Raw genomic sequence first — 55242 nt, forward strand, 5'->3', positions numbered from 1 at the left:
CCCTGACTGACGCATTCGCCGCGTCGCCACAGGCTCCATTGGCCCGGTTCGTAGCGGGTCCAGGTTTCGTTTTCGGTCAAGGGCTCGGTGGCAATCACAGTCACCACGTCATTGGGCGTGGTTTCTGCCTGGAAATCGACGATCACATCGACATCCTTCAAGCGCGCCGGGCCGAACGGCGCGCGGCGAGTGATATGCGCAAGCTTGGTCGAGCAATAGCAGAACAGCCAGTCGCCATCGCTGAGCAGGCAGTTGAACACACCTTTGCCGCGGTATTCGGCGCAGGCGGCCACCAGGTCCGGCAACAGCTGCTCGACGTCCACCGGTTCGGGAAACGCCTGGCGCACACGATTGAGCAAATCGCAGAACGCCGCTTCGCTGTCGGTATCACCGATCGGCCGATAGAAACTGGCGGTGGGCTGCAAATCGGCCAATTGGCCGTTATGGGCGAAACACCAGTTACGCCCCCACAGCTCACGAACAAACGGATGGGTATTGGACAGGCAGACCTTGCCGACATTGGCCTGACGGATATGGCCAATCACTACTTCGCTTTTGATCGGATAACGCTGCACCAGTTGCGCGACTTGCGAATCGCAACTGGCCGCCGGGTCCTGAAACAACCGCAAGCCCCGGCCTTCGTAGAACGCAATGCCCCAGCCGTCACGGTGCGGACCGGTGCGGCCACCGCGCTCCATCAGCCCGGTAAAGCTGAACACGATATCGGTCGGGACATTGGCGCTCATGCCCAATAACTCACACATGCTCGGACTCTCGCTTCAATGCCGGGGCAGGGTTACAAACGCGGCTCGACTCGCAAACGCTGGGGGCTGCCAGGAACGGGTGGGCGGCCATAGCGGTCATCACCGGCGCCACCAAAGGGCTGTTCATCCTCAGGTTCCGGCATCGTAGCCGCAGCCTTCGCAGCCTTCGCGGCCGCGGCCTGCTCGCGGCGGGCTTTGGAAGCGCGCTCGATCGGCCAGCGGATCAACACGAAAACGAGGTAAATGCCAAAGGCAATCATGCTGTACATGAGCAGGTCAGAGATCGCACGCCAGACGTTGTTACCGACCTTGAACAGCAGGTCCAGAGCGGTAATGGCCACGGCCGGGGCGAACTTTTCCTTCACCGGGTCGATAATGGTCGGACTGAACAGCAGCACGGCCATCAGCAGGCGCAATGGCTCGCGCAACCAGCGCCACATCCAGCGGGTCATGCGCATCCATACCAACAGGCAGCCTAAAGCGGCGAAGGCGTAGAGGCCCCAAGCGATCAGATAGTCGTTCTCGGTCATGGTGTCCATGGCAAGGCAGGCAAAGAGACGCTTATGATAACGGCTTTTCGCATGTCAGGCTGCACCGCCGTCGGCGAACCCTTCTTTTGTACAACGTCCGAGAGCCATTCATGCCCCTATCCGCCAACGTTCTCGCTGCCCCGATCGCCCACAAGGCCGATGGTGCTGACCCTTATGCCTGGCTACAGGACCGCGACAGCGCGCCGGTGCTCGACTACCTCAAGGCTGAAAATCGCTACCAGGAAGCGCAACTGGCCGATCAGGCCCAACTGCGCGAAACCCTGTACCAGGAAATCAAAGCAAGAATTCGCGAAACCGACCTTTCGCTGCCCTCGCCCTGGGGCCCGTATCTGTATTACACGCGCACCACCGCAGGTGATGAGTACGCCCGGCATTACCGCTGCCCGCGCCCGGCCGATGACAGCCTGCAGGTCGATGAAAGCCAGGAAGAGCTGCTGCTCGACCCGAACGTATTGGCCAATGGCGGATATTTCTCCCTCGGCGCGTTCAGCATCAGCCCGGACCACCAGCGCCTGGCCTACAGCCTGGACACCAGCGGCGAGGAAACCTACACCTTGTTCGTCAAGGAACTGGCCAGCGGTACAGTCAGCGAACTGTCGTTCGAAAATTGCGACGGCAGCATGACCTGGGCCAACGACAGCCTGACGCTGTTCTTCGGCGAGCTGGACGACACCCATCGCCCGCACAAGCTGTTTCGCTACCGCCTGGATGGCACCGCGGCCGAGGAGGTGTTCAATGAGCCGGACGGACGTTTCTTCCTGCATTGCTACCGCTCCAGCTCCGAACGCCAACTGATTTTGTCTCTGGGCAGCAAGACAACCAGCGAAGTCTGGGTGCTTGACGCCACACAGCCACAGCAACCCTTTACCTGCCTGGCGCCACGGGTCGAAGGCCATGAATATGACGTCGACCACGGCAAGCTCGACGACCAGTGGGCCTGGCTGATTCGCAGCAACCGTGACGGAATCAACTTCGCCTTGTATCAGGCCGCCGACAACGGCGTCGTACCGTCCCAGGATGACTGGCAGAATCTGGTCCCCCACAGCGACAGCGTGATGCTCGACGGCATGAGCCTGAACGCTTCGGCCCTGACCCTGAGCCTGCGCGAAGGTGGCTTGCCAATCGTAGAGGTCCGCCCCCAAGGCCTGCCCGCCTACCGCGTGCAACTGCCCGACGCGGCCTACAGCCTGCATGTGCAAAACAGCCTGGAGTTCGCCAGCGACAAGATCCGTCTGCGCTACGAAGCGCTGAATCGTCCGGCTCAAATCCGTCAGCTTGAGCTTGCAACCGGCGAACAGAAAGTCCTCAAGGAAACCCCGGTGCTCGGCCCGTTCGATCCGGACGCTTATGTGAGTCAACGTCTCTGGGCCACCGCCCCTGACGGTACTCTGGTGCCCATCAGCCTGGTGGTCAAACGCGAAGCCTTGCTCGAAAATCAGGAGCGTAAACCAACACCCCTCTACCTCTACGGTTACGGCGCCTACGGTGAAAGCCTCGATCCGTGGTTTTCCCATGCGCGCCTGAGCTTGCTCGATCGCGGCGTCGCCTTCGCCATCGCCCATGTGCGGGGAGGCGGTGAACTGGGCGAAGCCTGGTATCGTGCCGGCAAGCAGGAACACAAACACAACACCTTCAGCGACTTCATCGCCTGCGCCGAACACCTGATTGCCAAGGGTTTTACCACCTCATCGCAACTGGCGATCAGCGGCGGCAGCGCTGGCGGCCTGTTGATTGGCGCGGTGCTCAATCAGCGTCCGGAGCTGTTCCAGGCAGCGATTGCCGAAGTACCGTTTGTCGACGTGCTGAACACCATGCTCGATCCCGACCTGCCGCTGACCGTCACCGAATACGACGAATGGGGCAATCCTGAAGAGCCTGAAGTCTATGACCGGATAAAGGCTTACGCGCCCTACGAAAACGTCAGTGCCCAGACCTATCCGGCAACCCTGGTGATTGCTGGCTACAACGACAGCCGCGTGCAGTACTGGGAAGCTGCTAAATGGGTGGCCAAACTGCGGGCGACCAAGAGCGACGACCATCTGCTGCTGCTCAAGACCGAACTCGGCGCTGGCCACGGTGGCATGAGCGGTCGTTATCAGGGACTGCGTGACGTGGCGCTCGAATACGCATTTGTTTTTAAGGTATTGGGCATTGCCTGAGGAACTCCACCCGGCGTCCCGGTCTTAACACTGGGCCGCCGGGGTTTGGCGTTTCATCCAACGCCCGGAACAGTAACAGACACAAAAAAAGACTGTGATGACATGTCAGAACCCACTTTACTGAACAACGAAATCCGCGACTGGCTGATGGACTGCGGCATGTTCGATCAGCTGTTGCCGGTCGACTTCAGCACCGCTGCCGGCTACTTCAGCATCAGCGCCATCGCCCAAGGCAAAGAGATTTTCCATGAGGGTGATGCCGGCAGCTTCATGTGCATCATCCACACAGGCCAGGTCGCGGTGCAAAAGACCAACGGCGAAGGCCAGCAGGTGACCATCGCGACTCTGCGCAGTGGCCGGGCCTTCGGTGAGATGGCGGTGCTCGACGGCGAACGGCGCTCGGCCAGTTGTGTCGCCGCCAGCGATTGCCAATTGCTCAATCTGGGCAAGGACTCGCTGGAAAAGATGCTCAATGACGCCCCGAAAATCGCCGCCAAGATCATCCGTGCCATCGCTATTGCGCTGTCCAAACGCCTGCGCATGGCTGATGGGCAACTGCTTTCGCAGCAGGTCTAACCGCCGGGCGTCTTGGCTTTCTGCTGATTCTGCTCCAACCCCGGCAAGGTCTGATCCTTGGGCGGATTGGGCATTTCGATCGGTGGCAGCAAAGGCGAACCGGCGCTCCCGCCACCCGCCCTGGGCACACTCCTTGGTGTAACCTGCGGATACGGCGTAGGTGTCGCGGTGCCCGGCGAACCTGACGCCGGCTCGGGTGTAATGGGGACAGGTTGCAGCTCTTGCGCCCGCGCTGCACTTATCGAGAGCGCGGCCAACACAATGGCCGTTAGAATAGTGCGCTTCATCAATGGCTCCGTTGCCCTTGTTGGGGTCTTCAGGCTACTCCCAACCGCGCAGTTTTGCCCTTCTCAATGCCAGTTTTCCCTCCCTAATGAGAGTCCCATGAAACGTTTCGTTCTGCTCGACACCACCCCGATTCCCGAAAACGGCGGTGCCTTGTGCCTGTTCGAGTATGGCGAGGATTTCGTCATCAAGATCCAGGGCGGTGACGGCGGACAGCTGATGAACACTCGCATGCACGGCTCCGAAGACGCCCTGGCGGAAATTCCCTGCCGTAAGGTTGCCGGCCGTCCGGGCTCTCGTGTGTTGATCGGTGGTCTGGGCATGGGCTTCACGCTGGCCGCGGCCCTCAAACACCTGGGCAAGACCGCCGAAGTGGTGGTCGCGGAGCTGGTACCTGGCGTGGTTGAGTGGAATCGTGGGCCGCTGGGGGAAAAATCCGGTCGACCGCTGCTCGATCCGCGCACAGTGATCCGCATGGAAGACGTGGCCAAAGTGCTACAAGCCGAGCCGCAGGGCTTCGATGCGATCATGCTCGATGTCGACAACGGTCCCGAAGGCCTGACCCAGAAGGCCAATAGCTGGCTGTACTCCTCAGGCGGCCTCAGCGCCTGCGCCAAAGCCTTGCGCCCCAAAGGCGTGTTGGCGGTATGGTCGGCCAGCGCTGACCGGCAGTTCTCCGACAAATTGCGCAAGGCCGGTTTCAAGGCCGAGGAAGTGCAAGTCTTCGCCCATGGCAATAAAGGCACCCGGCACACCATCTGGATTGCCGAGAAGCTCAAGGGCTGAGCTAAACTTGCCTCATAACCGTCATTAGTCTTTTTACAAAGGTGAACCCATGAGTTCGTCAACGCCTCCCTCCAACACGGCCAAGCTGGACCGCATCCTCGCCGACGCTCAGCGCGACCGTGAAATGGGTTACCGCGACAAGGCCCTGAAGATGTACCCGCACGTCTGCGGACGCTGCGCCCGTGAGTTCTCCGGCAAGCGCCTGAGCGAGCTGACCGTGCATCACCGCGACCACAACCACGACAACAACCCGCAGGACGGTTCCAACTGGGAGCTGCTCTGCCTGTACTGCCACGACAACGAACACTCGCGCTACACCGACCAGCAGTACTACGCCGAGGGTTCCACCAGCTCGCCGACCATCGCCAAGGCCACCCACAACCCTTTCGCCGCATTGGCCGGGTTGATGAAGAAAGACGAGTAAGCCCTGCCAAATCTTCTTTGATAGTTCCGGCCTCTCGCGAGCAAGCTCGCTCCTACATGGATTGCACAAGACCTGTAGGAGCGAGCTTGCTCGCGATGGCGATAGATCTAGCACCCCATCCCCAAAGCAAACGCCCCGAGCACAATCCCCGTATAATCGCGTTTTTTCTCGAAGGCACCCGGCTCGTGGCAAACAAACGGTACAGCTGCATTGGTTTGTATAACCCCAAATCACCGGAGAACGTCGGTTCGGTGATGCGCGCCGCTGGCTGTTATGGCGTGGCGTCGGTGTTTTACACCGGCAAACGTTATGAACGCGCCCGCGACTTCGTCACTGACACCAAGAAAGTCCATCAGGACATCCCGCTGATCGGCATCGAAGACCTGAAGAAAATCCTCCCGCTGGGCTGCATACCGGTCGCTGTCGAACTGGTCGAAGGGGCCCGTTCACTGCCGGAATACACCCACCCGGATCGCGCGCTGTATATCTTCGGACCGGAAGACGGCTCGCTGGATAAAGACATCCGTGACTGGTGTGAGGACGTGGTGTACATCCCGACCACCGGCTGCATGAACCTCGCCGCGACCGTCAACGTGGTGCTTTACGACCGCATGGCGAAAGGCAATAACACACGCTCCGGTCCGAAATTCTAGTTTATAAATATAGAAAATGGACGGCACAAGCGGCGCACTCGCGCAGTCCGCGTTATATCAATCACCCCGCTGGAGACAGATCATGAGCGACAGCAAAATCGTAGAGCGCAGCGAATCCACCCCGTCCCAGACTCTGCCGACGCAGAACGTCCTGGGCTGGGAGCGCATTGGCTCGCTGGCCGGTGGTGTGGTGATGATGGGCAAAGGTCTGCGCCGAGGCGGCGTTTTCGGTTTGATTCAGGTGGCGATTGGCGGCGTAGCCCTGGCCCGCGGCATCACTGGTCACAGCTCGGCGAAAGACCTGCTGGAAAAAGGCCGTCAGGACATGAACAACGTGCGCTCGAGAATCGAACGAACCGCAGAAGAGTTGAGCCGCTTTAAAGCCAATGCTGGAACAGCGACTCGCACTGCGAAGGTGGTCGACAAGGATTCGCTGAAATCGCCTGAAGCAGGGGTTTGAAGCGACACAGATGATCGTTCCCACGCTCTGCGTGGGAATGCATCCGCATCTACTGCAGCAACTCGCTATCCAGCACCTTCGACGGCCCCTCGAGGATGCCTTCACTCAATTGCACAAACTCCTTGGTGCTGACGCTACCCTGGTTCATGACTGCATGCAGCACGTCATCCAGTGAACGCTTGTTACGGGTTTTCAGGCGTATCTCGCCGTCCAGCGCCTGCAACAGCAACACCGCTTTGGCGACTGCCGGCCCGCTGATCTGTTTACCACGCAGGGTGGTGACCTGGTGACTTTCCCTGGTCAGCCGGGTCTCCAGGCTCTGATAACGCTCGTCACTCATACCGCCAGCACGGCGCACCAGTTCGATCGCGTAGTACTCGGCAAAACCTTCGCTGATCCAGTCGCTGTGCTGATTGCCATTGACCCTGCCAAATACCTGAACCAACTCGCGCACCAAGGGGCTGATGCCGCTTTCGCTGACCAGCGGTATGCGGCTGTGCAGGTAGATCGAATCCCGCCCGGCCAGACTGCCGCGCCACATCGGATCGGCGGCACCGACGATCAGCAGTTTGTTCAGGTGGCGCGGGAATACTGCCTGCACTTGCGGCCAAACGAAGGTCAGCAGCGTCAGTACGTCCATACGCCGCATGCCCTGCCCTTGCGGCGAGGCGACCGTAACTTCGGTTTCCCCCAGGCGAGCGCGGCGACTACCCAGGGTTCCGGCGAGCATCCAGCCGGTCGGCCGGTCAAACAGGCGCGAAACGTTGTCGACCCGAAAGCGGTTCTTGCCAATACGCGGCCAAGGGGTTTCGATGCTTTTCCAGCCCGCCGGCAATTCGAACTCCAGACGCGACACCAACTCGGTGCCGTCCTGTTGATCCAAATGCGCCGCCGGCACCAGGTCTTCGCCGCGCAGCAACGCCCAATTGGGGGTCATACGGGTTTCGAACGAGCCATTCTTGCGGGCATTGCTGATGCGCACACGGTAGGTAAGACTGGACTGGCCACTGGCAGGGCGCCAGATGCCGCGCTGGCTTTCGGAAGTTTTGGGCGTAGTGGATTGCCACTGACCATCGGCCTTGAAATCGCTGTAATCACCGCGATTACCCAGATCGAAGTCCAGGCTGTGTACCGCAGCACCGTCGGCCAGTGTCAGCCGAACTTCGGCCTGATCGCTCTGCGGCAACAAACGCACGTGGTAATCCACATCGACTTTCTTCGCCGCCAACAGCGGCGAACTCAGTGCCAGCAGCAAAATGGCTAACGGCAGCCTTGACCCCACAGCCATATACACGCCCTCGTGAATCAACGTTGAAATGCTTGACCCGCTCGGCCCTCAACCCGCACGGAAGATCAAGTGATCTTCCCAATCCTCTTCGGCCACGCTGCCTTCGGCCAGCATGCGCCCGGATTGGGAAATCCGCTCGTGGTGAACCGCATCGCGATCACCGCAAACCAGATGGTGCCAGAGCGGCAAGTCCTTGCCCTCGCTGACCAAACGATACCCGCAAGTCGGCGGCAGCCATTTGAACTGGTCAGCCTTGCCCGGCGTGAGCTGGATGCAATCGGGCACCGAATCGCGACGATTGGTGTAATCGCTGCACTGGCAGGTTTTCAGGTCCAGCAGTTTGCAGGCGATCCGCGTGTAATAGACGCTGTTGTCTTCCTCGTCTTCAAGCTTTTGCAGACAGCACAGACCACAGCCATCGCACAACGACTCCCACTCCTCTTGATCGAGTTGTTCGAGGGTTTTGCGTATCCAGAAAGGTTCGACTTTGGCGGCCATGGTTCAAGCATCGGTATCAGCGAGTGAAAAGGCCGCCAGTCTAGTGCGCGAGGGCTCTGGGGCCAAGCGATTGCGACTGCCGGTAGAACAGGACTTGTCAGTTCTTGCGCCGCGAAGTAGCTTTGCGAGTCGAAAGAAGCCATGCACAGGTGCCATAAACGCTCGACCGCGTTGCACTCAGGTTAGCTGCCACACCTCAGAAAACCATATCTGCTCAGTTAACTGCCCCCGCCGGTTTTTTCAACCTTTGATTCTCAAACGTAGTCAGGAACTCTTCATGAGCGCTAATCCACGTGTTGCCGAATATGCCATCCACCCACAGTTCACTGACCGCTGGTCTCCCCGCGCCTTCACTGGTGAAAGCATCCCGCAAGAAACCCTGCTGAGCTTTTTCGAAGCCGCGCGCTGGGCACCTTCGGCCTACAACTCGCAGCCTTGGCGCTTTCTCTACGCGCGTCGCGACACGCCAAACTGGGAGCGCTACCTGGGTCTGTTGAATGAATTCAACCGCAGCTGGGCACAACACGCCTCGGCGCTGGTGATCGTGATTTCGAAAACCACCTTCACGGCACCAGGCGCCGAAGAGGAAACTCCGGCGCTGTGGCACACCTTTGACACCGGCTCGGCCTGGGGCCATCTGGCGCTGCAAGCCAGCCTCAGCGGCTGGCACACCCACGGCATGGCCGGTTTCGATCAGGAGCTGACCCGCAAGGAACTGAATATTCCTGAAGGCTACGCGCTGCACGCCGCGGTGGCGATCGGCAAACTGGGGGACAAAGCGACCCTGGCCGAGTACCTGCAAGCCCGCGAAACCCCAAGCCCGCGCCGCCCGCTGAGCGAGCTGGCGGCCGAGGGTGATTTCAGTTTGTAAGCCACACTGCAAAACCAAATGTGGGAGCGAGCTTGCTCGCGATGGCGGCGTGACAGTCAACAGTGATGCTGAATGTGATGGCCCCATCGCGAGCAAGCTCGCTCCCACAGTTGATCACCGCGACGTCAATACCCGCGATTGAAATCCACTTCTCCGCGCAACGCCGTATCAGCCTGATACGCCCGCAGATTCTCGATAAACAACTGCACCATCATCGGCGGTGAAGTCGGCGCCGAACTGTGTCCGGTCAGCAGCAAGCCCCAGGCGGTCCAGAACGGGTGACGTTGCGGCAACGGTTCCTGACGGCAGACGTCGATCACCGCCCCCGCCAGATGCCCTTCCTTCAACGCCTCGACCAGATCCGCATCGACCACCGCCACACCGCGCCCGACGTTAATGAACAACCCGGTCGGCTTGAACTGCTTGAACAGCGCCGCGTCGTACAGATCATGGGTGTTGGGCGTGTTGGGCAGGAGATTGACCACGTAATCGACCTCCCCTACGAGACGGCCCAAATCCTCCAGTCCGGCGACTTCAATAAACGGCGCTTGCTCTCGAGCCTCACTGGCGATGCCATACAACTGGACGCCGAACGGCACCAGGAACTGCGCCACGCTGCTGCCGATATCGCCGGTGCCGACGATCAACACCTTGCGTCCCGCCAGGCTCTGAGCCAAGCGGCTGTCCCACTTGCGCTCGACCTGGCTGACCAGTCGTGCCAATACTTCGCGCTCATGGCCAAGCATATAAGTCAGCACGTATTCAGCCATGACCTGGCCGAAAATGCCCACTGCCCGCGTCAGTCGGTAATGCCGAGGCAAGCCCTCGGCGAGCAACGGGGTGATCCCGGCCCAGGTCGATTGCAGCCACTGTGGCTCGTGGCCCTGACGCAACAGGGTCGCCAGCAGGTCCGGTTGACCAAGCCAGATCGGGCAATCAGCGGCAAGGCTCGCAAGCTCGGCGGAGTCACCACTGGTGAGCACTTCCAGGTCAGGAGCAGCCTGACGCAACAATTGGGCGTAAAGAGCGTGGTCGTGTTCAGCAATCAGAACGCGCATGGTTCAAACCTTTCAAAACAGTGCAGGAGGTCGTCGATGGTTTTTTCCCCATCGTCAACGGCCACCGCCAGATTATTCAGTTCTATTTATAAGAGTGCTCTGGACAGAGCACTCGGACCAGTCCGTCAGACCGGATCATTACGCCGTAGCAATTCTTCAGGCAAATGTTCGATGTACTCGTCTTCGGCCGGTGGCATTTGCAGGTGATAGCCCTGCTTGTCGAGATTCTCCAGTACCACGTTGATGTCCTCGCGGGACAACTTGCGCTCAGGGCTGAGTACCAGATCGAAGGCATGGTGCGGTTTGCCGAAAGCCAACAGCAGGTTTTCCGGAACGCGCTCCAGTGCATCGCTTTTCAGCACGTAGAGGTACATCTCGTTTTTGCGCAGGCTTCGGTAGATGGAGCAAATACGTTTCAAGGCTGTTCTCCGGCGGTGGCCAGGCTGTCGAGCAACGCCTGGCCCATCAATTCGCGGCGCCAGCCACGCAATGAATCAGGCAATTGGTAAGGGCCCTCGGGGAAGCCGCTTTTGAGCAGGGCCTCCAGGGTTTTCTTGCGCAGCATTAATTCCGGCGCCATCTCCAGGCGTTCAGCTTCAGCCTGACCGAGCGCTCGCAAACGCTTGATCAGCGCCGCGGCCTCAACCGGCAACGGCTCAGGCACCGCGGGTGGCCATTGATCAGGGGATACACTGCCAGACTGTTTGATCAGTTCAAGCAGAAACTCACCATCCTGACGCACGGTACGCGGGTGCATGTCTTCGATTTTTGCCAGCGCTGCAAGGTTATCCGGCTGAGTCCGGGCCAATGGCCACAACGAGTGTTCACGGATAATCCGGTTACGCGGCAGGTCGCGAGCGCGGGCTTCACGCTCACGCCAGGCGCAGAGCTCGCGCAGCACGGCCAACTGGGCTCGGGAGAGTTTCCAGGCCAGTTTGGCCTCGCGATAGACCTCGTACGGGTCGACTTCGCGGCGCAGATTGGCCACCAGTTCAGCACCGTCCTCCAGCACCCAGGCGTACTTGTCGTCAGACAATTTGGGACGCAGGCGGATGTAAACCTCAGCCAGATGCAAAGCATCTTCCGCGGCGTAGCTGATTTGGGTTTCAGACAACGGGCGTTGCAACCAGTCCGAACGGGTCTCGCCCTTGGGCAGATCAATGTCCAGCACTTCCTGGACCAGACGCGAATAGCCCATGGAGAAACCCAGATTCAGATAAGCAGCGGCCAATTGCGTATCAAACAGCGGCGCCGGCAGGCTGCCGGTCAGACGCAGCAATACTTCCAGGTCTTCGCTGCAGGCGTGTAGAACCTTGATCACCGCCGGGTTTTCCAGCAATGCGGCCAAGGGTTGCCAGTTGTCGATCGTCAAAGGATCAATCAGGTAAGCGCGCACGCCATCGCCAATCTGAAGCAGCCCGGCGATCGGATAAAAAGTGTCGACCCGCATGAATTCGGTGTCGAGGGCAACGAATGGCAGTTGCTGCCACTCGGCGCAAAACTGACCGAGGCTATCGTTGTCGCGAATCCAGTGAATATCGATGGCCACACGGCTCTCCCTTGAAGATTGGCGCGCAGTATATAACGCGCCCGGCGATTTCCGAGCATCCACTGCAGAAGTGCGTGTGGGAAAACATCTGTCGGACTACCAGAATAGTCCGACAGATCAGCACTAGCTGCCTTTGCGCAGTACGTAAACCCGCGACAAGGCACAGCCAGGTATGAAGTTTTGATAACCGAGAATCTCGAAGCCCGTCTGTCTGAACTCACTCTCTACCTGAGTTCTACTGGCCAGCGGGTACTTCGCAACGCCTGCCGACGACGGCTCGTCAGCACCCTGCCCCTGACCTCGCCGAACTTTGAAGCCGACGTCGACCCCCACCGAAACGATCACGGTGTCACGGCTGACACGGTGAAATTCACGCAGGAGCAGCAGTCGGTGCTCACTGCTGACAATGTGTTGAAACAACTGCATGCAGAAAATGCAGTCCACCGCATTGGACGGCAGACCGATGGTGAATGCCGAGCCCTGGAAGGTTTTGACCCGTTTGAGCAGGCCTGGCGAGTGATGGGTCTGGGCATGGTTGAGCATGTCCTGAGAGTTGTCCGTCGCCAGGATTACCCGATTGGCACGCTCGGCCAGCACCGACCAGAAACGCCCGGCACCGCAAGCCACATCGAGAACCAGCCCGGGCTCGCCCGCCGCTTTGAGGGCGCGCCGCACCAACTGCTCATCTCGCCAAAGCGAAAGTCGCCGGGCCAACCCGGTCGGCCGTGTCTCCAGGCAAACTTGAGCGTGCTCCTGGTCGTAACGCCTGGCGAACTCAAGCTCGATGGAGGATGGGGGCTGCGATGACATGACTCGCGAACTCTTAAAAAGGGATCTTCTGGCGACAGATTAACGGCAGGCGCGTGAAAAAAAGGTCGAACGGTGGTGAAGACCTTACTGAGTGGTCACAACAGCGTCGATCACAAGGACCGTCAATGAAGACAAGCCTTGGTAGTTGACCAAACCTCAGGCAGCCAGCCATCAACTTTTCGTGCAAAACCAGCCCGCAAATAGTCAATCAATGGCTAATTGCCAGAACCGTCGCCAGAACCCGGGAACTTCAGGCCTGGTGCAAATACCAACGCCAGTCCTGCTCCCCCACTTCCCCCATAAACTGACGGTACTCGGCACGTTTGACCGCCAGATATACCCCAAGAAACCCGGCACCGAATGCATCCCGAGCCCAGGAGGAGCCTTCCAGTGCGCGCAAGGTGGTCAGCCAGTCCGTAGGCAGCAGCTCTTTGGCCTGAGCGTAACCATTGCCTTCAACCGGCGCACCAGGGTCGCACTGCTCACGAATTCCCCGATGAATGCCCGCCAGAATCGCAGCTGCCGCCAGATACGGGTTGGCATCGGCACCGCAGATGCGGTGTTCGATATGCCGGGAAAATGCCGGGCCGCCAGGCACTCGCAAACTCACAGTGCGGTTGTCCACACCCCAGGTAGCGGCCAGCGGCGCGTAGCTGTTGGTCTGGAAACGTCGATAAGAGTTGGCATTCGGACAAAACATCAGCAACGAATCAAGCATGGTACTGAGCATGCCGCCGACCGCTTGCCTGAGCAGCGGCGTGCCGTCGGGTGCTTCGCTGGCGAACAGGTTGTTGCCATCCTTGTCCGCCAGACTGACGTGCATGTGCATGCCGGTGCCGGCCAGGTTATCGAACGGCTTGGCCATGAAACAGGCGGTCATTCCATGCCTGTGCGCCACGCCCTTGACCAGACGCTTGTAACGCACCGCTTCATCCATTGCCTGCAAGGCATCGCTGCGATGTTCAAGGGTGATTTCCACCTGCCCCGGCGCGTACTCGGAAATTGCCGTGCGTGCCGCAATGCCCTGAAGTTTGCAGGCGTTATACAGATCCGCGAGGAACGGCTCGATCTGCTCCAGCTCCCGCAAGCCATAGACCTGTGTCGCCAGCGGCCGGCCACCATCGACATCCCGCGCAGGTTGCGGGCGACCGTCGCTGTCGCGTTGGCGATCAAGCAGATAAAACTCCAGCTCCGCCGCCATCACCGGATAGTAGCCATCGGCTTTGAGCGCATCGATCACCTTGACCAGCAAGTGCCGCGGATCAGCCACCGTCGCGGGCATCCCCTCTTGCGGATGCATGCTGACCTGCACCGCTGCCGTGGGGATCTGCCGCCATGGCATGCGCTGCAAACTGCCACTGAGCGGATAGGCCCGACAGTCGACATCACCGACTTCCCAGACCAACCCGGAGTTTTCCACGTCGTCGCCATTGATGGTCAACCCGAGGATGGTGCTCGGCAGCGGCCGTCCGCTTTCATACACCGCCAACAGTTCATCGCGATGCAGCAACTTGCCCCTTGGCACGCCGTTGTTATCGAGGATGAACAACTCGAACATCTCGATATCCGGGTTGTGCTCAAGAAAAGTCAGGGCTTCTTGCTTTGAGGCAAAGGGGGTCGTGGCAAAACTCATGGGAACTCTCGTATTTCCGCGTCAGGCGAACGCACAGGCGCCGCCGGTTCGATCCACCGCACAGGGCGAACCATATGAAGACTTAACGGGAAATGCAGGTATCCGGTGGGCGCGCGTGGCGACAGTGCCATAGCGCCCAGAAGGCCAGTTCAGAAGGGAGTGCAGACAAGCTCGGAGCGGTGGCAGGGGTGAATCGACGACGAAGGCCCGACGCACTGGCGCCAGGCGAAGCCTCGTGTTTGATTCCGATCAACCAAGCGTCCATAGAAAAACCGCAGCAAACAGATAGCCAACAGCGTCACACGGGCAGATGAGCCGTTAAATGCGGATTTGACAAAGCTTGGTTGCAGGTTGGCTAAACATTCGCCTTAACTGTAGGAAATTTCTCCGCGAAACAAAGAATATAGATACAGGCTCACCGGAAAACTCCGATCCTCATATTAATCGCTCAGAGCGATCATTAAGAGCGACTTAAGCCCGTAAAAATTTCGCCACACCTACTAAGTACTGACAGGCACCACACAAACAAAAAAAAACAATTAAAAAAGGCAAACCCAAATGAATTCTAACCCATTATCGAATTGGGAAAACTCACTCAAAGAAGCCTTCTCAGAAACCCACAATCTGGATGACTTACTTACGAGATCAACAATATATACCAAAGAACTAAATTTCGAATTATTTGCATATGAAATACTCAAACCCGCACCATTTATGAGGCCAGAGCTTTACATCTACAGCAACTGCCCAGCACAATGGATCTCTCAATATAGAAAAATGAACCATGCATTGACAGACCCGCGCGTCCACCACAGCAAGGTGTTTGATGAAATATTATGCTGGAACAGCGACCTTTTTAAAAAAAACCCAAACCTAATGTCCGATGCGATGGAGTCCGGATTATGCATTGGACTAACTCAACCAACAGCAAAGCGCATCGAGTCAGTAGAGTTCTTCTCTCTAGCAAGGAGAGAAATAGAAATATCATCGGAGGAACTAAAAAACCTGACACCAAAAATAAAATCTTTCGCCAATATCCTACAAGTTAAACTGTACGAAATTAACAATAAAGCACACACAGGAGAAAGCATCATTTTATCAGCTAGAGAAAAAGAAATACTGCGCTGGACCGCTGATGGCAAAACCTCCGAGGAAATCGCAATCATCCTAAACCTAGCAATCGACACAATAAACTTCCATCAGAAAAAAATACAAAACAAAATCGGCGCAGGCAATAGAGTACAAGCCGTAGCATACGCAATCGCCAAAGGGCATATATAGCGAAAACCGTGCTCGTTATTTCCCGCTTATAAACTGCAACCCATCACACGCCCCAATCAGGCCGGCCGATGCTCTCCTCCCCGAAAACTCCGAACCCGAAAGACCCATGACCTACACTAAGTATATCCATGAGTACTGAAATGTCTTTTTCTCCTGCCGGTGACTTCGCCGTCTATAACTATCCAGGTCCGAACCGGAGCAATAAGTACACTTTCGTACCGTTTTTACTTGCGCACGATCCAGCCCCGCAGTCTCCAGCAAATAAATGCAATAAAGACTGAGATCAAGCCACGCCTGATCGTGGCTGGCGGGTGCGCAAGTATGACTTGAAGTCTCTCCCGAATCTTTGCGAGACGTCGACCACGGTGAGGTTCTCCCGTGCCACAAATGCCCGTGCGCATGTTCCAACTCATCAATAAGAGGCCTGCCGACCTCATAACAACACGATTGTATTGCCGGGCCTATCGCGACCTGCAGACTGTGTAAGGAGATTCCTGCTCGATGAAAGGCATTAAACGAGTGCCCCCCCCCCCCCCCCCCCCCCCGCAGCCAACCCCTTCCAGCCACCATGTATGGCCGCGACAAAATCGCCCTTGCTCGACCCTATCAGGATGGGAAAACAATCGGCCGTGACGACAGCTATTGGCCTCGTTGTGCGCGTAAACATTGCATCTCCAGAAATAACTCCTGCCTCTTGCCCAATTCCTACCTCAATGACATCAGCACCTACCAAAAAAAACCGCAAATAAGCATTAAATGCGCCAATCGCGCCTACCAAATTTGGTAGGTGCAGCGATCTTAGTACGAGGTTATAAAAGACCACCAACTAGCGCCCTAAAATTTCTGCCAAGCTCATTAACAAAGACTCTTATGGCACAACAAATCAAAAACTTTAAAATCCGCCATTAAGTTGCGCTCGCTTCAACTCAACGATTGCGCTGCACTCGGCCACTGCAATCGCCCACTTGCAATACTTACTCATTGCAACCCAGTTCAAACGGACCAGAAAGTGCACAACCAACAATAATGGACCCAATAACAATGAACGAAACCATCGCTATTGACCTGCTAGGCTATGCTGTTATTCTCATCACCCTGCTGGGTGCATACATCATCTTCGGCATTGCAGGCTTTGGTACTGCATTAGTTGCCAGCCCCATCCTCACGTTTTATATCCCTATTGCTAAAATCGTTCCACTGCTGGCGCTCATGGACATGTGCGCGGCCTTCGTGAACATCAACCGCGATGGCCACAAAGCCAACTGGCAAGAGCTTAAACGGCTAGTTCCCTTGATGATTATTGGCAGCCTGATAGGCACCACTTTATTGCTCAAGTCACGCTCCGATTTCCTTTTACTGGCGCTGGGTATTTTCGTTGTCGGCTATTCGCTGTACTCCCTGAGCGGGCTCAAACCCAACAGACAATTTACGTCAGCCGCCGCGGTGCCCTTTGGGTCGATCGGCGGTCTTTTTAGCGCCATGTTCGGTAGCGGTGGCTTTATCTACGCCATTTACCTGAGTGGCCGTCTGAGCGATAAAGACTCGATGCGGATTACCCAGACCACCTTGATCGGGCTCAGCACACTGACACGGGTCGTACTGTTCGCGATTGCCGGCGTTTACATGGACGCGAGTTTGTTGTGGCTGGCTTTAATCCTGGCGCCTGGAATGCTGCTGGGTATAACCCTGGGCCGGCGCATAACACTCAAGATATCTCGAGAGCAATTCCTTAAACTCATCAATGTAGTGGTACTTGCTTCTGGTGTAATGCTGATTGTTCGCTACTTCTCCTGATACGTTAATAAATATAAAAGGACAACGATACAATGGAATATCCCGCCCAGAACGAGATGATGACTGGCCGTGAATATCTGGACAGTCTCAATGATGGTCGAGAAGTTTATATATATGGCGAACGTGTAGAGAATGTTTGCGAACACAGAGCCTTGCGCAACAGTGCTTATTCCATGTCCCGGCTTTACAATGCCCTGCATGCCCCTTCCAGCCAGGAGGTCATGACCGCCATCGATTCGGATGGGTACCGAACGCACCGCTACTTCATGCCTTCACGTTCCTCACAAGAACTCCTACAAGCCCGGGATGCCATCGCTCACTGGTCTCGCTTGTCCTACGGGTTCATGGGCCGCACCCCCGATTACAAGGCCGGCTTCACGGCCACCCTACGGTCGGACCCGAACCTTTACGCACCCTTCCACGACAATGCCCAAACCTGGTACCGCAAGAGTGCGCGCAAGGTGCTGTTTCTGAACCACGTACTAGTCAATCCGCCGGTAGGCCGCGCCCGGCAGATTGCCGACATGCGTGACATCTACCTACATGTCGAAAAGGAAACCGATGCAGGTATCATAGTGCGCGGCGTGAAAATGGTTGCCACCAGCGCAGCACTGTCCAATGCCACATTCGTGGCGCAGAACAGCGCCACGAAGCACCGGGTGGGGTCGGAAGAAGACTTTGCGTTGTGCTTCATCCTGCCGATGAATACACCCAACCTGAAGATAATGTGCCGGCGGTCTTATGAAGCCTCTTCGCTGAGCCCGTTCGATCATCCACTGTCCAGCCGCTTTGATGAAAACGACTCGGTACTGATCTTCGATGGCGTTCTGGTACCGTGGGAGAACGTCCTGATCTACCGGGATATCGAGAGGGCCCGAAGTTTCTATTCCGCTTCCGGTTTTCTCAATCGTTATCCGTTGCAATCCGGAACCAGGCTGGCGGTGAAGATGGATTTTATCTGCGGGCTTTTAGCCAAGATGCTGAAATCCAATGGCTCAGGGGAGTTTCGTGGCATCCGTGCGCGTCTGGCTGACATCGTGGCCTTGCGCAACTTAATGTGGTCACTGACTGAAAACCTGTGCCTCAATCCAGAAACTCGTAGTGACGGCTCCGTTGTGCCGCGCCTGGAAGCGGCTGCAACAGTACGTTATTTCGGCACCCAGATGATAAGTCAGCTCAAGCCAGTGTTTAACACTATTTTGGGTGGCTCCCCGATCATGCAGGTGGCGAGTTGGCTGGACATGGCCAATCCTGATATCCGCCCCTTGATCGACGTCTATTACCAAGGCACCGATCAAACCTCGCTCGACCGCATGAAGCTTATCAAGCTGCTCTGGGATGCATTAGGCAGTGAATTTGCCGGACGTCATGAGCTCTATGAGCACAACTACGCAGGTAATAACGAACAGGTGCGTCTGGACATGCTGCGCCACTGTGAAACCGCCGGCGTGCTAACACGATGCACCGACCTGGTGGACCGTTGTCTCGCCGATTACAACGAACAGGGCTGGGCTCAGCACGGATGGCGGTTCGACCCCGGACAACACGAAATCCGCTAATGCCTCACGCCCCCATTACAACGCCTGCGAGCGTTGTAATGGCCTTCTTTTGCCTGAAAAACGGGAGAAACAGATGTTATACAACGGTGAATGGAATCGCGGAGAACTTGATTACCAAGCCTTGGTCAACCAATGGCATGTGGTCGCGCTCAGCGAGGACCTGGATGCGAACAAGCCCAAGGCTGTCCGGTTGCTGGGCGAAGATTTGGTGTTGTGGCGAGACGAGTCGGGAGGTGTGCACGCCTGGAAAGATTACTGTGGCCACCGCGGGGCAAGATTATCTCTGGGCTGCGTCAAGCAAGGGCAAATCGAATGCCCCTACCACGGCTGGCGCTATGACCATCATGGCGACTGCAAACTGGTGCCGGCGCACCCTGAGCGGGCCAGACCTTCATCCGAGCGGTTGATTTATCGTCACTTCGCGCAAGAACAATTCGGCTTTATCTGGGCGAGCCTCGAGCAGCCTGATCGACCCCTGCCCGATTTTACTCAGTGGGAAGACAGCAGCTATCGGAAAATTTTTGCTGGCCCTTACCACTACAAAGCAAATGCCTTGCGAGCGTTAGAAAACTTCATCGATGCGTCGCACTTCCCATTTGTCCACGCCAACCTCAATGGGTTGCCCGACACCCCGGAGCCACTAAAAAAATACATGGTCAGCCTGGATGAGCGAGGCTTGCACTCCAGTGAAATCAGTGTTTTCCAGCCCTATGGCGACCATCGCGCAATCCCCGTGACCGCGCGCTATAAGTATTCGGTCTTCAACCCGACGACGGCCTACTTCAAGAAGAAGACTGGTGAAACCGAGCGGTTCTGCACCTTCTTCAATGCCACCCCCGTCGATGAAGCCGAATGCATTATCTGGCTGATCGTGGCCATCAATTTCGGCCCTGACCTGACTCTGGAACAGATCCTCTTGCGCCAGAACATTGTGTTTGAACAGGACCGGCACATTGTCGAAGCACAGCGCCCTGCCCGTTTGCCTCTGGACCCCAAAGCCGAGATGCACGTGAACAGCGACCGCATGGGGCTCGAATACCGGCGTTGGCTGAAAAACCTGGGGGAGGCTTCCAGAAATCGCAGTCTCACACAACCGATCCGTACTGTCTCGCTGTGACAAGGTAGCCAAAACATGAGCATTGCCACTATCGAGTACTTCAGCAGCCACGAGTCCAACGCCCGCACTTATGCGCGGAATATTCAACGGATTTTCACGCACGGGACGCTGGCCCAGGTGCAGGACAGTGATGGCCGGCATTACATCGACTGTCTGGCATGCGCAGGGGCCTTGCCCTTGGGTCATAACCACCCTTTCGTGCAGGAGCGCGTAATCGGGCTCCTGCAGTCGGGACAGCTGCAACAAGCGCTGGACCTGGCGACGCCGGCCAAATTTCACTTCATGAACGAGTTGTTTGCGGTCCTGCCAGCAGGCTTTGCCAAACAGGCGAAGCTCCAGTTCTGCGGTCCCACGGGAGCGGATGCGGTTGAAGCCGCCCTCAAATTATTCAAAACAGCAACGGGGCGCCGCCCCGTGCTGGTGTTTCAGGGCGCTTACCATGGGATGACCCATGGCACCTTGGGGATGATGGGCAATCTGGCCCCCAAGCAAGCAATCAGCGGCATGCCGGCGGAAATTCAATTCCTGCCCTATCCCTACACCTATCGCAGCCCCTTCGGTGCCCAGGTCGATGCCCTTGAAACCGAACGCCTGAGCCTGGCGTTTCTCGAAAGCGTGCTCGGCGATCCCGAGAGCGGCGTGTGCAAGCCCGCAATGATCTTGCTCGAAGCCATCCAGGGCGAAGGGGGCTGTATCCCTGCCAGCGCCAACTGGTTGCGGCAGGTCAGAGAAATCACCCAGCGTCATCAAGTGCCGTTGGTGATTGACGAGGTCCAGACTGGCATCGGCCGCAGTGGCGACATGTTCGCCTTCGAGCATGCGGGCATCACTCCCGATGCCATCATGCTGTCCAAAGCCATTGGTGGCGGGTACCCACTTTCGCTGCTGGTCTATCTGGAGAAGTATGACCAATGGAAGCCCGGCGCCCATGCCGGCACGTTCCGGGGCAACCAGATCGCACTGGTCAGTGGCGCGGCCACCCTGGAGTTTATCCGGCGCGAGCACGTGCTGGAACATGTCGGTGAAGTGGGCGAACTGCTGTGCCAAGGGCTACTGGAATTGAAAGACCGTTTCCCCTGCATCGGCGACGTTCGGGGACGAGGGCTGATGCTGGGCATGGAATTGATCGAGCCGGACGCCCCCCCGGACGCACTGGGGCATCCACTGGCAGCGGGCGCCTTGGCCGGCTCGGTTAAAAAAGCCTGTCTGGATGAAGGCCTGATCATCGAAAGCGGCGGTCGGCAGGGTGCCGTGCTGCGCTTCCTGGCGCCGCTGGTGATTACCCGTGACGAGGTGCGTGAGATTGTCGAGCGCCTAAATCGGGCACTGGCTCGACATGCACCCGCCAAAACCATCGATCGCACACACAAGGTTGCCGTGGAGGTACAGGCATGAGCACCTCCACGCAAATACTGGACGTGCTGGGCATCGGCTTCGGCCCCGCCAACATTGCCCTGGCCATCGCCATTGAGGAGTTGGCGCCCGCGTTGACCGTGCGCTTTGTGGAAAGACGACTCGGCCCGCTCTGGCAGCCCAACATGCTGTTGCCAGGCTCGGACATCCAGAATCACCCTCTGCGTGATCTGGTAACGCCGCGGAACCCGCGCAGCCGTTATACCTTCACCAACTTTCTATTCGAAAACCAGCGTCTCTACGAGCACCTGAACATGCCGCTGCATTACCCCTTGCGGCTTGAATACGCGCAATACGTGACCTGGGTGGCGGAGTTCTTCAAGGAGCAGGTCGATTACAGCTGTGAAGCCGTATCGGTCGAGGCGGTGAAAGCGGGCCCTGAAGGTGGCATCGATCACTACCGGGTCCGCTCAGCCAATGGCCAGGTCTATCGCGCTCGCAGCCTGGTACTCGCGCCGGGCAGAACACCGCACATCCCGGCGCCCTTCGCCGGACTCATCGATACTCGGATACAACACCTGAATCATTATCTGCCTGCCCTGCAAGAGACCATCGAACGCACTACCGGGCGATGCCGTGTGGCCGTGATTGGTGGCAGTCAAAGCGCAGTCGAGATCCTGCTGCATGCCAGTGAGCAGGTGGGCGTGAATGAAGTTGTGGGTTACACCCGAAACTTCGGTTACCGACAGAAAGACACCAGCCCCTTTTCGGATGAAGTCTATTTCCCTGAATTCGTCGATGCTTTTCACCGCGCAAGCCCCGAGCATAAAACCCGGCTACGCAGGGAGCTGATCCACACCAACTATTCAACTTCTGACATCGATGTGCTCAATCAGCTCTATATCAAGCGCTACGAGCAGAGCTTGCGCGGCGACCACCGGCTGGAGATCAAGACATGCCATGAAATAACTGCCTGTGAACCCGGAACAGAGGGCATGGAGTTGCAGAGCCGACATTTCCTGGAGGGTAAAGCCTTTCGAAAAACCTTCGACCTGGTGATTCTAGCTACAGGGTTTCTCGACTTGGGCACTGGCGAGCGCGAAGAGCCCTACCCGCCGCTGCTCGCCCCTCTGACCACCAGTCGCGGCGCCTTGCAGATCGCCCGCGATTACCGGATCGATCTGGGCGGATCTCTGCCGACCTACCTCAACGGACTTTGCGAATCCTCTCACGGGATGGGCGATGCAGGCTCCTTCAGCTTGCTCGCCCAGCGCTCGAAAACAATTGTCGAGTCGCTCAACACCCATCTGCCAACACGGGTCGAGGATCAGCATTATGCCTGAGAAAAATCTTTCCCGGTTATTGGCCGCCCCATCGGTCTGGCAAGCCGGGTGGCCGTGTAAAACCGTACGCTCGACCCAGCTTCCGTTCGACTGCGATGTGGTGGTGATCGGTGCTGGAATAGGCGGACTGGCTGCCGCTTTGCAGGCTCTGGATGCCGGGTATTCGGTGACCGTACTCGAGGCTCACCAGGTAGGTGCGGGGGCCAGCGGGCGCAATTCGGGTTTCGTTGTACCGGTGCCGTCCCGGCATACGCCGCAGTCATTGCGCCAGCGTCTTGGGGATGGCGCTGGTCATTTCGCTCGCGCGCTTCAGCAAGCCGGCAGCGACGTCCTTTCCTGGTCGGCTGCGGCGCCACTCCAGAGTGGCTGGATGCAGCCGTGGCCAAACCACTGCACACCGCAATTGCAGGCCATAGCCCAAGGCTGGCAAAGCCTGGGCATTAACGTGGAAATGACCGACCGTGAACGCATGGAAAGCGATCTGGGGACTGCACACTATTGCGCCGGCTTGTGCTACCCGAAGGGTGGAGCGATAAACCCTTTTGCACTGGTGCAGGCCATGGCGAATGACGTTACCAGCCGTGGAGGACGAGTTATCGAAGGCTGCCCAGCCCTGCAGATCAATCCGCACGCCACTCATGTGGGCATCATTACACCATTGGGAGAGCTCAAGGGAAATCGCGTCCTGGTCGCCGGAAACGCCTATGGCGTCGAGGCAAGCCGTATGACTCGGCAGGTAGTGAGCCCAATGGCCCTGATCCTCGCCACGTTTGCCATGACCGAGGATGAACCGGAAGTCGGTGTAATGCCCTTTTCGGATAACCGCAAGGACATGTGGTTTTTCCGCAAGCTCGAGAGATCCCGGGTACTGACTGGGTGTTTTGCATTGCCGTTGGCGCAGTCAGTCAATCAATGCAGCTCCTTACTCAAGGAGCGCCTCCATACGATGTATGCAAAACCTCCAGGCGAATTGGAACACCTGTGGGCGGGCTGGGTGGGGCTGACCCACAACGCGATGCCGGCGGTCGATAGCCCTGATGAGCGCATCATCAGCTGGAGCGGCTGCAATGGCCGTGGCCTGGCGCTATCGACCTTGATGGGCCGTGCGCTGACAGACCGGCTGCTGGGTAAAGACAGCCTGAGACTGCCCTTTCCCTCTTCTCGTTATTGGCACAAGGGGGGCGTCCTCGGGTGGCTGGCGCAAACGCTTATCGCCGTGGACCGCTACAAACAACGTCGTCGCGCATTCGCCCTTATCAACCGTCCAAGTCTGTCGGGAGCCCCCTCTTGAGTCACTGTCCTTTCCATTACCGTGAGCATCGTTGTACTGATCAGAGCCTGATCAATCGTTTTATCGATACGTTTCCACTGGCGCTGATTACGTCCCAAGCAGGTGGCAATTTTCACAGCAGCCATATCCCTTTATTGCGCAATCCGGATGGCACCCTGTTTGGCCATGTGGATCGACGCAATCCCCAGTTCAGGGAGGCGGCATCGTTCAAATGCCACATCGCCTTTATCGGGCCATCGAGTTATATCCCCCCAGAAGCCTACTGTAATGCGCAATTACCTACCTGGAACTACCTGGCCGTCCATATACAGGCCGACATCGAAGTGATCGACATCGAAACCGAAAACCTCGACATTCTGATACAAAGTGCACAACGGTTCGCCCCCGAGGGTTGCGAGTATCGCGTCGACCCTCAAGACCCAAGAGTCATACGGAACCTGCCGCATATCCTCGGCCTTGCCATACGTCCAGAAAGCATTGAAGGCCGCTTCAAGCTGTCTCAAGACAAACCACCGCAAGACCAGGCATCTGTCCTGGATTGGCTGATGGAACAACACAAGGCCGTCCACAAACAACTTCTCGAGTTCTCCTCGTCTCTTCACCTTTCGTGAGTTTTTCCTATGCCAATCGTACGAATTGAAGACCCGGTCAACCGCCCCCCAGCCATCCGACGCGAGGTCATCGAAACGACTTATCAATGCCTGAAACGGGTCTTTGGGGTCAGCGATGAAGAACTACAAGCCCGTTACAAACACTATCGCAAGGAAGATTTTCGCGCTCCCGGCGATAAGCCGGAGTATCTACAGGTGGGCATCACTGTGTTCAAAGGCCGTACGCTGGAGACCAAACGCAAACTCTATAAGGAGCTTAGCAACGCACTGGCGGAGTTGCTGGCTATTGCGCCGTCTTCAGTACTCATCCTGCTGAATGAGCACGATGCGGAGAATTGGGGAATGCGAGGCGGTATCCCCGCTAGCGAGATCGACTTTGGTTATTCGGTTAACGTGTGACGCATTTCATGCAAACGTCAATGTCATGGCAACCAACCCAGAAAGACGAACCATCCGTAATTGATGGGAACCAATACAACAAATGTGATGAATGCAAGCGCAAGACTCAATCGCAACGCTGGCACGAAAGGGATTCTTCCCATTTCAATAGCGAGAACAATCGGAGAGGCCTGGTAAGGCAGAAGCGGTGTTGAAAACCCGATGACCTGAATCATCAGAACACTTAGTAACGGCAACCCGGATGCGGTGGCTAACGACTGCGCCAAGGGGGTAAATAGCGCGGGGACTCCGTTTGCTGTAACCACAAAGTTGAGCAGCGTGGAAAGACCTACGATTGAGGCGTAGCTGCGAAACGGTGAAGCCGGATCCAACCGTGCGAGGCTGAGTACTTCATTGCCGATTAATGTTCCGAGTCCGCTTTGTCCTACAAGTGCGGCTAGTCCGAGAATTGCTGCGACATAGAGCGCGGTCCGATGATTTACCTCTTGACCAAACTCTTCACTGGATACAAACCCGATTCGGGGAAGAAGGCATAGACAAGCTGCCGCGAGACCGACCCATGCCGGGGAAATACCGTGCAAGGAGTCAGTAAGCCAGAGCCCCAATGTTATCAATAGGAGAATTCCCAACCTCTTCTCCTCCGGACTCAAGGGGCGATTTTGTTCCACCTCTATACTTTTTTCCGCTTTATCTGGAAACAACCAGACGACGCATGCACATAGTGCTAGTCCCTTCAGAATGCCAAGCACGGGCGCGTGCAGTATCAGATAAGGCAGATAGGATAATTGCAGTCCGTACGTGGTATCGATCGCCCCCGCCATGACAAGATTTGGAACATTGGCGGGCAGAATGGATGCCGAAAGCTGGAAGGTTCCAAAGCCGACAGCGAGCGAAAGACCCGTACGCCCTGGACTCATCTCCCTAAATCCCACTCGATCTGCAAGCGCCAGGACAATCGGCATCAGAAGCGCAATACGTCCCATATTAGAAGGCATAACAAAGGCAAGCACGTAGGTAAGACCGACAATACCAAAGACCATTTGTGGATATGATCTGGAGAGATGAACCGCGAGCACCCTCGCACATCGAGCAGCCAATCCTGTCTTGCGGATAGCAATTCCAATGACATAGCCGCTGATAACGAGCCAGAATGCGTCCGAGGTAAACCCGGAGAAGATCAAGGAAGCGGGCGCAACATGGAGGATCATGGCGAACGCGAAGAACAAAAGTGCCGTCAAGTACTCCGCAAGTCTGCGTGTTGCCCATAACGCGATTGTCACAGCCACCAAACCGGCCACCGTAATGAGTTGCACATCCATGTTGTTTCCCTATGTTCCGCGGATTCGGTTTTACGTCTTGATTTATCTCAGTTCCTGCAGTCCGCATTCATGGCCGGACCTATAACAAAACCAGCACAAGATACCGGTTGGTCTGAACGATTTTTTCGCGCTCCTCGAAACTCGTTAGTTGAGCTGCCATGGCGCGGCTACCCCCTGAGCGTTTGATTTCAGCCAAAACGATTTTCTTTGGCGCAGAAGAAGCATGGCGCCACACAAACAAAATGTCTAATATTTAGAAAGTACAGAATTAGTATCTTTGGAGTCCTAATTGGAACTCAGGCATCTACGCTATTTCGTCGTCACGGCTCAAGCAGAGAACTTCACACGAGCTGCCGAGCAACTTGGGATCGCCCAGCCCCCGCTTGGACAGCAGATCCGTGATCTGGAGGATGAGATCGGTACGCCGCTTTTTCACCGGGTAGGACGCGGCGTCATACTCAGTGATGCTGGCAGGGTATTCCTGGTCTCGGCACAAGATATTCTTGCGCGTGCCGAGGACGCCCAAAAAAATGCGCGGCGCGCCGCACGAGGAGAGGTCGGATCGTTGAACCTGGGATTCACCGAATCCGCTTCGTTCAACGATACCGTCACCGGCTTGATCAACCGTTACCAGCGACAGCACCCCGAGGTGGAGGTAAACCTTGAGGAGAACGATAGCGAATCTCTTATTTCCAGGCTCGGCCGTGGAGAAATTGACGCCGCATTTGTCAGGCCCCCGTTTGCTATGGGCGGCGACATTGAGTTCATCACGTTGTCTGAGGAACCACTTATTGTTGTCCTGCCTGACGGCCACCCCTTAACGTCACGCAAGCGTCTGTCGCTGGTTGATTTACGGCAGGAGAACTTCATCCTGTATTCGCGCAAATCCGGTTATGGTCTGAGTGCGGATATCGTGGCCGCTTGCCGGCAATGTGGTTTCAATCCGACCATCCGTCAGCAGGCGCCCCAGCTATCGTCCGCTGTTAACCTGGTATCTGCGGGGATGGGTATCGCCGTGGTGCCCGCATCGATGCAGCGAATTCAACGAGATGGCCTGCACTACAGAGCGCTTCGGCTTGATTGGCCCAAGGCCATAGTTGGATTGGCCACGCGAAAGGCGAATCGGTCAACAGTGGTCGAAGACCTGATTAGTTCGACTAGCGAAGTACAGCTGAGTGATACCCGATGAACCTTCCGAGATACTGAGGGCTGGCGTCTATCTGAATGAGCCTCGTTGCGCGGCAGAACGGGAACGGCGTCACAGCCAATCACTGTACGGTCAGCGACTTAGATTGTGTAGGAAATCGTATTGCAGTGGGGTCGATCATCCAGGTGTCCAGATCAATCAACCAGTGCTCGTTGAGCCTGGCATGCAAGCGCTTGAGCATCTGGTCAAACGTGCCTCGATTACTCCAGTCGCGAAAGCGCTGATAAACCGCTGACCAAGGGCCGAACCGTTCAGGCATATCGCGCCATGTGGCACCCGAGCATCCCATAGGATGCCGTTGAGTATCAGTCGGTTGTTGTTTCGCGGGCTGAGCGCTGACTAAACATTCCCCCGCTGTTCGACCAACTCGACAAACGCCCCACACGCGGCACTTCGGTAAGCGCCCTTGCGACTGAGCAGTGCCACGGTGCGTTGCAGCAACTCGGGATCAAGTGCCAGCGACTGCAATCCCGTCTGCTCGTGGGCGATGGCTTGCGGGAGAATGGTCGCCAGCTGGCTGCGGCGCACGATTTCGATTATCGCGCTGATGGAGTTGGCTTCAATGGCGATGCGTGGTGCGATGTTTTGCTCACGGCAGTACCGGTCGATGTGCTGGCGGGTGGCAAAGTCACCACTGAGCAAGACCAGCGCCTGCTCACCCAGAGCGTGAGCACTCAGCGACTGTTGCCCGGCGAACCCCGGATGCGCATCACTGACCACCAGGCTCAAGGTTTCGGCAAACAGCGACTGAGATTCGATATCGGCCAAATGCTCACCGCTGAATCCAATGCCGATATCCAGGCGGTCTTCGGCCAGCGCCGCCTCTATACGGTCCTGAGTCATTTCCTCAACGCTCAGGTTGATCGCCGGGTAGAGGTTGTTGAAGCGGGTCAGCAACGGGCCGATCAGGTACGCGGTGAAGGTCGGGGTCATCGCCAGACGCAACGCCCCCCGGCTCAGATCCTGCACGTCATGCATCGCCCGCTTGGCCGCCTGTAGATCCTGCAAGGCCTGCCGCGCATAACGCACATAAGCCTCACCAGCGTCTGTCAGGCGCACGCAACGCCCCGAACGGTCGAATAGCGGCGCACCGAGGGAGTCCTCCAGTTGCTTGATCTGCTGCGACAGCGTCGGCTGGGACACATGCAGAGCTTCAGCGGCTCGAGTGAAGTTGCGATGCTCGGCGACCGCAAGCAGGTAACGAATATGGCGTAGCAGCATGGGCGCTCAACTATAGGCCTGACTTATAGAGACAATAATAAGCCAGTCCTGGACGCTATAACTGAAAACTTTCATCCTTGCCCCATCAGCAACGCAAGGAGAACCACCATGCAAGACATCATCGACGGCTTTCTCAAGTTCCAGCGTGAGGCCTTTGCGCAGCGTAGCGAACTGTTCAAACAACTCGCCACCACACAAAGCCCCGGCACCTTGTTCATCACCTGCTCGGACAGCCGGGTGGTCCCGGAACTGCTGACTCAACAAGAACCTGGCGGCATGTTCGTGATCCGCAACGCCGGCAACATCGTCCCTTCCTACGGCCCCGAGCCGGGCGGTGTCTCGGCCACGGTTGAATACGCAGTCGCCGTACTCGGCGTCAGCGACATCGTGATCTGCGGCCATTCCGACTGCGGTGCAATGACCGCCATCGCCACCTGCAAATGCCTTGACCACTTACCGGCCGTCGCCAATTGGCTGCGTCACGCCGAGTCGGCCAAGGTGATCAATGCCTCTCGTACTCACGCCTCAATTGAAGACCGCCTGGATTCGCTGGTGCGGGAAAACGTCATTGCCCAACTGGCCAACCTCAAGACTCACCCCTCGGTCGCTCTGGCCCTGGAGCAAGGTCGACTGAACCTGCACGGCTGGGTCTATGACATTGAAAGCGGTTGCATCGCCGCCCTGGACGGCGCGTCCCAACGCTTCGTTTCCCTCGCCGAACACCCGAAAACCTGCGCGCTGTCCAGCAAGTTGCAACGCGCCGCCTAACCCACAGCTCTTGCATCACTAAAGAGGAAATCATCATGCTGCAATCCCAATTCGCTCAAGCTCCACGCCTGGCCCTGGCCGACATCATCATCGACGCCAAGGCACGCAAGAATCTGTCCTGGCAGGACCTGACCGACGGCACGGGCCTGAGCCTGGCTTTCGTGACCGCCGCCCTGCTCGGTCAACACCCGCTGCCGGCTGAAGCAGCCGATGTGGTTTGCGACAAACTCGGCCTGGACCAGGACGCCAGCCGTCTGCTGCAAAGCGTGCCATTGCGCGGCAGCACTCAGGGTGGCATCCCGACCGACCCGACCGTCTACCGCTTCTATGAAATGCTGCAAGTCTACGGTTCGACCCTTAAAGCCCTGGTCCACGAGCAATTTGGCGACGGCATCATCAGCGCCATCAACTTCAAACTGGACATCAAGAAAGTCGAAGACCCGGACGGCGGTTCCCGTGCAGTGATCACCCTGGATGGCAAGTACTTGCCGACCAAGCCATTCTGATAGACCGCCAGGAAGGTTCTATGAACCTTCCTGGCCCTCAGGATGCTCACCACTACCCCCTCACCTGATTTTTCAATAACCGCAGCAAGTTTTTGATTTGCTGCGCTGCCGCATACCCTGCCTAATCACACGCTTATCACTCAACGCCTGATGATGGAAAACAATCGAAGATGAAAAGCATTAGTTTCGCCACCGCCAACGCAGGAATGCTGATCTGGGCGCTGTTGATCGCTGCCTCGTTTTTCGCCGCTGCACAAGTCAGTCAGGCCATCGATCCAATCCTCCTGACCGGTCTGCGACTGCTGTTTTCGGCATTGATGTTTTTGCCGATGCTGCTGTTGAAAGGCACCACCCCTATGACTGCGCGCGGCTTGCTCAGCCACGCAGCCCTTGGATTATTGCTGGCAGTGTATTTCGGTTCGGTGTTCGAAGCCCTGCGCTACACCTCTGCGGTCAATACCGGGACGATGTTCACCCTCGTGCCATTGATGACGCTGCTTTTCGAAGCCTTTCTGATGCCCAACAACAGCGTTAGAAATCGCTTGCTGCCCATGCTGATCGCAGCGGCCGGCGCAGTGCTGCTGATTCTCAAAGGCGCAGGTCCCGGACAGCTGCCCTCGCTCTACGCAGTCCTGGTGTATGGCGTCGGGTGTCTGGCGATGGCCTTTTACTCGCCCCTGAGCCAGCGACTCAAAGACCACAGCCTCAAAGGTCGCGGCCCGGTGGCCATGACCTTCTGGAATATGCTGTTCGGCTCACTGTTTCTGTTTGTCTTCTCCCTGCTCAGCGGCGGCTGGCGCACGGGTTCGCTATTGGCGATCAGTGATTTCTTCTGGCTGGTTTACCTGGCGCTGTTCGCCACACTCGCTACTTTCTGGCTGTTGCATCGGGCAATCGGTGTCATTGCCCCGTCCACGGTGATTTCCTACGTTTACCTGAGCACGCTGTTCATCACCTTGTTCCATTGGTTCTGGCTCAGACAACAACCGCTGCTGATAGAACTGTTTGGCGCACTGCTGGTGGGGATCGGAATGCTCGCGCTGGTCATCTCCAGCCGACGCTCGGAACCTGCAACGGCGTAAGAGCGGGCGATGGAGTGCGCAGGTCGCCTTACCTGCATTTTGTGACCCACTGCTGACCACGAAATTTCCCACGAGGCATTCTCTTGGGACTATCGTTCCGTTACCCTTTTACTTACGTGTTGCGCTCAATCGGCGCAAGGGGCTCATGAGACGGATCTGATGCTGAACAGCAACTTGCTTAGAAAGCTCGACATGCAGGACCTTATGGTCTTTATCGCTGTTTATGAACAAAGCAGTGTCACCGGCGTGTCCGAAACCCTCTATGTCAGCCAGTCCACGGTCAGCTATTGCCTGAAAAAGCTGCGTACCAGCTTCGAGGACGAGTTGTTCATCAATACCCGAACGGGTATGCGTCCGACCTGCAAAGCCACCACCATGTACGGGCACGTGCTGAAAATTCTTGAAAGCATCAATCTGTGCCATTCCGGTGTTCAGGCCTTCGATCCAACCCAAAAAGCCGTGACGTTCAACATTTGCGCGCCGGAATACTTCGAACTGCTGATACTGCCGCGACTATTGAAAAACTTCGATTTCGCCGACCTGCCGGTGATCGTCAATGTGCAAAAGCTCGAAACCGACATTCCCGCCGATGAACTGCGCGACGGCAGTCTCGACCTGGTGATTTGCTTCGGCCCCAACTTTCACCGCAGCCACAACGACTTCAAATCCCGGATGCTGGTGGAAGATGACCTGGTGTGCGTCTTCGATAAACGCGCGACCCCGCTGGAACCGCGCTTCAGCCTGCAATCGTTTGTCGAGCGTCGTCACGTGTTTCCCACGCCGTGGACCTCCGATACCAATATGGTGGATGGCTGGCTGGCCCACCAGGCGCATAAACGGCAGATTGTCGCGCGGTCCAACAGCTACAGCGCAGCACTCAAGATGATCACCGGCACCGACTTCATCCTGACGCTGCCACGGCGCATTCAAACGCTTCTGGCCAATGACGCAGTCTTCAGCCATTGCGAAGCACCGAATGGCTTGCCGGGATTCACCCTCGACATGCGGTGGAGTGAAGCCAGCGATCAGGACAGCGCCAATACCTGGCTCCGTGAGCAAGTGCTCAAAGTCTGCGTGGAACAAGGCTTGCTCTGAGCCCGGAAGCTCGCCTGTCAGTGGCCGATAGCCGCCTTGGTGTAGGACTCACGATCGATATCCAGAATCTCCACGCACAACTGCACCTCTACATCGGCCGGCCATTCACACAGGTCCTGTAGCACGGCCAACAGGCTTTGCGACAACTGCTTCTTGATCTCGGCCGAACGTCCGCTCAACAGCGCCAGCTTCACATGCACAAAAGCACGTTCGCCCAGTCCGGTACCGACCCGAAATGCCCCCACCTGCACCGCTCGGCTCTTGATATCGAACTCCGCCGTAAACTGCCCGGAAGCCACCAACGCATGGTTGAGTCGCGACAATGCCTTGTTGGCATCGAGTGCTGGCAGGTTGGGGGTGTATTCCATATGCAGGTGAGGCATGGCGGTAATCCTGATCGGGTAAAGGAAAGGTCGTACATATAACACAGACCAGTCCTGCTCCACCTGAGCGCTAGTTAATGCTCAGGGGCAGCCACTGAGTCGCGCAACGCAAGGCTTTCCCACGCAGCAACCATAATCAGCACCGCCGACCATGCCGGCCTTGCCACTGTCGTGGCTGCCGCGCCCACGCAACAGAGAACGGGAACTGCTCATGGGGTGGATCTCCGATCAAATCCTGAGGGGTAACGCTACACAGCAAAACAACCCAGCCTCGAGGTATCAAGCAGGTCCCTGCGCATTGCGTTAGCTTCAGAGCGACTTGATGTCCTGTATTTCGGACAAACCACGTTCGCTCATAAACGCTTCCAGCCGCGAACGCAGCCAGCGCTCGGCCGGGTCGGTATCGACATGACTGAGCCAGACCATGGACAGGTCCAGTGTCGGCGTCTTGAACGGGAACGGTTCGCAGAACAACTGACCTGAAGCGGCCATGGCAGCGGCCGTGTAATCCGGCAGGCTGGCGATCATGTCGGTCCCGGCGAGCAATGCCGGCAAGGAGCTGTATTGCGGTACCGAAAGCACCACCTGGCGTTTACGACCAATTTCCGCCAACCATTCATCTGCGAAACCGCTGACATTGGCCGTGTGAGAAACCAGCACATGCGGCCGTGAGCAGTATTCATCCAGGGTCAGCGGGGTTTCAGAAGCGTCCGCGCGCAACACGCTGGGTTGAATATGCCTGAGCAATTTGCGCTTGGCATTAGCAGGCAGGCCGCGGGTCTGGCTGATGCCGACGGTGATGTCGCCGGACGCCAGCAAGTCCGGGATACGCCAGTAATCGACGTGCTGGACGACGAACACCACCTGCGGCGCCTCTTGGCGCAACGCGCGCAACAACGGCGGCAGCAAACCGAATTCGACATCATCGGACAGGCCAATGCGGAAGGTCATGGTGCTGCTGGCGGGATCAAAATCGTGGGTCAGGCTCAGAGCGACCGACAACGAATCCAGCGCCGGCGAGAGATGCTGAATGATCTCCTCGGCCCTTGCCGTCGGCTCCATGCGATGGCCAACCCGGATGAACAGTGGATCGTTGAACATCGTGCGCAAGCGATTGAGCGCCGAACTGATGGTGGGTTGCCCGAGAAACAGCTTCTCCGCCACCCGCGTCACATTGCGCTCAAGCATCAGCGTTTCGAACACGACCATCAGGTTGATGTCCGCCTTGCGCAGTTCGTTACGATTCATCTGCTATCCCCAGTCTCCAAGACTGCGGGCAGTGTAGAAAGGCCTGGGGGTTGGCGTCTACCTGCCTGCGCAGAAGATCACCCAGACCGTCACCGGATCGCGACGCACTTGAGGCGCAGCGCCTCAACGCACGGTCAACGCCTGCAGTCCTATCGCCAGCTTGCGTCCATCCTCGCCCTGTTTCAGCAAGGGTATAAGCTTGAGCGGATTTGTTGCGCTCATCTGGAGGCAGTCTGCGCATTGCTTCCAGCCCGGCGCAAGAATATTCAAACCATCGATTTGGGCCAGAAGATCGGTGTTGGCATCAATGCTGATGGCCGCCTGAAGCAGCGCCCGCTCATCCAGAACATACAGTGAATCCACGTCATACTTCCCGGTGGCAAGGCGATGGGAGCTAGCGTAATCCGCCAGCGCAAGCCAATTGGGCGAGTAATTCTGCGGACGGCCCCAGCGAACCTTCTGGTAGTGAGAAGCAGCGCTCTGCCAGAACGGATCAACGAGCGCGGTCTTTGCCGATGCTGGCGGCACCATCAGGAAATTACCTGTGCCTGCCCGGCCTGCCCGGGTATCCGTCACCTGTATCACCAGTACGACGACCAACAGACAGAGGGTTGTACGCGGACTGTGGCCCCGAACAACAACAACAACAACAACATAGATGACGGCGAAGATAGTCACGTAGAAAACCGGCCAGAACATTCGCCCCGACGCCCGGAAAACATTCGCGGCAGCCACGACAAACGCGGGCAGAGGATAGTCGAGCTCGAAGGGGCCGATACCGACTTTGTTGGAGACCGCGAAGAGTGCTAGCCCCCCATAAGAACAGGCAACAGGGTGATCGCCAGATGCTTTCCAGAAAGCTTCATCGATAAGTCCAAAAGTTATGCAGTACAAAGGTGAAAGCGGGGATGGTCAGCGCTACTGCAGCAATTCCCAGCAGATAATGAAGCCCAGCCATTTGGGCGGCCCAGGCCACCAACATCGCAAGTAAAAAACCTGCGCCCGAGACCATCATGAAGCGCACCAGCGTCCGGCCGTGCAATCGGCTGGAAAAACTCCAGGTGGTATTGATCACATAAGAAGCCACGGTCGCTACAGCGAACGCCGCGCCGTTGGCCAAGGGCGGCAGGGGTAACACATAGTTGATGAACAGTACGGCAATGAGTGCATGAAGGGCCGTGACGAACAATCCGGTCACGGCAAAACGCCGGGCACGTTTGATCAAGGCTGACTTGTCAGTGCCTGTCTCACGGCTCATTGCTTGTCACTCAAGCAGCAGCGCGACGTCACGGCTTCTGCGCCAGACAGAACACCGTCAGACCGGCCAGACGGTTCGCGCCCATGAAGGGAAGCTCGACACTACACAACGTCTTCAACAGCGTATTGACCAGCGGATGATGCCGCTTGAGTTGCGAGCGCGGTGGCGACGGTTGTGCACTTTTTGGCAGTAGCCGCAGGGTTGCCGCAATGGGGAAGACCAGGCCGAAGTAGTAAGCTCCGTGCCTGACCGTCAAACCAGCGTCCCTGGCCACCGTTTCCAGTTGCGGCAGGGTGTAACGCCGTTTGTGCTCGAGAAAGTCATCGTGCCCGCTCCAGAGAAACTGATATGCCGGAACCGTCATCAGAAAACGGCTGCCGGACGGGACTTTATCGACGTAGGCCTTGAGCAATCCGACGTCGTCATCGACATGCTCCAGCACGTCCATCAGCAGTACCAGGTCGGCATCGACCGAGTCGATCGAACGACGGTAGTGCACCGGTTTCCCGGCGATTGTGGCGTCCGAGTCCGCCTCATAGCTAATGTCCACGCACCAGGCCTCACTGGCGAGTGTATGGCTCAGCAGATGATGGGAAAAGAACCCCGAACCGGCGCCCACATCAAGGATCTTGCGGCTCTCTGCGCCCTGAAGCAGGCGGATCATCGCCGCCGCTTTTGAACAGTAATACCAATGCTGCTCGATGCTAGAACCGAGGATGTCGGTTTCCTTGAGATCCATGCTCAGTCCTTGGCGTTGTAGACGCGACGCACCAGGAAAACCGGGCGGCGTTTTGATTCGATGCAGGTTCTGCCCAGGTACTCGCCCAGCCCCCCGATACCGATCAATTGCAGGCCACCCAGAAAGGTGACGGCAACCATCAGCGAGGCGTAGCCCGGTACATCGATCCCGGTAAATAAGGTCCGCAACACAATGAAAATGGCGAACGAAAAAGAAACCACGGACACGAACGGCCCCAGACAGGTCCAGACCTTGAGCGGGTCGGTGCTGAAACTGCTGATGCCTTCCAGGGCAAAATTCCACAAGCGCCACCCGCTGAATTTGCTTTCACCCGCCACCCGCTCCGGGCGCTCGTAATCGACATGGGTGGTCCGAAACCCAACCCAGGCAAACAAACCTTTCATAAAGCGCCGAGACTCGGGCAGGCTCTGCAATGCGTCAACCACACAACGGTCCATGAGCCGAAAGTCACCGACATTTTTCGGCAGAGGTTGATCAGAGATTTTGTTGTGCAGGCGGTAAAACCAACTGGCCGAAGTTTGCTTGGCCCAGGAGTCGTTGTTGCGACTCACACGATAACCCAGCACCACTCCATAGCCCTCACGCCAACGGGCGATCATCTGAAGGATGACTTCCGGTGGATCCTGCAGATCGACGTCGATAGGCACCACGACCTGGCCGGTCGCAGTCTGAAGGCCTGCCGTCAATGCGGCTTCCTTGCCGAAATTGCGGCTCAAATCGATCACTCGAATACGCGGGTCAGTCTTCTGGCGCTCCAGAAGCAGATCCAGCGTGGTATCGGTACTGCCGTCATTGATGAACACCATCTCCAGACCGACCAGCGCCTCATCCTTGAAGACGTCAGTAATCCGAGCGATGAACAAATCGATGGTGGCCGCTTCATTGAAAACGGGGATGACGAGCGATAGTTCCAAATGCTCAGCCAGTAGCATTCCGTGCTGATGAGTCAATTGATTGCTCTTTTTTATAGTGATTTTTTCTACAATCTGCAGCCGCCGACTGTTTTCAGCGTCATAAGCCGAGTCGTATTAAGCAGGAGCGCGGGAGGTGATGCAAGGGCGAAACTGCGGCGGTTTTGGCCATTCAACATGCCGGTACGTCAATGTCGGTTACGACTCCTGAAGTAATTTCAAACTATTAGAAACAAAAACCTGATAGCCAAAAAAATCACCTCCGCTACGCTTGCTTCGATGAGTCACAAAGGCTTTCGCAATTAGATCAATCGCATGGAGCGAGCAGTATGTATTTTGAGATTTACAGGCAATCCCAAGGCACCCCAAGCACCGGAACAGGACAATGGCGCTGGCGGTTGAGGGCGGGAAATCACGAGATAATCGCCAGCGGCGAATCCTACATCAACAAGGCTGATTGCTTGCACGCAATCGGTCTGATCACAAGCACCCAGAGCGATATCCCGGTGAAGGAAATCTAAACCCGCTGGCCGATGCCGAAACTGTTCAGGAGCAATGAGCCGCTTGGGCATGCTTCGAACAGTCGATGATGCGAGCATGAGCAAACACCGGAAAACGAAAAAGCCCCGTAGCTTATTCAGCTATGGGGCTTTTTCTGTGTTTGGCGGAGAGATAGGGATTCGAACCCTAGGTACCGGTGAAGGTACAACGGATTTCGAATCCGTCCCATTCGGCCACTCTGGCATCTCTCCAACGGCGCGCATCATAACAGCACAGTTACTGGAAGCGAAGCCCCCAAGCAAAATTTTTCCGTGCTATCAGATGCTTGCGTCGATTAAAGCGGTACGCCGAGACGCTTGGCAACTTCTTCATAGGCTTCGATGACGTCACCGAGGCCTTGACGGAAGCGGTCTTTGTCCATTTTCTTGCCGGTGGCTTTGTCCCACAGACGGCAACCGTCCGGGCTGAATTCGTCACCGAGTACGATTTCGCCGTGGAACACGCCGAATTCGAGTTTGAAGTCGACCAGCAGCAGGCCAGCATCGTCAAACAGCTTGCTCAGGACTTCGTTGACCTTGAGCGACAGCTCTTTCATGCGAACCAGTTGCTCGGCCTTGCCCCAACCGAACGCCACGACGTGGGATTCGTTGATGAACGGGTCGCCCTTGGCGTCGTCCTTGAGGAACAGTTCGAAGGTGTAAGGCTCAAGCTTGAGGCCTTCTTCGACGCCCAGGCGCTTGACCAGGCTGCCGGCTGCGTAGTTACGCACGACGCACTCGACCGGGATCATGTCGAGCTTCTTCACCAGGCATTCGTTGTCGCCCAACAGTTTGTCGAATTGGGTCGGCACGCCGGCTTCTTCGAGTTTCTGCATGATGAAGGCGTTGAACTTGTTGTTCACCATGCCTTTGCGGTCGAGCTGCTCGATGCGCTTGCCGTCGAACGCCGAAGTGTCGTTGCGAAACAGCAGGATCAAACGGTCAGCGTCATCGGTCTTGTAAACCGATTTGGCTTTGCCGCGGTAGAGTTCTTCACGTTTTTCCATGATGGGCTCCGCTTGCTAAGTAGGTGGGCTAGGCGCCCCGTTTGGGACACTAGGCGATATGCCGCCAGTCGAGCCCTGAATCTTGATCGGCCAACTGCAGCCAGTCCGGGTCGCACCCGAGGGTGTCGACAAAACATTGCCGGGCCAGCTGCGGCAGGTTGTTCTTGCTGCTGAGATGGGCCAGCACCAAATGCTGCAAATCTTGCCATCCCAACTCGTCCACCAGGCGTGCGGCCTGATGGTTGTTCAAATGTCCCGTTTCTCCGCCCACCCGCTGCTTGAGAAAGTACGGGTAGTGGCCTCGAGCGAGCATATCGCGGCAATGGTTAGCCTCGATCATCAACGCATCCAGATCGCGATAGCCGTCGAGCACAGTGGCGCAGTACGAGCCCAGATCGGTCAACAGACCGAAACGCCGTTGACCATCACTGAAGACGAATTGCGTCGGCTCCTGCGCATCGTGGGATACGGAGATCACGCTGATACTCAAGGCACCAACCTGAAATTGCTCGCCACCCGCCACGAAGCCCGTCGGCTCAACAGGTTTGCGCATCCCGCGCAACGTACCGCGACTGAGGTAGACCGGTAGATTGTAGCGCCGAGACAGTAAACCCACGCCATGCACGTGGTCGGCATGTTCGTGGGTTACCAGTATGGCGCTCAGCTGCGTTGGGTTGACACCCAGGCGCAGCAGGCGCCGCTCGGTTTCGCGCAAGGAGAAACCACAATCCACCAGAACGTACGTCTCATCACTGGCTATCAGCGTGCCATTTCCTTGGCTACCACTGCCGAGAACGGCGAAACGCATCTGATCAGCCCAGGTTGTCCTGAATCACGCTCAACACTTTGCGCGCCACTTCAGCCGGCGCAACGGTATTGATGTTTTTCTCGACGGTGACTTGTACCGTGTCGCCAACCTTGCTCAGGCGAACCTGATAACGCTCGGCGCGGGCTTCGACTTCTTCTTTGGCGGGTTTGCTGCCAAACAGCTTGCCGAAGAAACCTGGTTCGTCGTTTTTCTTCTCGGCTTTTTCAGCGAGGTTGATGTAGTACAGGCCCAGGCTGCGGTTGATGTCTTCAACACGCCATTCGCCATGCTCCAGCGCACGACCGACACTCGACCAGGCGCGATCGAGGTCTTCGCCGAGGTTGAGCACCACGTTACCACTACCGTCTTCGGTGAGGCTGACGCGGTTAGGCGTATCGAAATCACGCGCGGCCAACAACGATACCGAACCACCCTTCTCGGAGCTGCGGCTCATGCTGGCAAGCATTTCGTCGACCAGTGCGGCGTCCAGACCGGTATTGACCGAACGGCTGGTGAAATCCACATTGGTCGTGCTGCCGGCTGGACGCTCGGCACTGACCACATAGACCTCACTGGTGTTGCGCTGCACGCCCGGCTCGATACGAACCCGCACACGGGTTTCGCTGCCGGATGCCACTCCGGCACTGCTCAGGCGTTTGGCCATCGAGGCGGAAAGCTCGTCGGAATGCTGCCAGGCGGTGGTGAACTCGCCGGTTTTCGGACGCTGTTCATCGAGACGGAAACCGTTATCCTGGAAGAACTGCACGGCCACTGGCCAGACTTCAGCGGGTGGACGCTGGGCCATGACCCAGCGCGAGTCAGCGCTTTTCTGCAGGCTGTAGTCGCTGGCCTCGGCCACGGCCGACAACGGCTGTGGACGCGGTACTACGTATTCGCCCTTGGTGGTGTCGTCGGCCACGTTACGCGGGATCGGCAACAGCGGGTCGAAACGCTTGGAAGTGCTGACATTCGGCGGCAATTGCATTGGCGCAGTTTGTTTCGACTCCAGATAATCGCTACCGCGGTCACGGAAGTAGCCTTCCGAGCCCCAAAGCCAGCCGCAGCCACTGGTGCTGGAAATAATCAAGGCAAGTGCGGAAAGTCCGGCCAATCGCTTCATGCGTAGTACTTCCTCAATTAAACCAATACGCCGGACTGGCGCATGGCCTGTCGCAGCGGTTCGTGACAGGCAGCACTGAGCCAGGTGAGCGGCAGACGGATACCGTCCGGCATCAGGCCCATCTCGTGCAGGGCCCATTTCACGGGAATAGGGTTGGATTCGATAAACAGGGTTTTATTGAGTGGCATCAGCTTTTCGTGGATCGCACGGGCAGTCACGGCATCGCCACGCATTGCAGCGGCGCACAGATCGCTCATGGCACGCGGGGCAACGTTGGCGGTTACCGAGATGTTGCCTTTGCCGCCGAGCAGCATCAGCTCGACCGCGGTCGCGTCGTCACCGGAGTACACCAGGAAGTCGCTGCTCACGCCGGCCAGGATGTCCTTGGCGCGCTGCAGATCACCAGTGGCTTCTTTGATGCCGATGATATTCGGCACGGTAGACAGGCGGATCACCGTCTCGGCCAGCATGTCGCACGCAGTACGGCCCGGTACGTTATAGAGAATCTGCGGGATATCGACCGCTTCGGCGATGGTGCGGAAGTGCTGATACAAACCTTCTTGCGTCGGTTTGTTGTAGTAAGGCGTTACCAGCAGGCACGCGTCGGCGCCAGCGTTCTTCGCATTGGTAGTCAGTTCGATCGCTTCGCGCGTCGAATTGGCGCCTGTGCCGGCGATTACCGGGATACGCCCTGCAACTTGAGCTACCACGCGACGAATCACTTCGATGTGTTCGTTCACATCAAGGGTGGCCGACTCACCTGTAGTGCCGACCGCCACGATGGCGTTGGTGCCCTCTTGCAGGTGGAAGTCCACCAGTTTGCTCAGACTGTCCCAATCGAGACGACCCTGTGCATCCATGGGTGTGACCAGTGCCACCATACTGCCCGCAATCATGCAACCGCTCCTGCCGGAAAAAGAGAACGGTAATGGTACTGGCGCCAAGATGCTTGTACAAGCGAAGTACTACGCTCGCGCCATTCCCCTGAGCGATGGTTTTCGCTACCCTTCAGACTTTGATCGGTACTGATAAGCTTGTACGCCGGGTTCCAGCCTCCCTTTTCGGCATCCGAAGCCCTCGATTCCCCGTTGCCACCCCTCGCTCTCGTCTCACTGGAGCTCGTCGCAACCTCTGGATTCAGGGTTTCTGAATTCGTATCCGGACGCTCGCCCCCCAGTACTCGAGCCCGTAAAGTATCGACCGCTCATCGTATTAGGAATGCTGCATGTCCACCCCCACAGTCCGCGAACAATTCCTTGTCATCAGTGCCCTCGGCGCCAACCCCATGGAGCTGACTAACGTCCTGTGCCGCGCCAGCCATGAAAATCGCTGCGCCGTGGTGACCTCCCGCCTGACTCGCCATGGCGAATGCAGCGCGTTGGTCCTGCAGATTTCAGGCAGCTGGGACGCCCTGGCGCGCCTGGAAGCCGGCTTGCCCTCTCTTGCCAAGAAGCACGCTTTCACCGTTAACGTAGTGCGTAGCGCTGCGCTGGAAAATCGTCCCGAGGCATTGCCTTATGTGGCGTATGTCAGTTCGGCCTATCGCTCGGATATCGTCAACGAGCTGTGCCAGTTCTTCATCGACCATCACGTCGAGCTGGAAAACCTGACCTGCGACACCTACCAGGCCCCGCAAACCGGCGGCACCATGCTTAACGCAACGTTCACCGTGACCTTGCCGGCCGGCGTGCAAATCAGCTGGCTACGCGACCAGTTCCTGGATTTTGCCGACGCGCTGAACCTCGATGCGCTGATCGAACCGTGGCGCCCTCAGAACCCAATGTAAGGAAACTTTCATGGCCGTTGCTATCGACCAACCCGTTGCTGACTTCGAAGCGCCTGCCACCAGCGGGCAAACCGTCAGCCTCGCAGGACTCAAAGGCAAACAAGTGGTGATCTACTTCTACCCGAAGGACAGCACACCCGGCTGCACCACTGAAGGTCAGGGTTTTCGTGATCAGTACCCCGAGTTCAAGGCTGCCAACACCGAAGTGTTCGGCGTGTCCCGCGACAGCTTGAAGTCCCACGAGAACTTCAAGTGCAAGCAGGAGTTTACGTTCGAACTGATCAGCGACAAGGACGAGGCCCTCTGCCAACTGTTCGATGTGATCAAACTGAAAAAGCTCTACGGCAAGGAGTACATGGGCGTAGACCGCAGCACTTTCCTGATCGACAAGGATGGCGTCCTGCGTCAGGAATGGCGCGGTGTGAAAGTACCCGGCCATGTGGATACCGTGCTGGCTGCAGCCCAGACCCTCAACAAGATCTGATCCTGTTTAAGCGATGGGCTGTCCGCCAGGACGCCATCGCGGGCAAACCCTAGAGCAAGGGCGCTACAACCGGCTCCTTGCTCGGCCAGGCATCCAGCACCGCCTTGAACAGGGTAGCCAGAGGAATTGCGAAGAAAATCCCCCAGAAGCCCCACAACCCGCCAAACAACAGCACCGCACAGATGATCGCCACCGGATGCAGGTTGACCGCCCCCGAAAACAGCAGCGGCACCAGCACGTTGCCGTCCAGCGTCTGAATAATCCCGTACACCGCCATCAGATAAATGAACTGATCGCTCCAGCCCCACTGGAACAGCGCAATCAGCATCACCGGCACGGTCACTACTACCGCGCCGACGTAGGGCACCACGACCGAAATCCCGACCAACAGCGCGAGCAATGCCGCATAGTTCAGACCCAGCGTCACAAAGGCAATGTAAGTAATGCCGCCGCAAATAAAGATTTCGATAACCTTGCCGCGAATGTAATTGGCGATCTGACGATTCATTTCCTGCGCAACCCGGGTGATCAACGCTCGCTCGCGGGGCAGATAGCCACGAACCCATTGCCCGATCATTTCCCGGTCCTTGAGGAAGAAAAACACCAGGATCGGCACCAGAACCAGGTAGATCATGATGTTGACCAGCAACGGCAGACTGGACAGCGAGAACGTCAGCGCCCATTGACCGAACTTGCCAATCTCACCGCGTGCCACTTCGATGGCCTGCAACACCTGCTCGTCGGACACCAGATGCGGATAACGCTCCGGCAGCAGCAATAGCAGTGATTGCCACTTGGCGAGCATGCCCGGTAACTCGTTGAACAAGGTGATCAACTGATGCCAGAGCAACGGCACGACCACCACGATGAACACCAGCAGCACGCCCATGAACAAGGCGAACACCGTACCCACCGCTGCCCCGCCGGGCAAACTCAGGCGTTCAAGCGTGCTGACCAGCCCTTGCATCAGGTAGGCCAGCACCATACCCGCCAACACCGGCGCCAGCATGCCACCCAAGGTCAGTACTGCAGTAAAAGCCAGAAACAAGAGAACGGCCAGGACCACGGCCTCCTCATCGGAAAAGTAGCGCTGAATCCAGTCGCGTAACACTTTGAACATCAATGATCCTTATAAATGAGCGCTGCAGGTTTCAGGCTTTACGCAGCCAATAGCGATAGACGCCGTCGTCATCTTCTTCTCGAAGCAGCGTATGACCTGCCAAACGGGCAAAGGTGCGGAAATCGCGCTGGGAACCTGCGTCAGTAGCAATCACCTTGAGCACCGCACCGCTGGCCAGGCGATTGAGTTCCAGCTTGGCCTTGAGCAATGGCAACGGGCAGTTCAAGCCGCTGGCATCAAGTTCGGCGTCGTGCGTTAAAGCGTCGGTCATTACTTTGCTCCTGACAGGCATTCAAGCCGCCTAGAATATCTGGTCCCAAGCCAAGTGTCCGGCTACAGTAGGCTCTTTGTCGACTAAGGCTTTGTGCATGACCTTTTTGCGCCCTACCCTGCTGACGCTCGCCTGCCTGCTCGCCTCACCAGGCTTCGCCGACGACCTGCCGTCACTCGGTGACGCCAGCTCTGCCATCGTCTCACCGCAACAGGAGCACCAATTGGGCCGTGCCTGGCTGGCGCTGTTGCGCAGCCAGGTGTCGCAGCTCAACGACCCGCAACTCAAGGACTACGTCGAGTCCAGCGTCTATAAACTGGTGGAAACCAGCCAGGTCAATGACCGGCGTCTGGAGTTCATTCTGATCAATAGCCCGCAACTCAACGCCTTTGCGGCGCCGGGCGGGATCGTAGGGGTCAACGGCGGGCTATTTCTCAATGCCCAGACCGAAGGCGAATATGCGTCGGTGCTGGCTCACGAATTGGCTCACTTGTCGCAACGCCACTTTGCTCGCGGCGTAGAAGCCCAGCAACGCCTGCAAGTGCCAATGATGGCAGCCTTGCTGGCCGGGATCGTGATCGCGGCCGCCGGTGCCGGTGATGCCGGGATTGCGACCATCGCCGGTACCCAGGCTGCGGCGGTTCAGGAACAGCGACGCTTCTCGCGCCAGAACGAACAGGAAGCCGACCGCATTGGCATTCTCAACCTGGAAAAAGCCGGTTACGACCCGCGCTCCATGCCAACCATGTTCGAAAGGCTCATGCGCCAGTACCGCTTCGATGCCAAACCGCCGGAATTCCTGCTGACTCACCCGGTCACCGAATCGCGGATCGCCGATACCCGCAACCGTGCTGAACAATCCAAACCAGGCGGCACCGAAGACAGCCTGCGCTATCAATTGATTCGCGCACGGGTCCAGTTGAACTACGAAGGAACCCCGGGGCTGGGCGCCAAACGCTTCCGTGCTCAACTCGATGAAAACCCGAACAATGAGGTGGCCCGCTACGGCCTGGCGATCGCCCAGATCAAAGGCAGTCAGTTCAATGAGGCACGAGAGAACCTCAAACAACTGCTGGCCAAATCACCGAACGACATCACCTATAACCTGGCGCAGATTGACCTGGACATCACCAACAACCGCCTGCCAGATGCACAATCACGAGTCGATCGGATGCTCAAGCAGTATCCGGGCAACTATCCGCTGAACCAAGTGCGTGTTGAATTGCTGCTCAAGCAGAACCACCCCGCTGACGCCGAAAAAGCGCTCGAGGCTCTGCTCAAGACCCGTCCGGACGATCCGGATGTCTGGTACATGGTGGCGGAAACCCGCGGGCTATCTGGCAACATCATTGGCCTGCATCAAGCCCGTGCCGAATACTTCGCGCTGGTCGGCGATTACCGGCAGGCGATTCAGCAACTCGACTTTGCCAAACGCCGCGCTGGCACCAACTTCCCCCTGTCCTCAAGAATCGATGCCCGACAAAGGGAGCTGATGGACCAGGAGCAAATGATCAAAGACATGATGCGCTGACCTTTATCCCGCCCACAAAAAAAACCCGTCTCTTTCGAGACGGGCTTTTTAATGCCGCGAATAACCGGTTACCCGGTTATTCAGCCAGTTTGAAGGTAATGAAGCTGGCACGACCTTGACGTAGAACCCGCATCGACACCGAACGATTCTTCGGCAGCGCCTTGGCGATCTCGGTAAATTCCTTGGCCGAACCAATTGCCTGGTTATTCAAGTGAGTAATCACGTCGCCCGGCTGCAAGCCGATCAAGGCGGCAGGACCATCCTGAACTTCCTTGATGACTACACCACCCTTGAGGTCGTAGGTCTTCTTCTGCTCATCGGTCAGCTCAACCACGGCAACACCCAAACGGTTGCTGCTGCGCTCGACACCGGATTTAGGCAGGGCGTCCAACTCTTTACCTTCTTCAGGAATAGCGCCAACGGTCAGCTCGACGTTTTTGCGCTTGCCCTCACGGACGACTTCAAGCTTAGCCTTGGAGCCAGCCTTGAGTGCGCCCACCAGATGCGGCAGATCCGCAGACATGACAATCGGCTGATCATTCATGCTCAGGATCACGTCGCCCACTTGCAGGCCACCCTTGGCCGCCGGGCCGCCATCCTGGATCTGTGCCACCAGCGCACCGGCGGGCTTCTCCAGACCGAAGGACTCTGCCAGGTCTTTGTTCACTTCCTGGATCACCACCCCCAGCCAGCCACGGCTGACTTTGCCGCCGCTCTTCAGCTGATTGGAAACGTCCATCGCAACATCGATCGGGATAGCGAACGACACGCCCATGAAGCCGCCGGAACGGGTGAATATCTGCGAGTTGATCCCGACCACTTCACCGGCAAGGTTGAACAGCGGACCGCCGGAGTTACCCGGATTGATCGGCACGTCAGTCTGGATGAACGGCACATAGTTTTCGTTCGGCAGACTACGACCGATGGCGCTGACGATGCCTTGGGTCACAGTGTGATCAAAACCAAACGGCGAGCCGATAGCGACAACCCATTGCCCGGCTTTCAAGTCCTGGGATTTGCCCAGCTTCAGAACCGGTAGATCCTTGCCTTCGATCTTCAGCAGCGCCACATCGGAACGCGGATCAGTGCCGATCAACTTGGCTTTCAACTCACTGCGATCAGCCAGCCGCACGACGATTTCATCCGCATCGGCGATCACATGGTTGTTGGTCAGGATGTAGCCGTCAGGCGAGATAATGAAACCCGAACCCAGCGATCGGGCTTCGCGCTGACGATCACCACGTGGCGAACGCGGCTGCGGCATGCCGTGCTCGAAGAACTCGCGCAACATCGGTGGCAAGCCTTCCAGATCAGGCATTTGAGCCGAATCGGAGACCTTGCGATCAGGGAGTTTTTGGGTGGTGCTGATATTCACCACCGCGGGCGAAGCTTGTTCGACCAGCTGCGTGAAGTCAGGAAGCTCAGCCGCCTGGGCGGCGACCGTCTGACCCAGCAACAACACAGTGGCGACAATGGATAGATAAGACTTCAAACGTGGTATCGACATACGGCTCCCGTTACAACGAGCATGGTTAAGCGATATGGAGCAAGAAACACCGGGAAAATATACGCCGGTACTTTTGTTCCGGGAACAACAAACAAGGCCAGAGCCGAGGACTCTGACCTATAGAAAAATTCTGGATTCTTTGCAAGTTGAAATACTCACCAAATATTTCGACATCTCAATTGTGGAGTAGACATTGCTGAACTCTTGCACAACCAAACGCTTTGATGAGCATTACTTCAGCCGCTCACTGCTTGGACGCAGTGGCATCGGTGCGCATGGAAAGCGCAATCCGCTCAGCGGTGCCGATCGGTATCTCGCCAACCACCGTCACCATCACCTCACCCTCCGGCGTGGTCAGTCGTCGCGAAACCGCAACGGTCGGGCCTAGCTGAGTTCGGGTATCGGTGACTACCGCACCGTTGAGTGGCTCAAGGAACACCGAGAATCGTGCCAGGCCATCGTCATACATCAGACTATTGACCAGTATCTTCGTGTCCGGATCCTTGCGGGCAGCGCTGCTGGTCAATTCGAATCCTGGTGGCAACCAGTCTGAATGCCAAGCCTGCGCAGTCTTCACTGCCGAAGCCTTGTCGCTGTCGAGAACCACAGGCTTGCACTCGGCACTGGCTTGCAGCTCGCCGTCCTTGGGCACATCACCAGTATTGAGCTGGGTAAACTGGAACCGCTCAAGCAATTGCCCTTTGTCATTCAACAGCAATGACTTCAACGGCAAGCCTGTTTCACGGTCCAGATGGAGTTCGAAACCATACCGATGCTGATCACGAGGAGTCAGCGAAACTATGACTGCCGGTCGACCGGCCACGCGCGACCTGCCAATAACGGCAAGGTCATACCAATTCTTGAGCTTTTGTGGATCAAGTGCACGAGCGGTAGAGTTGGGAGCATCTCCAAGCCCTGCTATCAGTGTGCCACTGACGCATTGAGTATGCCCATCAATGCGCACGACCTCCTGAGCTGAGCCGTCGAGCTGAATCAAACGCTCGAGGACCTTGCCATCCTGGACGCGGTGCCAGATGTGATGGGAAGAAAAACTACCGTTACGCTCGTAAACGAAAGTACCGTGAAAGCTTTGCTGTTGCTCGGCCTGCCCCAGACGGGTCAACCAGTCCTGGGCTTCATCGGCATGGGCTGGAACAATGAACCAGCCACCAAGCAGAAGCGTAAGTAGAGGTATGGCGCGCATGATCCTCCTTAGCGGTTTTCCAGGCTTGCCGCACGGGCATAAGGCAGAGCGCTTTCAGTGCCTTTCAGTGCAGCTTGTTGAGCATGTTGACGCAAGTAGCCTGGCAGACGCTGATCATGCCAGCCTGGCTGACCTTGCAGCACACCATTGGTCATAGGACCAGCGGCTTCCGAGCTCTCACTATAGCCTGCCAACACCGCTGGTCCCTTAATTTGCGGAACAGCCAGACCTGGTTGAGTCGATTGCTGAGCCAATTCGACTCCCGCAATCTCATCGTGGTTATACAGGCGTACACCCGCCAGCACGGCAACCGTCACCGAAGCGGCAACAGCCAGACGACCCAGGCTGCGCCATGGACCACGAGTCGCTTTTACCGGTACGGTTTCATCTGCCAGAGCCGCAGAAACTGCTGCAGCGATGTCCAGACGAGGGAGCAACAAGTCCTTGTGCATCGCTGCCCGAGCGATTTGGTAACGAGCCCAGGTGTCGCGGGTTTCAACATCGTCAAATGCATTCAATACCCGACGTAATTCCAGTTCGTCCGCTTCGTTATCCATCACTGCGGACAGCGATTCCTGCAGGGCTTCACGACTCATGGCGGTTCCTCTCTTGGCTATCGCCGCTGTCTCGGTTATTCCTGCAACAACGGCTGCAGGGCTTTATCGATGGCTTCCCGAGCACGGAAAATCCGGGAACGCACGGTACCCACCGGACACTGCATGACGCTCGCAATGTCCTCGTAACTCAGACCATCGAATTCACGTAAAGTTAACGCCGTACGTAAATCTTCTGGCAGTTGCTGAATGGTTCGATGGACGGTGCCTTCGATCTCATCGCGCAGTAATGCACGCTCCGGCGACTCGAGATCCTTGAGGCCATGATCGCCGTCGTAGAACTCCGCATCTTCAGAACTGACATCGCTATCCGGCGGCCGACGGCCGCGTGAAACCAGATAGTTCTTCGCCGTGTTGATGGCGATACGGTACAGCCACGTATAAAACGCACTGTCGCCACGAAAATTGCCAAGTGCACGATAAGCCTTGATAAAAGCTTCTTGTGCGACATCCTGGGCTTCATGGGTGTCGTGCACGAAACGCACGATCAACCCGAGAATTTTGTGCTGGTATTTCAGCACTAGCAGATCGAAAGCTCGCTTGTCGCCGCGTTGAACGCGCTCTACAAGCTGCTGATCCTCTTCCTGGGTTAGCATGAACACTCCTCGTTAAACTCGGAGGAGGCTTGCATTACCAAACGATCTAGCCTGCAAACATAGACTCGGGTTTTTCGCAAAAGTTCTCCCCCTCCAAGCAAGTTTCCTGCGTGCTCTGATTTGGCACGCACGAAAAGCGCAGCTCGGGCAATGCCGGCCGCGCGAATAATCCTGTCGTCGAAACCACCTGCAAAGACCGGTACACAAATCCGGCATAGCTCCGACACTCTCCCCCTCCTTCGGGCAACCTACTATTGAGCCTGCCCACCCGGCAAAAGTTCCACATTTTTATAGCTGCGCATAACGAACATTGTGCAACCGTGAGGAGAAAAACACCGCTTCGTCCTCGATATGGTCGTCTATTCGTCGATTTACCGGAAAATCAACCGACACACCGTCAGTCTGATGACAGTCTTTTCAGTCACAGTAGTTTCACAATGCCACGAAGGCCCGACTATTGTGCCGATCCCCCCCTCTATATACTAGTGGGCTGTATGGCTGCCTAGACTCGCCGATCCAGGTGTCTTGCGCCAACCCCGACCCGGGTCGCTTTGAGCGGAATCCTGAAATGAGCCAACAGTTTCAACACGATGTACTGGTAATAGGTAGCGGCGCTGCCGGCTTGAGCCTTGCGCTGACCTTGCCCGGTCATCTGCGCATTGCCGTATTGAGCAAAGGCGACCTCGCCAATGGCTCGACATTCTGGGCCCAGGGCGGCGTTGCTGCCGTGCTGGATGACACCGACACCGTTGAGTCCCATGTCGATGACACGCTCAATGCTGGCGGCGGCCTGTGCCATGAAGACGCCGTACGCTTTACTGTCGAGCATAGCCGAGAGGCGATTCAATGGCTGATCGATCAGGGCGTGCCCTTCACCCGCGATGAACAGTCCGGCACCGAAGACGGTGGTTTCGAGTTCCACCTGACCCGCGAAGGCGGCCACAGTCATCGACGGATCATCCACGCCGCAGATGCCACTGGCGCGGCAATTTTCAAAACCTTGCTGGACCAGGCAAAACAACGGCCAAATATCGAACTGCTGGAACAACGAGTCGCAGTCGATCTGATCACTGAAAAGCGCCTGGGCCTTGGCGGCGACCGTTGCCTTGGTGCCTACGTGCTCAACCGCGGCACCGGCGAAGTCGACACCTTTGGCGCGCGCTTCACCATTCTCGCCTCCGGTGGCGCAGCAAAAGTCTATCTCTATACCAGCAACCCTGACGGCGCCTGCGGTGATGGCATCGCAATGGCCTGGCGCTCGGGTTGCCGGGTGGCAAATCTGGAATTCAATCAGTTCCACCCCACCTGCCTCTATCACCCACAAGCCAAGAGCTTTCTGATTACCGAAGCCCTGCGCGGCGAAGGTGCGCACCTGAAGCTGCCGAACGGCGAACGCTTCATGCAGCGCTTCGACCCTCGAGCCGAACTGGCGCCGCGCGACATCGTCGCCCGCGCCATCGACCATGAGATGAAGCGTCTGGGCATCGATTGCGTATACCTGGATATCAGTCACAAGCCGCAAGCATTCATCAAGACCCACTTCCCGACCGTCTATGAGCGCTGCCTGGAATTTTCCATCGACATCACCAAGCAGCCGATCCCGGTTGTCCCGGCGGCGCACTACACCTGCGGCGGAGTGATGGTCGATCAACAAGGCCGCACCGATGTGCCGGGCCTGTACGCCATCGGCGAAACCAGCTTCACCGGCCTGCACGGGGCCAACCGCATGGCCAGCAACTCGCTGCTGGAGTGTTTTGTCTACGCCCGCTCGGCGGCCGCGGACATACTTGAGCAGTTGCCGAAAATCCAGGCGCCTCTGGCCCTGCCCGCCTGGGATGCCAGCCAGGTCACCGATTCCGATGAAGACGTGATCATTGCGCACAACTGGGATGAGTTGCGGCGCTTCATGTGGGACTACGTCGGTATCGTGCGCACCAACAAACGCCTGCAACGAGCGCAGCATCGTGTGCGTTTGCTGCTGGACGAGATTGACGAGTTCTACAGTAACTACAAGGTCAGCCGGGATCTGATCGAATTGCGCAACCTGGCTCAGGTTGCCGAATTGATGATCCGCTCAGCCATGGAGCGCAAGGAAAGCCGCGGCCTGCATTACACCCTCGACTACCCGAATATGCTGCCGGTTGCCCTCGACACTATTCTGGTGCCGCCCACCTACGCCGACTGAACTTGAGCCGAACCCGCAGGCGCCGGTGCACATCCGCCGCCTGCGAGTCATGCGGCACACAGATCGCCCGCACGCGCCGCTCACCGCGCAAACGAAAACGCAGCACGACGATCACTGGCAATGCCAGGCTGTCGGGCCGCAACTGTGCGGCCTGCCAGCCATGGGCGGCATTCCAGAGTTGCCAGCCATCGGCATTACGGCGCAAACCGGTAAACGAGGCGCGATGAGTCAATAAAATTTGCCGCGGTAGCGCCCACAGGCCATGGGCCAGGCACAGTACAACGCCGGGCAGACTCGCCCAGATCGGTATAGCGAGAAGAGATAGCGAACCCAGCGTGAGCAGCTGAGCCAGAAGATACGCCGCCAGCAATTGCCGTGAGGCATGCCAGCGGCATTCGAAATGATTACTTGGGCTGGACACGGTCCAGAATCATCCGGACCATGCGCTGCAACTCAGGATCTTGCGATTCGGTACGTTCCATGAACCAGCCGAACATGTCCTGATCTTCACACTCAAGCAACTTGCGATAGCATTCGCGGTCTTCAGCATTCAAATGCGGGTAGACCTCTTTCACGAATGGCACCAGCAACACGTCCAGCTCAAGCATGCCGCGACGGCTATGCCAGTAGAGGCGATTGAGTTCAACATCTTCGACCATGGAGCGCTCCTCAAATAGAGCGCAAGTATACAGGGGGCGGCTGCGACGAACAGTCGGCTTTGGTCGGGCACTACCTATCCTTTGTAAACTACCCATTTCAAGGGCGCCCCCTTATGATGTCCCCCAGACTTTTTACCCTGTGATGACCCATGGCTGATTCCGCATTTTTCTGCATCTTGTCTCACGAAGGCGTTCTTGCCGTTCGTGGCCCGGACGCCAGCAAATTCCTTCAGGGGCAACTGACCTGCAACCTCAATTACCTGAGCGAAACCCAGGCCAGTCTCGGCGCACGCTGCACCCAGAAGGGCCGTATGCAATCGAGCTTTCGCATCCTGCTTGAAGGCGACGGCTGCCTGCTGGCGATGGCAACCGAGCTCCTGGAACCGCAACTGACGGACTTGAAAAAGTACGCTGTATTCTCCAAATCCAAACTAACCGACGACAGCGCATCCTGGGTTCGCTTCGGACTCGGCCAGGCGGACGCCGCTCTGTCGGCCCTGGGTCTTGATCTGCCACAAGAAACCGACGCAGTGGCGCGTGGTAATGGTTTGATCGCGATTCGCGTGTCCCCCGACAGAGCCGAACTCTGGGCTGCTGCGGATCAAGCCCAAACCCTGCGTGGTCAATTGTCCGGGCAACTGGTCGAAGGCGATCTGAATCAGTGGTTGCTGGGGCAAGTTCGCGCCGGCATCGGCCAGGTCATGCCGAGCACCCGTGAGTTGTTCATTCCGCAAATGCTCAACCTGCAAGCCGTTGGCGGCGTGAGTTTCAAGAAAGGCTGCTACACCGGCCAGGAAATCGTCGCGCGCATGCAGTACCTGGGCAAGCTCAAGCGTCGTCTGTATCGACTGCAACTGGACGCGGCCGAGCTGCCTGAGCCCGGCACGCCGCTGTTTTCCCCAAGCCACGGTAGTTCCATCGGCGAAGTGGTCATCGCCGCCGGTGCCGGACAAAACGTTGAACTGCTGGCGGTGCTGCAAGCCGAAGCAGCAGAAGGTGGCATCATCCATCTTGGCGCCCTTGAAGGCCCCGCCCTGCAACTGCTCGATCTGCCTTACCAACTGGACCGTGATCGCGAAATCCAGCGTTAATTGCAGCACCTTTTTTGCAATACCCTAGAGAACAGAAATGAGCGAGCTGGCGGAAAAGGTCCAACAGGATTTGGTTGAGGCCATCGATAACGATGACCTGGTTCTGCCAACGTTACCGGAAGTGGCCCTCAGGATTCGCAAGGCCGCTGAAGACCCGGAAATCAGTGTCAGCACCCTGAGCAAAGTGATTGGCCGCGATACGGCGCTGTCTGCGCGTCTGATCAAAGTGGTCAACAGCCCTTTGCTGCGCGCAACCCAGGAAGTGACCGATCTGCATACGGCGATCACCCGGCTGGGCGTCAACTACAGCAGTAACCTCGCCATCGGCCTGGTCATGGAACAGATTTTCCATGCCCGCTCCGAAGTGGTGGCGCAGAAAATGCACGATGTCTGGCGCAAGAGCCTGGAAGTGGCCGGAGTCAGTTATGCCCTGTGCCGCAGCCATACTCAATTGAAGCCGGATCAGGCGGCCCTCGGCGGGCTGGTGCATCAGATCGGCGTACTGCCGATTCTGACCTACGCCGAAGATCACTATGAGTTGTTGTCGGACCCGGTCAGCCTCAACCATGTGATCGAGCGCATTCACCCGTTGCTCGGCGACAAGCTGCTCAGGGTCTGGGAGTTTCCCGAAATGCTGGTAAAGCTGCCGGGGCAATACCTCGACTTCAAGCGCCGGTCGGAGCGGGTTGATTATGTCGATCTGGTGCAGATTGCCACGCTGTATTGCCACAAAGACACCGATCACCCGCTCGCCAGAATCGATGTCCTCAGCGTGCCGGCCCTCAAAAGGCTGGGCATCGATCCCGAGAACAAAACGATGTGCAGCGATCTGGAAGAGTCGCGTTCAATGTTTTATTAAACCGGATTTTTGTATCAAGGCGGCTATTGCATCGCGGGCAAGGACTGACAGCACAAGCATTCAGCCTTACCCCGCGATAAAACTCACCCGCACCTTCAAGCCGGCCTGCGCGCCGTCGTGCAGGCTGATCTGCGCCAGGTGAGCGCGGCAGATTTCGCCAACAATCGCCAACCCCAAGCCGGAGCCCGCGACCTGCTGATTACGCCGATAGAAGCGCTCGAACACCCGATCACGCTCCTCAAGCGGGATCCCCGGTCCGTCGTCCTCGACTTCCAGCACGGCTGGAGCGGTGACCCGCAGGATCACGTTGCCACCTGATGGCGTGTGGGCCAGAGCGTTGTCCACCAGATTGCTCAATAGCTCATTCAACAGTGTTGGCTCGCCGCGCAGCCACACCGGCTCGTCGGCTTCCAGGGCCAACGCCACGCCGCGCGCATGAGCCAGTGGCGCCATGGCCATACCCAGTTCGCGGGCCAACTGACTGAGATCCAGCAATTGTGCGCCACCCTCGGCAATCGCCCGCGCACCGTTTTCAACGCGAGCCAGGGAAAGCAATTGATTGGCCAGATGAGTCAAACGATCAGTGCCTTGGGCGGCGCTCTCTAAAGTGTTTCGCCAGATTTCCGGCTCCTTGGCGCGCAGACCCAATTCAAGGCGTGCCTTTAGTGCCGCCAGCGGTGTGCGCAACTCATGGGCCGCATCGGCAATGAACTGCGCCTGACGCTCGAACTGCCCACGCAAACGCTCGGTAAAGTGATTGAGTGCCCGCACCAACGGCCACAGTTCCCGCTGCACCTGCACCAGTGGCAAGGACCGCAGATCATCCGACTGACGCTCTTCCACCGCCGTGCGCAAACGCTCCAACGGGCGCAAAGCCGCACTGACCGCAAACCACACCAGCAGCAGCGCGCCCATCGCCAGCAGGCCCAGCCGCAACAAGGTATCGGCCATCAGACTGCGAGCCATTCTGACTCGCGCCTCATCGGTTTC

The 55242-nt window shown here is 57.4% G+C and carries 61 protein-coding genes, 1 tRNA gene and 1 pseudogene (2 of these 63 cut by a window edge); 28 read left to right on the forward strand and 35 right to left on the reverse strand.

The window, feature by feature from the left end:
• Both AC07W5_RS23005 and AC07W5_RS23010 read right to left on the reverse strand, forming a co-directional pair.
• Positions 1-764: the 5' portion of a class II glutamine amidotransferase gene (locus tag AC07W5_RS23005; protein ID WP_494994585.1), read on the reverse strand. 13 nt of this gene lie to the left of the window's left edge; the window shows 764 of its 777 coding nt (coding positions 1-764); the start codon lies at positions 762-764; its stop codon lies beyond the left edge, outside the window.
• A gap of 32 nt (positions 765-796) precedes the next feature.
• Positions 797-1303 (reverse strand): MFS transporter, encoded by a 507-nt coding sequence (locus AC07W5_RS23010; protein ID WP_494994584.1) that lies wholly within the window; start codon positions 1301-1303, stop codon positions 797-799.
• 101 nt (positions 1304-1404) lie between these two features.
• On the opposite strand from AC07W5_RS23010, the gene AC07W5_RS23015 reads away from it, so the two are divergent.
• Entirely contained in the window at positions 1405-3474 is a 2070-nt protein-coding gene (locus AC07W5_RS23015; RefSeq protein ID WP_495011604.1) for a S9 family peptidase, read from the forward strand.
• Positions 3475-3576: 102 nt separating this feature from the next.
• Positions 3577-4050, forward strand: a complete 474-nt coding sequence (locus tag AC07W5_RS23020; protein WP_494994582.1) for a cyclic nucleotide-binding domain-containing protein — start codon at positions 3577-3579, stop codon at positions 4048-4050.
• On the opposite strand, the gene AC07W5_RS23025 is transcribed toward AC07W5_RS23020, so the two are convergent.
• The gene (locus tag AC07W5_RS23025; protein WP_494994581.1) at positions 4047-4337 is read right to left on the reverse strand and encodes a hypothetical protein; all 291 of its coding nucleotides are present in this window, start codon (positions 4335-4337) and stop codon (positions 4047-4049) included. The two genes, AC07W5_RS23020 and AC07W5_RS23025, sit on opposite strands and share 4 nt — an antisense overlap.
• Before the next feature lie 97 nt (positions 4338-4434).
• Here AC07W5_RS23025 and AC07W5_RS23030 point away from each other — a divergent pair, with 97 nt between their 5' ends.
• From AC07W5_RS23030 to AC07W5_RS23045, 4 genes are all read left to right on the forward strand, one after another.
• A complete protein-coding gene (locus AC07W5_RS23030; protein WP_494994580.1) occupies positions 4435-5121 on the forward strand; it encodes a spermidine synthase in 687 nt (228 codons plus the stop codon).
• Between the two features lie 49 nt (positions 5122-5170).
• Positions 5171-5545, forward strand: coding sequence for a YajD family HNH nuclease (locus AC07W5_RS23035; protein WP_494994579.1), 375 nt, complete (start codon positions 5171-5173; stop codon positions 5543-5545).
• Positions 5546-5730: 185 nt separating this feature from the next.
• Positions 5731-6198: an RNA methyltransferase gene (locus AC07W5_RS23040; RefSeq protein WP_150642116.1), complete on the forward strand. Its 468-nt coding sequence runs from the start codon at positions 5731-5733 to the stop codon at positions 6196-6198.
• A gap of 82 nt (positions 6199-6280) precedes the next feature.
• On the forward strand, positions 6281-6658 hold the full coding sequence (locus AC07W5_RS23045) for a YgaP family membrane protein (RefSeq protein ID WP_495024391.1): 378 nt from the start codon (positions 6281-6283) through the stop codon (positions 6656-6658).
• A gap of 49 nt (positions 6659-6707) precedes the next feature.
• Here AC07W5_RS23045 and AC07W5_RS23050 read toward each other — a convergent pair whose 3' ends face one another.
• Both AC07W5_RS23050 and AC07W5_RS23055 read right to left on the reverse strand, forming a co-directional pair.
• Entirely contained in the window at positions 6708-7946 is a 1239-nt protein-coding gene (locus tag AC07W5_RS23050) for a hypothetical protein (RefSeq protein WP_495024392.1), read from the reverse strand.
• 48 nt (positions 7947-7994) lie between these two features.
• On the reverse strand, positions 7995-8444 hold the full coding sequence (locus AC07W5_RS23055) for a YcgN family cysteine cluster protein (RefSeq protein ID WP_495011601.1): 450 nt from the start codon (positions 8442-8444) through the stop codon (positions 7995-7997).
• A 277-nt stretch (positions 8445-8721) separates the two neighbouring features.
• Between AC07W5_RS23055 and AC07W5_RS23060 the strand changes: the two genes are divergently transcribed.
• Entirely contained in the window at positions 8722-9315 is a 594-nt protein-coding gene (locus AC07W5_RS23060) for a nitroreductase family protein (RefSeq protein WP_494994576.1), read from the forward strand.
• Positions 9316-9440: 125 nt separating this feature from the next.
• Here AC07W5_RS23060 and AC07W5_RS23065 read toward each other — a convergent pair whose 3' ends face one another.
• The 5 genes from AC07W5_RS23065 to AC07W5_RS23085 all read right to left on the reverse strand — a co-directional run bounded on the left by AC07W5_RS23065 (position 9441) and on the right by AC07W5_RS23085 (position 14365).
• On the reverse strand, positions 9441-10373 hold the full coding sequence (locus AC07W5_RS23065; RefSeq protein WP_495011600.1) for a D-2-hydroxyacid dehydrogenase: 933 nt from the start codon (positions 10371-10373) through the stop codon (positions 9441-9443).
• Positions 10374-10498: 125 nt separating this feature from the next.
• A complete protein-coding gene (locus AC07W5_RS23070; protein ID WP_494994574.1) occupies positions 10499-10792 on the reverse strand; it encodes a YcgL domain-containing protein in 294 nt (97 codons plus the stop codon).
• The gene (gene rnd / locus AC07W5_RS23075; RefSeq protein WP_495011599.1) at positions 10789-11922 is read right to left on the reverse strand and encodes a ribonuclease D; all 1134 of its coding nucleotides are present in this window, start codon (positions 11920-11922) and stop codon (positions 10789-10791) included. The genes AC07W5_RS23070 and rnd overlap by 4 nt, the downstream gene beginning before the upstream one ends.
• Before the next feature lie 123 nt (positions 11923-12045).
• Positions 12046-12732: a class I SAM-dependent methyltransferase gene (locus AC07W5_RS23080; protein WP_495011598.1), complete on the reverse strand. Its 687-nt coding sequence runs from the start codon at positions 12730-12732 to the stop codon at positions 12046-12048.
• A 250-nt stretch (positions 12733-12982) separates the two neighbouring features.
• Complete coding sequence (locus AC07W5_RS23085) at positions 12983-14365, reverse strand: glutamine synthetase family protein (RefSeq protein ID WP_494994571.1); 1383 nt, start codon at positions 14363-14365, stop codon at positions 12983-12985.
• A 558-nt stretch (positions 14366-14923) separates the two neighbouring features.
• On the opposite strand from AC07W5_RS23085, the gene AC07W5_RS23090 reads away from it, so the two are divergent.
• A complete protein-coding gene (locus tag AC07W5_RS23090; protein WP_495024393.1) occupies positions 14924-15646 on the forward strand; it encodes a LuxR C-terminal-related transcriptional regulator in 723 nt (240 codons plus the stop codon).
• A 111-nt stretch (positions 15647-15757) separates the two neighbouring features.
• Here AC07W5_RS23090 and AC07W5_RS23095 read toward each other — a convergent pair whose 3' ends face one another.
• Both AC07W5_RS23095 and AC07W5_RS23100 read right to left on the reverse strand, forming a co-directional pair.
• Positions 15758-16216, reverse strand: a complete 459-nt coding sequence (locus AC07W5_RS23095; RefSeq protein ID WP_495024394.1) for a laccase domain-containing protein — start codon at positions 16214-16216, stop codon at positions 15758-15760.
• A complete protein-coding gene (locus AC07W5_RS23100; protein ID WP_495024395.1) occupies positions 16158-16469 on the reverse strand; it encodes a laccase domain-containing protein in 312 nt (103 codons plus the stop codon). The genes AC07W5_RS23095 and AC07W5_RS23100 overlap by 59 nt, the downstream gene beginning before the upstream one ends.
• A 218-nt stretch (positions 16470-16687) precedes the next feature.
• Here AC07W5_RS23100 and AC07W5_RS23105 point away from each other — a divergent pair, with 218 nt between their 5' ends.
• The 8 genes from AC07W5_RS23105 to AC07W5_RS23140 all read left to right on the forward strand — a co-directional run bounded on the left by AC07W5_RS23105 (position 16688) and on the right by AC07W5_RS23140 (position 25113).
• Complete coding sequence (locus AC07W5_RS23105) at positions 16688-17440, forward strand: sulfite exporter TauE/SafE family protein (RefSeq protein ID WP_495024396.1); 753 nt, start codon at positions 16688-16690, stop codon at positions 17438-17440.
• A 32-nt stretch (positions 17441-17472) separates the two neighbouring features.
• Positions 17473-18999, forward strand: a complete 1527-nt coding sequence (locus AC07W5_RS23110; RefSeq protein ID WP_495024397.1) for a 4-hydroxyphenylacetate 3-hydroxylase family protein — start codon at positions 17473-17475, stop codon at positions 18997-18999.
• Positions 19000-19072: 73 nt separating this feature from the next.
• The gene (locus AC07W5_RS23115) at positions 19073-20116 is read left to right on the forward strand and encodes an aromatic ring-hydroxylating dioxygenase subunit alpha (protein WP_495024398.1); all 1044 of its coding nucleotides are present in this window, start codon (positions 19073-19075) and stop codon (positions 20114-20116) included.
• Positions 20117-20131: 15 nt separating this feature from the next.
• The gene (locus AC07W5_RS23120) at positions 20132-21511 is read left to right on the forward strand and encodes a diaminobutyrate--2-oxoglutarate transaminase family protein (RefSeq protein ID WP_495024399.1); all 1380 of its coding nucleotides are present in this window, start codon (positions 20132-20134) and stop codon (positions 21509-21511) included.
• Positions 21508-22812, forward strand: coding sequence for a SidA/IucD/PvdA family monooxygenase (locus AC07W5_RS23125; RefSeq protein ID WP_495024400.1), 1305 nt, complete (start codon positions 21508-21510; stop codon positions 22810-22812). The genes AC07W5_RS23120 and AC07W5_RS23125 overlap by 4 nt, the downstream gene beginning before the upstream one ends.
• The gene (locus AC07W5_RS23130; RefSeq protein WP_495024401.1) at positions 22805-24103 is read left to right on the forward strand and encodes an NAD(P)/FAD-dependent oxidoreductase; all 1299 of its coding nucleotides are present in this window, start codon (positions 22805-22807) and stop codon (positions 24101-24103) included. Before AC07W5_RS23125 ends, AC07W5_RS23130 begins: the two co-directional genes overlap by 8 nt.
• Positions 24100-24714: an FMN-binding negative transcriptional regulator gene (locus tag AC07W5_RS23135; RefSeq protein WP_495024402.1), complete on the forward strand. Its 615-nt coding sequence runs from the start codon at positions 24100-24102 to the stop codon at positions 24712-24714. The genes AC07W5_RS23130 and AC07W5_RS23135 overlap by 4 nt, the downstream gene beginning before the upstream one ends.
• A 9-nt stretch (positions 24715-24723) precedes the next feature.
• Complete coding sequence (locus tag AC07W5_RS23140) at positions 24724-25113, forward strand: tautomerase family protein (protein ID WP_495024403.1); 390 nt, start codon at positions 24724-24726, stop codon at positions 25111-25113.
• 23 nt (positions 25114-25136) lie between these two features.
• On the opposite strand, the gene AC07W5_RS23145 is transcribed toward AC07W5_RS23140, so the two are convergent.
• Entirely contained in the window at positions 25137-26432 is a 1296-nt protein-coding gene (locus tag AC07W5_RS23145) for an SLC13 family permease (RefSeq protein ID WP_495024404.1), read from the reverse strand.
• Between the two features lie 289 nt (positions 26433-26721).
• Here AC07W5_RS23145 and AC07W5_RS23150 point away from each other — a divergent pair, with 289 nt between their 5' ends.
• Complete coding sequence (locus AC07W5_RS23150) at positions 26722-27621, forward strand: LysR family transcriptional regulator (RefSeq protein WP_495024405.1); 900 nt, start codon at positions 26722-26724, stop codon at positions 27619-27621.
• Between the two features lie 115 nt (positions 27622-27736).
• On the opposite strand, the pseudogene AC07W5_RS23155 reads toward AC07W5_RS23150, so the two are convergent.
• Positions 27737-27966, reverse strand: a pseudogene (locus AC07W5_RS23155) (transposase); the annotation flags it as partial.
• A 12-nt stretch (positions 27967-27978) separates the two neighbouring features.
• Positions 27979-28860, reverse strand: coding sequence for a transcriptional regulator CynR (gene cynR / locus AC07W5_RS23160; protein ID WP_494994570.1), 882 nt, complete (start codon positions 28858-28860; stop codon positions 27979-27981).
• 108 nt (positions 28861-28968) lie between these two features.
• On the opposite strand from cynR, the gene AC07W5_RS23165 reads away from it, so the two are divergent.
• The 4 genes from AC07W5_RS23165 to AC07W5_RS23180 all read left to right on the forward strand — a co-directional run bounded on the left by AC07W5_RS23165 (position 28969) and on the right by AC07W5_RS23180 (position 32311).
• Positions 28969-29628 (forward strand): carbonic anhydrase, encoded by a 660-nt coding sequence (locus AC07W5_RS23165; protein ID WP_494994569.1) that lies wholly within the window; start codon positions 28969-28971, stop codon positions 29626-29628.
• Positions 29629-29663: 35 nt separating this feature from the next.
• Positions 29664-30134 (forward strand): cyanase, encoded by a 471-nt coding sequence (gene cynS / locus AC07W5_RS23170; RefSeq protein WP_495024406.1) that lies wholly within the window; start codon positions 29664-29666, stop codon positions 30132-30134.
• 170 nt (positions 30135-30304) lie between these two features.
• Positions 30305-31216, forward strand: a complete 912-nt coding sequence (locus AC07W5_RS23175; RefSeq protein WP_495024407.1) for a DMT family transporter — start codon at positions 30305-30307, stop codon at positions 31214-31216.
• Between the two features lie 159 nt (positions 31217-31375).
• Positions 31376-32311, forward strand: coding sequence for a LysR family transcriptional regulator (locus tag AC07W5_RS23180; protein WP_494994566.1), 936 nt, complete (start codon positions 31376-31378; stop codon positions 32309-32311).
• 17 nt (positions 32312-32328) lie between these two features.
• Here the strand turns inward: AC07W5_RS23180 and AC07W5_RS23185 are convergent, their stop codons facing one another.
• From AC07W5_RS23185 to AC07W5_RS23210, 6 genes are all read right to left on the reverse strand, one after another.
• Positions 32329-32694, reverse strand: coding sequence for a 5-carboxymethyl-2-hydroxymuconate Delta-isomerase (locus AC07W5_RS23185; RefSeq protein WP_495024408.1), 366 nt, complete (start codon positions 32692-32694; stop codon positions 32329-32331).
• Positions 32695-33003: 309 nt separating this feature from the next.
• Positions 33004-33942 (reverse strand): LysR family transcriptional regulator, encoded by a 939-nt coding sequence (locus AC07W5_RS23190; protein ID WP_494994564.1) that lies wholly within the window; start codon positions 33940-33942, stop codon positions 33004-33006.
• Between the two features lie 123 nt (positions 33943-34065).
• On the reverse strand, positions 34066-34836 hold the full coding sequence (locus AC07W5_RS23195; RefSeq protein ID WP_495024409.1) for a DUF6311 domain-containing protein: 771 nt from the start codon (positions 34834-34836) through the stop codon (positions 34066-34068).
• A complete protein-coding gene (locus tag AC07W5_RS23200) occupies positions 34805-35200 on the reverse strand; it encodes a GtrA family protein (RefSeq protein WP_494994562.1) in 396 nt (131 codons plus the stop codon). Before AC07W5_RS23200 ends, AC07W5_RS23195 begins: the two co-directional genes overlap by 32 nt.
• A 28-nt stretch (positions 35201-35228) precedes the next feature.
• Entirely contained in the window at positions 35229-35939 is a 711-nt protein-coding gene (locus AC07W5_RS23205; RefSeq protein WP_494994561.1) for a class I SAM-dependent methyltransferase, read from the reverse strand.
• A 2-nt stretch (positions 35940-35941) separates the two neighbouring features.
• Positions 35942-36892 (reverse strand): glycosyltransferase family 2 protein, encoded by a 951-nt coding sequence (locus AC07W5_RS23210; RefSeq protein ID WP_495024432.1) that lies wholly within the window; start codon positions 36890-36892, stop codon positions 35942-35944.
• 308 nt (positions 36893-37200) lie between these two features.
• On the opposite strand from AC07W5_RS23210, the gene AC07W5_RS23215 reads away from it, so the two are divergent.
• Positions 37201-37392, forward strand: coding sequence for a YegP family protein (locus tag AC07W5_RS23215; RefSeq protein WP_494994560.1), 192 nt, complete (start codon positions 37201-37203; stop codon positions 37390-37392).
• A 141-nt stretch (positions 37393-37533) separates the two neighbouring features.
• On the opposite strand, the gene AC07W5_RS23220 is transcribed toward AC07W5_RS23215, so the two are convergent.
• From AC07W5_RS23220 to dapA, 5 genes are all read right to left on the reverse strand, one after another.
• Positions 37534-37623: transfer RNA gene (locus tag AC07W5_RS23220), tRNA-Ser, on the reverse strand.
• Between the two features lie 83 nt (positions 37624-37706).
• Positions 37707-38417: a phosphoribosylaminoimidazolesuccinocarboxamide synthase gene (gene purC / locus AC07W5_RS23225; protein WP_419115063.1), complete on the reverse strand. Its 711-nt coding sequence runs from the start codon at positions 38415-38417 to the stop codon at positions 37707-37709.
• Between the two features lie 49 nt (positions 38418-38466).
• A complete protein-coding gene (locus AC07W5_RS23230) occupies positions 38467-39225 on the reverse strand; it encodes an MBL fold metallo-hydrolase (protein ID WP_495011589.1) in 759 nt (252 codons plus the stop codon).
• A gap of 4 nt (positions 39226-39229) precedes the next feature.
• A complete protein-coding gene (bamC, locus tag AC07W5_RS23235; RefSeq protein ID WP_495024410.1) occupies positions 39230-40345 on the reverse strand; it encodes an NlpB/DapX family lipoprotein in 1116 nt (371 codons plus the stop codon).
• A 17-nt stretch (positions 40346-40362) separates the two neighbouring features.
• Positions 40363-41241 carry a 4-hydroxy-tetrahydrodipicolinate synthase gene (dapA, locus tag AC07W5_RS23240; protein WP_419115066.1) on the reverse strand — a complete coding sequence of 293 codons (879 nt, stop codon included), beginning with the start codon at positions 41239-41241 and terminating at the stop codon, positions 40363-40365.
• A gap of 329 nt (positions 41242-41570) precedes the next feature.
• Here dapA and AC07W5_RS23245 point away from each other — a divergent pair, with 329 nt between their 5' ends.
• Together AC07W5_RS23245 and AC07W5_RS23250 are read left to right on the forward strand one after the other, a co-directional pair.
• A complete protein-coding gene (locus AC07W5_RS23245; RefSeq protein ID WP_419115067.1) occupies positions 41571-42131 on the forward strand; it encodes a glycine cleavage system transcriptional repressor in 561 nt (186 codons plus the stop codon).
• A 10-nt stretch (positions 42132-42141) separates the two neighbouring features.
• Entirely contained in the window at positions 42142-42615 is a 474-nt protein-coding gene (locus AC07W5_RS23250) for a peroxiredoxin (RefSeq protein WP_495011586.1), read from the forward strand.
• A gap of 49 nt (positions 42616-42664) precedes the next feature.
• On the opposite strand, the gene AC07W5_RS23255 is transcribed toward AC07W5_RS23250, so the two are convergent.
• Together AC07W5_RS23255 and AC07W5_RS23260 are read right to left on the reverse strand one after the other, a co-directional pair.
• The gene (locus AC07W5_RS23255; protein WP_494994544.1) at positions 42665-43735 is read right to left on the reverse strand and encodes an AI-2E family transporter; all 1071 of its coding nucleotides are present in this window, start codon (positions 43733-43735) and stop codon (positions 42665-42667) included.
• Positions 43736-43766: 31 nt separating this feature from the next.
• Positions 43767-44006, reverse strand: a complete 240-nt coding sequence (locus AC07W5_RS23260; RefSeq protein ID WP_494994543.1) for a sulfurtransferase TusA family protein — start codon at positions 44004-44006, stop codon at positions 43767-43769.
• Between the two features lie 97 nt (positions 44007-44103).
• Between AC07W5_RS23260 and AC07W5_RS23265 the strand changes: the two genes are divergently transcribed.
• Entirely contained in the window at positions 44104-45537 is a 1434-nt protein-coding gene (locus tag AC07W5_RS23265; RefSeq protein ID WP_494994542.1) for a M48 family metalloprotease, read from the forward strand.
• 76 nt (positions 45538-45613) lie between these two features.
• On the opposite strand, the gene AC07W5_RS23270 is transcribed toward AC07W5_RS23265, so the two are convergent.
• The 4 genes from AC07W5_RS23270 to rpoE all read right to left on the reverse strand — a co-directional run bounded on the left by AC07W5_RS23270 (position 45614) and on the right by rpoE (position 49458).
• Positions 45614-47044 (reverse strand): DegQ family serine endoprotease, encoded by a 1431-nt coding sequence (locus AC07W5_RS23270; protein ID WP_494994541.1) that lies wholly within the window; start codon positions 47042-47044, stop codon positions 45614-45616.
• Between the two features lie 244 nt (positions 47045-47288).
• Positions 47289-48248 carry a MucB/RseB C-terminal domain-containing protein gene (locus AC07W5_RS23275; RefSeq protein WP_494994540.1) on the reverse strand — a complete coding sequence of 320 codons (960 nt, stop codon included), beginning with the start codon at positions 48246-48248 and terminating at the stop codon, positions 47289-47291.
• A gap of 8 nt (positions 48249-48256) precedes the next feature.
• Entirely contained in the window at positions 48257-48844 is a 588-nt protein-coding gene (locus AC07W5_RS23280; protein ID WP_494994539.1) for a sigma-E factor negative regulatory protein, read from the reverse strand.
• Between the two features lie 35 nt (positions 48845-48879).
• Entirely contained in the window at positions 48880-49458 is a 579-nt protein-coding gene (gene rpoE, locus AC07W5_RS23285; RefSeq protein WP_494994538.1) for an RNA polymerase sigma factor RpoE/AlgU, read from the reverse strand.
• Positions 49459-50026: 568 nt separating this feature from the next.
• On the opposite strand from rpoE, the gene nadB reads away from it, so the two are divergent.
• On the forward strand, positions 50027-51643 hold the full coding sequence (gene nadB, locus AC07W5_RS23290; protein WP_494994537.1) for an L-aspartate oxidase: 1617 nt from the start codon (positions 50027-50029) through the stop codon (positions 51641-51643).
• On the opposite strand, the gene AC07W5_RS23295 is transcribed toward nadB, so the two are convergent.
• Complete coding sequence (locus AC07W5_RS23295) at positions 51612-52064, reverse strand: protein YgfX (RefSeq protein WP_494994536.1); 453 nt, start codon at positions 52062-52064, stop codon at positions 51612-51614. The two genes, nadB and AC07W5_RS23295, sit on opposite strands and share 32 nt — an antisense overlap.
• Positions 52048-52302 carry an FAD assembly factor SdhE gene (locus AC07W5_RS23300; RefSeq protein ID WP_494994535.1) on the reverse strand — a complete coding sequence of 85 codons (255 nt, stop codon included), beginning with the start codon at positions 52300-52302 and terminating at the stop codon, positions 52048-52050. The genes AC07W5_RS23295 and AC07W5_RS23300 overlap by 17 nt, the downstream gene beginning before the upstream one ends.
• 149 nt (positions 52303-52451) lie before the next feature.
• Between AC07W5_RS23300 and ygfZ the strand changes: the two genes are divergently transcribed.
• Positions 52452-53393 carry a CAF17-like 4Fe-4S cluster assembly/insertion protein YgfZ gene (ygfZ, locus tag AC07W5_RS23305; RefSeq protein WP_494994534.1) on the forward strand — a complete coding sequence of 314 codons (942 nt, stop codon included), beginning with the start codon at positions 52452-52454 and terminating at the stop codon, positions 53391-53393.
• A 37-nt stretch (positions 53394-53430) separates the two neighbouring features.
• Positions 53431-54252: an HDOD domain-containing protein gene (locus AC07W5_RS23310; RefSeq protein WP_495024411.1), complete on the forward strand. Its 822-nt coding sequence runs from the start codon at positions 53431-53433 to the stop codon at positions 54250-54252.
• Positions 54253-54318: 66 nt separating this feature from the next.
• On the opposite strand, the gene AC07W5_RS23315 is transcribed toward AC07W5_RS23310, so the two are convergent.
• On the reverse strand, positions 54319-55242 hold the 3' portion of the coding sequence (locus tag AC07W5_RS23315; RefSeq protein ID WP_494994532.1) for a sensor histidine kinase. The gene runs 462 nt beyond the window's last position; only the last 924 of its 1386 coding nucleotides appear in the window; the start codon falls outside the window, past its right edge; the stop codon is at positions 54319-54321.

This window comes from Pseudomonas sp. GW821-FHT01E05, from assembly GCF_059422425.1.

Bases quoted from the DNA above. Each gene is read 5' to 3' on its own strand.
- AC07W5_RS23010 (WP_494994584.1), bottom strand. From the start codon at position 1,303: ATGGACACCATGACCGAGAACGACTATCTGATCGCTTGGGGCCTCTAC.
- AC07W5_RS23015 (WP_495011604.1), top strand. From the start codon at position 1,405: ATGCCCCTATCCGCCAACGTTCTCGCTGCCCCGATCGCCCACAAGGCC.
- AC07W5_RS23020 (WP_494994582.1), top strand. From the start codon at position 3,577: ATGTCAGAACCCACTTTACTGAACAACGAAATCCGCGACTGGCTGATG.
- AC07W5_RS23025 (WP_494994581.1), bottom strand. From the start codon at position 4,337: ATGAAGCGCACTATTCTAACGGCCATTGTGTTGGCCGCGCTCTCGATA.
- AC07W5_RS23030 (WP_494994580.1), top strand. From the start codon at position 4,435: ATGAAACGTTTCGTTCTGCTCGACACCACCCCGATTCCCGAAAACGGC.
- AC07W5_RS23035 (WP_494994579.1), top strand. From the start codon at position 5,171: ATGAGTTCGTCAACGCCTCCCTCCAACACGGCCAAGCTGGACCGCATC.
- AC07W5_RS23045 (WP_495024391.1), top strand. From the start codon at position 6,281: ATGAGCGACAGCAAAATCGTAGAGCGCAGCGAATCCACCCCGTCCCAG.
- AC07W5_RS23050 (WP_495024392.1), bottom strand. From the start codon at position 7,946: ATGGCTGTGGGGTCAAGGCTGCCGTTAGCCATTTTGCTGCTGGCACTG.
- AC07W5_RS23055 (WP_495011601.1), bottom strand. From the start codon at position 8,444: ATGGCCGCCAAAGTCGAACCTTTCTGGATACGCAAAACCCTCGAACAA.
- AC07W5_RS23060 (WP_494994576.1), top strand. From the start codon at position 8,722: ATGAGCGCTAATCCACGTGTTGCCGAATATGCCATCCACCCACAGTTC.
- AC07W5_RS23065 (WP_495011600.1), bottom strand. From the start codon at position 10,373: ATGCGCGTTCTGATTGCTGAACACGACCACGCTCTTTACGCCCAATTG.
- AC07W5_RS23080 (WP_495011598.1), bottom strand. From the start codon at position 12,732: ATGTCATCGCAGCCCCCATCCTCCATCGAGCTTGAGTTCGCCAGGCGT.
- AC07W5_RS23085 (WP_494994571.1), bottom strand. From the start codon at position 14,365: ATGAGTTTTGCCACGACCCCCTTTGCCTCAAAGCAAGAAGCCCTGACT.
- AC07W5_RS23090 (WP_495024393.1), top strand. From the start codon at position 14,924: ATGAATTCTAACCCATTATCGAATTGGGAAAACTCACTCAAAGAAGCC.
- AC07W5_RS23095 (WP_495024394.1), bottom strand. From the start codon at position 16,216: ATGGTGGCTGGAAGGGGTTGGCTGCGGGGGGGGGGGGGGGGGGGGGGG.
- AC07W5_RS23105 (WP_495024396.1), top strand. From the start codon at position 16,688: ATGAACGAAACCATCGCTATTGACCTGCTAGGCTATGCTGTTATTCTC.
- AC07W5_RS23110 (WP_495024397.1), top strand. From the start codon at position 17,473: ATGGAATATCCCGCCCAGAACGAGATGATGACTGGCCGTGAATATCTG.
- AC07W5_RS23115 (WP_495024398.1), top strand. From the start codon at position 19,073: ATGTTATACAACGGTGAATGGAATCGCGGAGAACTTGATTACCAAGCC.
- AC07W5_RS23120 (WP_495024399.1), top strand. From the start codon at position 20,132: ATGAGCATTGCCACTATCGAGTACTTCAGCAGCCACGAGTCCAACGCC.
- AC07W5_RS23125 (WP_495024400.1), top strand. From the start codon at position 21,508: ATGAGCACCTCCACGCAAATACTGGACGTGCTGGGCATCGGCTTCGGC.
- AC07W5_RS23130 (WP_495024401.1), top strand. From the start codon at position 22,805: ATGCCTGAGAAAAATCTTTCCCGGTTATTGGCCGCCCCATCGGTCTGG.
- AC07W5_RS23140 (WP_495024403.1), top strand. From the start codon at position 24,724: ATGCCAATCGTACGAATTGAAGACCCGGTCAACCGCCCCCCAGCCATC.
- AC07W5_RS23145 (WP_495024404.1), bottom strand. From the start codon at position 26,432: ATGGATGTGCAACTCATTACGGTGGCCGGTTTGGTGGCTGTGACAATC.
- cynR (WP_494994570.1), bottom strand. From the start codon at position 28,860: ATGCTGCTACGCCATATTCGTTACCTGCTTGCGGTCGCCGAGCATCGC.
- AC07W5_RS23165 (WP_494994569.1), top strand. From the start codon at position 28,969: ATGCAAGACATCATCGACGGCTTTCTCAAGTTCCAGCGTGAGGCCTTT.
- cynS (WP_495024406.1), top strand. From the start codon at position 29,664: ATGCTGCAATCCCAATTCGCTCAAGCTCCACGCCTGGCCCTGGCCGAC.
- AC07W5_RS23175 (WP_495024407.1), top strand. From the start codon at position 30,305: ATGAAAAGCATTAGTTTCGCCACCGCCAACGCAGGAATGCTGATCTGG.
- AC07W5_RS23180 (WP_494994566.1), top strand. From the start codon at position 31,376: ATGCTGAACAGCAACTTGCTTAGAAAGCTCGACATGCAGGACCTTATG.
- AC07W5_RS23185 (WP_495024408.1), bottom strand. From the start codon at position 32,694: ATGCCTCACCTGCATATGGAATACACCCCCAACCTGCCAGCACTCGAT.
- AC07W5_RS23190 (WP_494994564.1), bottom strand. From the start codon at position 33,942: ATGAATCGTAACGAACTGCGCAAGGCGGACATCAACCTGATGGTCGTG.
- AC07W5_RS23200 (WP_494994562.1), bottom strand. From the start codon at position 35,200: ATGAGCCGTGAGACAGGCACTGACAAGTCAGCCTTGATCAAACGTGCC.
- AC07W5_RS23205 (WP_494994561.1), bottom strand. From the start codon at position 35,939: ATGGATCTCAAGGAAACCGACATCCTCGGTTCTAGCATCGAGCAGCAT.
- AC07W5_RS23210 (WP_495024432.1), bottom strand. From the start codon at position 36,892: ATGCTACTGGCTGAGCATTTGGAACTATCGCTCGTCATCCCCGTTTTC.
- AC07W5_RS23215 (WP_494994560.1), top strand. From the start codon at position 37,201: ATGTATTTTGAGATTTACAGGCAATCCCAAGGCACCCCAAGCACCGGA.
- purC (WP_419115063.1), bottom strand. From the start codon at position 38,417: ATGGAAAAACGTGAAGAACTCTACCGCGGCAAAGCCAAATCGGTTTAC.
- AC07W5_RS23230 (WP_495011589.1), bottom strand. From the start codon at position 39,225: ATGCGTTTCGCCGTTCTCGGCAGTGGTAGCCAAGGAAATGGCACGCTG.
- bamC (WP_495024410.1), bottom strand. From the start codon at position 40,345: ATGAAGCGATTGGCCGGACTTTCCGCACTTGCCTTGATTATTTCCAGC.
- dapA (WP_419115066.1), bottom strand. From the start codon at position 41,241: ATGATTGCGGGCAGTATGGTGGCACTGGTCACACCCATGGATGCACAG.
- AC07W5_RS23245 (WP_419115067.1), top strand. From the start codon at position 41,571: ATGTCCACCCCCACAGTCCGCGAACAATTCCTTGTCATCAGTGCCCTC.
- AC07W5_RS23250 (WP_495011586.1), top strand. From the start codon at position 42,142: ATGGCCGTTGCTATCGACCAACCCGTTGCTGACTTCGAAGCGCCTGCC.
- AC07W5_RS23255 (WP_494994544.1), bottom strand. From the start codon at position 43,735: ATGTTCAAAGTGTTACGCGACTGGATTCAGCGCTACTTTTCCGATGAG.
- AC07W5_RS23260 (WP_494994543.1), bottom strand. From the start codon at position 44,006: ATGACCGACGCTTTAACGCACGACGCCGAACTTGATGCCAGCGGCTTG.
- AC07W5_RS23265 (WP_494994542.1), top strand. From the start codon at position 44,104: ATGACCTTTTTGCGCCCTACCCTGCTGACGCTCGCCTGCCTGCTCGCC.
- AC07W5_RS23270 (WP_494994541.1), bottom strand. From the start codon at position 47,044: ATGTCGATACCACGTTTGAAGTCTTATCTATCCATTGTCGCCACTGTG.
- AC07W5_RS23275 (WP_494994540.1), bottom strand. From the start codon at position 48,248: ATGCGCGCCATACCTCTACTTACGCTTCTGCTTGGTGGCTGGTTCATT.
- AC07W5_RS23280 (WP_494994539.1), bottom strand. From the start codon at position 48,844: ATGAGTCGTGAAGCCCTGCAGGAATCGCTGTCCGCAGTGATGGATAAC.
- rpoE (WP_494994538.1), bottom strand. From the start codon at position 49,458: ATGCTAACCCAGGAAGAGGATCAGCAGCTTGTAGAGCGCGTTCAACGC.
- nadB (WP_494994537.1), top strand. From the start codon at position 50,027: ATGAGCCAACAGTTTCAACACGATGTACTGGTAATAGGTAGCGGCGCT.
- AC07W5_RS23300 (WP_494994535.1), bottom strand. From the start codon at position 52,302: ATGGTCGAAGATGTTGAACTCAATCGCCTCTACTGGCATAGCCGTCGC.
- ygfZ (WP_494994534.1), top strand. From the start codon at position 52,452: ATGGCTGATTCCGCATTTTTCTGCATCTTGTCTCACGAAGGCGTTCTT.
- AC07W5_RS23310 (WP_495024411.1), top strand. From the start codon at position 53,431: ATGAGCGAGCTGGCGGAAAAGGTCCAACAGGATTTGGTTGAGGCCATC.